The following is a 42,470-nucleotide window of genomic DNA, read 5'->3' on the forward strand; positions in this document are numbered from 1 at the left end:
ATTTTGTTTATCGGGCAGAAAAAAGGCACTTCGATCATGTGAAGTATACTCTCTGACAGAAATAAGGATGGATTATCAGCAGCTTAATTTTACATCCTAAAATCAGGAGGATTAAGAAATTGCCTCCTCAACAGGTTATTATATTTGTCACACTATACTGCACGTATTTTCACTGAGAACCAGAGGGTGATAAGCTTTAAAGATAATCCATTCTCGGATTTCAATATTAGTGTAAGACACGTACGAATGAAGTAATGGTTTTGTCGTCAGCTTGATTCTAACTCTCTGATTTTAATTCTCGAATTTGCTGAGAGATGACTTTAAAACGCGCAATTCACCACATCAAACTGCATCATCAGGTGATTCCGGGGACCGAAGCGATGTCATTATCACAGCAACGTAAAACTGGATTAAAGTGCGAAATACGCAGAGATAAGCTATTGGCCCCTCTTGTTAGGGAGGGGCTAACAATTATAACGTGTTGGTGAAGGTTCGGGAGACCACATCCTGCTGCTGCTCGGGCGTCAGGGCGTTAAAACGTACGGCATAACCAGAAACACGGATGGTGAGATTTGGATAGTTTTCTGGATGTTCGATGGCATCCAGCAGCATGTCGCGATTCATGACATTGACATTAAGATGCTGCCCACCTTCCATCGACTCATCATGGTGGAAATAACCATCCAGCAGGCCGACCAGATTATTATTACGCACCGCCGAGTCCTTGCCCAAGGCCGCAGGGACAATCGAGAACGTGTAAGAAATCCCATCTTTGGCATATTTGAACGGCAGCTTACTGACAGAGGTGAGTGATGCCACGGCCCCTTTGCGATCACGGCCATGCATAGGGTTAGCACCTGGTGCGAATGGCATACCGTCGCGTCGGCCGTCGGGGGTATTACCCGTTTTCTGTCCATACACCACATTAGAGGTAATAGTCAGAATTGACTGCGTCGGCACTGCATGGCGATAGGTTGGCAGCTTGCTGATTTTCTTCATAAAACGTTCAACTAAATCACAAGCAATACTATCGACACGCTCGTCGTTGTTACCGTACTGAGGATATTCGCCCTCAATGGCAAAATCGACAGCCAGCCCATCGGCATCACGGATTGGTTTAACCTTGGCGTATTTAATGGCTGAAAGCGAATCCGCCGCTACCGAAAGCCCGGCGATACCGCAGGCCATGGTGCGATAAACATCGCGATCATGTAGTGCCATCAGTGACGCTTCGTAGCTGTATTTGTCATGCATATAATGGATGAGATTCAGGGCGCTGATATATTGCACCGCTAACCAATCCATAAACACGTTGAGGCTAGCCATCACCCGCTCATAGTCCAGCACGTCATCGGTCATCGGGGCACATTTCGGGCCGACCTGAATTTTGAGCTTTTCATCCATGCCACCATTGATGCAATACAGCAGCGTTTTAGCCAGATTGGCGCGCGCACCAAAGAATTGCATCTGCTTACCGATCACCATCGGGCTAACACAGCAGGCAATCGCATAATCGTCGCTATTAAAATCTGGCCGCATCAGATCATCATTTTCATATTGCAACGAAGAGGTCTGAATCGAGACATTGGCCGCATAACGCTTAAATGCCTGTGGCAACGCCTCCGACCATAAAATGGTTAAATTAGGCTCCGGCGCTGGCCCCATGGTTTCCAACGTATTGAGATAACGAAAGGTATTCTTGGTCACTAAGGTTCGGCCATCCAAGCCCATTCCGCCCAGCACTTCCGTGGCCCAAATCGGATCACCGGAGAACAGTGAATCAAACTCAGGTGTCCGCAGGAAACGCACCATGCGAATCTTCATGATGAAGTGATCAATAAGCTCCTGCGCCTGCTGCTCGCTCAACACCCCGTTGGCTAAATCGCGCTCGATATAAATATCGAGGAATGTCGCGGTGCGGCCCAGTGACATCGCACCACCATTTTGCGATTTCACCGCGGCCAGATAACCAAAATAGAGCCACTGAATAGCTTCTTGAGCATTTTTGGCCGGTCCTGAAATATCGCAACCGTAGCGAGCGGCCATGGTTTGAATCTGCAACAGCGCGTGGCGATGCTCAGCCAGCTCTTCGCGCAGGCGAATCACACTTTCCAACTCAATACCTTGCTCAAGTTGTGGCTGTAAATCGGCAAACTGTAGCTCACGTTCCCGCACCAGATAGGCAATGCCATACAGTGCAATACGCCGATAGTCGCCAATAATACGCCCTCGCCCATAGCCATCCGGCAGGCCGGTCAAAATGCCGGATTTACGACATTTCAGCATCTCAGGCGAATAAACATCGAACACGCCTTGATTATGGGTTTTACGTAAATCAGTGAAGATATATTTGAAGTTGGCATCCATCTCACGGCCATAGGCGTCAAATGCGCTTTGCACCATGTTGATACCGCCAAAAGGATGTAACGCGCGCTTCAGGGGTTTATCGGTCTGTAGCCCGACGATTTTTTCCAGCTGTTGTTCAATGTAACCCGCTTTATGGGCAGTGATGGTGGTGGCAATATCATCATCAAAGTCTACCGGCGCATGAGTCGCATTCTCCAAACGAATCCCTTCCATAACCTGCTCCCACAATTTTTGGGTCGCAGGGGTGGCGCCGGAGAGAAACGACTCATCACCTTCATAAGGTTGATAGTTCTGCTGGATAAAATCTCTGACATTAATTTCGCTATGCCAATTGTTCCCGCTAAATCCGAGCCATGCATCGGCATATTTTTTATTATTTACATCAACATCAATCTTCATGAACAAACTCCAATAAACAGAATATAGCTGGTGATTTCATGGGCTTTAGGGTCAAAAAACAGCCTCGGGAACCGCTGCGCTCTGTTGTGCGTAGCCAAGGCGGACCGCATCAAGCGCAATCATTTTTTCTTCATTGGTGGGGATAACTGCGGCAACGACCCGTGAGCGGGCGGTAGTGATGACATGAGAGGTTCCATGCTGTAGCCGGTTGTTTTTACCGTGATCGATGTCGATACCAAAAACGGCCAGATGCTCCAGCGTTAACTGACGGATAAGCGATGAGTTTTCGCCAATTCCCCCGGTCAGAATCAGGCCGTCGAACCGGCGCAGCGAACTGATATGTCCGCCAATATGGCGTGCAAGGCGGTGCACAAAAGTATGTATCGCCAGACGCGCCGCTTCATGCCCCTCGTGATAGGCTTTCTCCAGCGTCCGCATATCAGCAGACAGACCGGAGATCCCCAATAAACCGGACTCCTTATTAAGCATATGATCCAGATCTTCCAGACTTTTCCCGGTTTGGCGCGCCAGATATGCCAGTGCGCCAAAGTCCACATCACCACTGCGTGTTCCCATGACCAAACCGTCCAATGGGGTCATGCCCATCGATGTATCAACGCTTTTGCCGTCCTGAACCGCGCAGACAGATGCACCATTCCCCAAGTGAGCGATAATCAGGCCGCAATCGCTCCCATCAAATCCGAAGAAACTCGCGGCAAGCCCTGCCACATAGCGATACGACGTGCCATGAAAACCATAACGTCGTACCCCCTGTTCGCGGAAATAGCGGTAAGGTAGCGCATAGAGATAAGCCTCCGGTTTTAATGTTTGATGAAAACCGGTATCAAATACGGCGACTTGTTTAATGCCGGGAAATAGCTGGCGTGCCGCCTCAACGCCGTGCAAATTGGCGTAGTTATGCAGCGGAGCCAGTGGCGAAACCTTTTTGATTTCCTCCACCACCCAATCATCAATCAGCACTGATTCACTGAATATTTCACCACCATGGGCAATACGGTGGCCAATCAGCGAAATTGATTTATTAAGGCCACGCTTTTCCAGCTCATCGGCAATCGCTGCCAATGCATCAACATAATTCCATTGAGCCAATTGAAATTGAGTGACTCTATCAATCCGCAAAAAAGGTTTTTCAGTGCCAATACCGTCGGCAATCCCGCAGATTACCGCGTCACAATTGTCGGCGGTCAGCACTGAAAATTTAATGGATGATGAACCACAGTTAATAACCAAAACTGTAGGATTTAATGTCATGTGATTACTCCGCCCGTGTTTTTTGGGCAAAACACGGACTTTTAAGCGCCGTACTTATATTAATTTGTAGACGATGTTGAAGATGGTCAACAGACCGACGAGGGTAACAAAATAGTTTTCTGGCCGGCCTCTGAAACGGGCCAGAGAAGGCAGTTTATGAACGGCGTACATAGGCAGCAGACACAGTAGTGAGGCGATAATTGGTGCCCCCATGGCTTCAATCAAATCAAGGATATTCGGGTTGAGATAAGCCACCACCCAGGTTGATCCCATGATGAAAAACATACTGACCAGATTAAGCTTGCCACCGGATATTTTAGTTTTATCGCCTTGGTAGCCGAACTTAATAATCAGACCATTGAGACCTTCCAACGTACCGAGATAATGTCCGAAGAAAGATTTAAAAATAGCGACCAGCGCAATCAGTGAAGCGGCATATTCCAGCGTAATGGAGAAGGTCGATTTGCTACCGGACATGGCAGAAAAATGGTTTGCCAGATAAGACAGCACTGGAATATTTTGTGCCTTAGCTTCTGCCATATTTTGCGGCGACAGCGTAAACAGGCAGCTAAAGGCAAAGAACATCACCACAGCCACCATCAACATGCTGGCCTTACTAATAATCTGAGAGCATTTTTTCTCAGTAAAATCCCGGCCAAACTCCGGTTCATATTCTTCACGCTTTGAGACCACGAAAGAAGAGACAATCGGCGAGAAATTGAAAGAGAACACCATGATGGAAATACCCAACCACACCGTCACCAGTATGCCATCGTGTCCTAGCAGAGAAATCTGGCTCAAATCCACCTGCTCAATAACCGAGGCATTCCAGTAAGGGATCAGTGAGAGTGAGATTAATACCAGACAAGTAATAAACGGAAATACCAGAAAACTCATCACCTTAACCATCAGGTCTTTACCGAAGTAAATCACCCCAGCCATCAGCAATAGCAACGCCAGCGCCACCACACCACGGTTTAGCGGAGCCAGTTGGAGTTGATGTTCCCAGAAGGTCATAAAGGTATTGGTGATGGTTACGCCGTAAATCCACAACAACGGACAAATTGCGAAAAAATAGAGGAAGGTAATCACCACACCACCGGTTTTACCGAAGTGTTCTTCCACGGTCTCCGTAATATTGCCTGAACAGTTACTGCCAGATAAACATAAACGCGCCAATGCCCGATGACAGAGAAAGGCAATCGGATAAGCCAACACCAACATAATTAAAATAGGAATTAAACCGCCGAAACCTGCGCGGATTGGAAAGAATAAAACGCCTGCCCCTATTGCTGTGCCAAATAATCCCAAAGTCCAGGTTGTATCTGATTTACGCCACGTTTTTGTTTCGATTGCGGTAGTGGTTGTAATAGCATTATCGATATCCATTAATAAATTCCTTATTAATATATTTTACGAAATACTGCCTAATCCCGTTATTTGTGATAAGCGCGATAAATCAATATTGCCGCCTGATATAATGCTGACGGTCTTTTTGCCGGTGATATAATCTTTTAGTTTGCCGCTTAATAATGCTGCGGATGCTAATGCACCTGCACCTTCGGTAATAATCTTGTTACGCTGAATAAGGTCAATCATACTTTTTCTTATTTCATCTTCACTGACCAGTACAATGTCGGTAACCAATGTTTTGACGATTTCAAAAGGTAACGTACCTGGGCGAGTCACATCACAACCATCGGCAAGCGTACCGGTTTTACGATGATTAGTAATACTGCCGCTATAATAAGATGCCGCCATGCCGTGAACATTCTCTGACTGGACGCCAATAATATTAATGGTTGGATTAATAGATTTAATTGCCAGCGCGATACCGGCAATTAATCCACCGCCACCAATAGGGACAATCACATTATCGACATCATAGAGATCTTCGAGTATTTCCAGCCCGATAGTGCCCTGACCAGCAATCACTTTTTCATCATCGAAAGGGTGAATAAAAATACGGTGTTCCATTTCAATAATTTCACTGGCTTTTGCTATGGTATCGTTGAAATTCTCACCATGTAGCACCACCTGTGCAGAATATTCACTGGTCGCCGCAATTTTTGATTTAGGGGCGCAATTTGGCATCACCACCTTGCTGTTAATCCCCAACATGGCACAGGATAAAGAAACCCCTTGCGCATGATTACCCGCCGAACAAGCCACAACCCCTTGCCTTCTCTCCTCTTCGCTGAGTGAGCTGAGCTTATTGAATGCACCGCGAATTTTGAATGACCCGGTACGTTGCATGTTCTCAAACTTCAGATAAATCTCGCCATGACAGCGCTCACTCAGATAATTCGACCTCGCTAATCCTGTTTTGTAGATATGCCCTCTCAATCGTTTTTGTGCATCAATTACATCATTGATAGTTATTGGTAAGTCACTGTAAATTTTCATCTTTCATAGCCTTGCAGATTAAAATTCCTAAGAATTATGTATTTTGCTTGGCAGGATGCTACGACACAAAAAACTGCATTAATGTGATGATTGCAGCAAAAAGACGCGGAGTTGATCTTCCAACCAGTTGTTTGTTTCGAAAAATGCAACGCGGTCGACACTCTACAATTTGGATTAGTTTTTATAATCTAAAACGGGCTTGCTCAGTTCGATTCGCCCTGCCACAAAAACAAGCCGCATCCTTGCGGCTTGAGCATTACGTCAAATCAAGTAAGGTGTTTAATTGCGCTATCTGTTGTCGCCACTGGCATTGCAGCTCTGGCTTCTGATGCTTGAACTTACGTGCCAGATCCTGTTTCAGCTTACTTTCCAATTCCAACAACTCAGCCAACAACTGCTCTTCTTCACTTTCCACTAACATTATCGACTCAGGTTCGAATGTGGAGGCGGGCACAGAAACTGATGCAGGTTTATCGGCCAAAATGGCATAGACCGGTTCTAGATGATGCCACTCTTCCAACCGCTGCTTATCGATTAACCAAAAACGATTGCAGCTTTGTTCAATCAATGTACGGTCATGGGAAACCAGCAACACCGCACCACTGAAGGTTTTCAGCGTATTTGCCAGCTCTTCTTTACCTTCCATATCAAGATGGTTAGTCGGTTCATCAAGCAGTAGCAATGAATAGTTAGCCAGTGTCAGGCCGATAAATAACAAGCGTGAACGCTCTCCACCACTCAAGGTGCTAACCAGCTGCTGATGCCGAAGATAGGGGAATCCGGCACCGATCAACGCCATTTTTCGCTGATCTTCGGTCAAGGGTGCAAAGGGGGCTAAAGCCTCGGATAGAGTGTCTTTATCACGCAGTTGTTGCAGACTTTGGTCGTAATAGCCCACACGTACTTTAGGGTGGAACGTCACTCCCACGTCGGCGGTCTCTGGTTGGCTAAAGGCCCGCCATAGGCAGTGCAACAGAGAAGATTTACCGCAGCCATTGCGACCTACCAATGCAACGCGATCACCGCTTTTGACCCGAAATTGTGCCAATTCAAATAGCACCGGTGCCTGAGCCGCTGGTCGAACCCGTAAATCTGAGAGTGCCAGCACTCGGTCTGCCGCCAGAGCTTCGCCATTTAGGCGCAATTGCCACTGATTACCGGCGGTGACCTGAGTTTGCTCATCCTTGAGGCGATCGACCTGTTTCTCCATTTGTTTAGCCTTACGCGCCAGTTTTTCGTTGTCATACACGCTGCCCCAGATGGCCAGTCGCTTGGCGCTTTTCGCTACCCGATCAATTTCCTTCTGTTCGGCTAAACGGCGATGACTGTCCGAGATATCTTTCTCCGCCAATGCCTGCCGTGCCTGAGTGCATGGCAGGCGGATAAATTGCAGATTTTTGTCACGCAAAATCCAGGTACAGTTGGTCACACGATCCAGCAAACTGCGATCATGTGAAACCAGTACAAAACTGCCACCCCAATTCAGGAGAAACTGCTCCAGCCACAGCAGGGTAGGTAAATCCAAATGGTTATTGGGTTCATCCAATAGCAGCAAATCTGGCTGGCGGATCAGTGCTCGTGCCAGCAACAGACGCGTATGCTGACCACCACTTAACGTACCGGCAGTCAGCGTCCAAGTGGGTTCATCAAACCCCAAGCTGACGAGCAAAACCTCTGCTTGCCAACGTTCTGGTTGATGCAGGCTATTGGGGAGATGATTGAGCACCGCATCCAGTAAGGTGCAATCATCTAAAGCGGCGGGGAGATGTTGTTCAACCCGTGCCATCAGGCACTGGTTGGCGGTAGTGATAGTACCGGCCGTGGCGGGAAGATCACCGCTGAGGATTTTCAGCAGAGTGCTTTTTCCACAACCGTTATGGCCTATCAAACCAATGCGGTCACCTTTTTTCAGGCCGAAGGAAATCTCAGCCAGCAGTGGGCCGAAAGTGTTGTCGTAACCGACAGATTTTGCAGAAAGTAATGTGGTCATTGCTTACTCAAGTTTTACAGGCATAGAGATGCCTATCGTCAATAAAGCCGACGATAACCGGTAAGCCGGAGGGAAGTTGTCAGAGTGTTAGTTAGCTTCGCTCAAGCAAGTTATCGCAGCACGATACCGGTAACGCTTGAGCAATCACGATCACTAAAGACGAGTGAATAAAGAAACAATTCACGGGTCAACATAGTAATCCTCCTTAATATAATTCTGGTTAATGTATGACCTCATTATATTTAGTTTCTTCACTTTCTGCCAGTGCCGTCAGAAGGCCATAGACCGTGGTGGCTGCGGGTGTTTTTTGGCTAAGTACAGCTACGCGATTATCTCGTCCATCCAGCCAAACCAACTACTGACCCGCGTGCGATTGCCTGATTCAACCATTATCGGCCTTGAGCCCCGGATGGCGCTGGCATCAAACTTATGCGCTTGTCGAGCCAAGCTTAGTTCGCTAACTAAAACATCAATTAACAATAAATATGTCTTGATGTAACATTCGATCATACATGATAATGCTTATTATATTGATACTCGTTATCATTTCCGTGCTAAATATATGGACACACAGTTGAATAAAACACCGAGGTTGAACGACGAACCTGCTGTCGAGTATCCGACAGCAAGTAAGCCCTTGTCTGTCACCAGCGAACAACTGCTGGGAGAGCACGGTGTCGCCTTTATCGTCCATCAAGGCGAACACTATCAACTGCGCCAGACCAAGGCCGGCAAACTAATACTGACCAAATAACATACACAGAACCCACGTCATGGGTATTACAGCAAAACAGCAGCCGTACAGAGGCGAGGGCCGAGTAACGGGCCGCTAATACTGCTGTAGCATCAAAAGACGAAGGGGATAGCAAGCCACCCAGATTCTCGAATCAAGGCAGCCAGCAACCTATATATCTGTTTTATTCGCATAGAAAATATGGAGAATTGCCGACATGCCTCGTTTCATTTCTGACCGTTTCCGCTGGTCCCCACTCAGTTTGGCGATCGCTTGCACACTGCCTTTGGCCGTTCAAGCGGCTGATACCACTACCACGCCGACAAGCAGTAAAAAACACACTACCGATACCATGGTGGTTACGGCAACAGGTAATGAGCGCAGTAGCTTTGAAGCACCGATGATGGTAACCGTGATTGAAGGTACCTCGCCGACCAGCGAGACCGCCACCTCTGCGGCAGATATGCTGCGCAAAATACCGGGGCTGACCGTCACCGGCAGCGGGCGGGTCAACGGCCAGGATGTGACACTACGTGGCTACGGTAAGCAAGGTGTATTGACTCTGGTTGATGGTATTCGCCAAGGTACCGATACCGGCCATCTGAACGCCACTTTCCTTGATCCGGCACTGGTGAAACGTGTTGAAGTGGTGCGTGGCCCATCTGCCCTACTGTACGGCAGTGGCGCATTAGGTGGTGTTATCTCTTTTGAAACTGTCGATGCCGCTGACTTGCTGTTAGCGGGCCAAAATACCGGTTACCGCGTTTACAGCTCTGCGGCTACCGGTGATCACAGTTTCGGCCTGGGTGCCAGTGCCTATGGCCGCACCGATGATGTTGATGGCATTCTCTCCTTCGGTACCCGTGATATCGGCAATATCCGTCAGAGTAATGGTTTTGATGCACCAAATGACGAAACCATCAGTAATGTGCTGGCAAAAGGAACCTGGCATATTGACCCGATTCAGTCACTGAGTGCTAATCTGCGCTATTACAACAACAACGCAATAGAACCCAAAAATCCACAAACCAGTGCGGCTTCCAGTGGCAATGTCATAACCAATCGTTCAACGATCCAACGTGATGCCCAACTCAGTTACCACCTTAAGCCACTGGATCAGGAGTGGTTGAATGCCACCGCACGGGTTTACTACTCTGAAGTGGAAATCAATGCACGGCCACAAGGTTCAGCCGAAGAGGGACGTAAACAAACCACGGAAGGCGGAAAGCTGGAAAACCGGACGCGTTTGTTTACCGACAGCGTTGCATCACACCTGCTGACTTACGGCACAGAAGCCTATAAACAAGAGCAGACGCCGGGAGGCGCGACGACCAGCTTCCCACAAGCAGATATCCGGTTTGGCTCCGGCTGGCTACAAGATGAAATCACCCTGCGCGACCTGCCAGTGTCCATTTTAGCCGGTACCCGTTATGACAACTATCGCGGCAGCAGCGAAGGCTATGCTGACGTCGATGCCGACAAATGGTCATCACGCGGCGCAGTGAGTGTTACCCCCACTGACTGGTTGATGCTGTTTGGCTCCTATGCCCAAGCTTTCCGCGCACCAACCATGGGCGAGATGTACAACGATTCACGGCATTTCCCCGGCAATTACTGGGTACCCAATCCGAATCTAAAACCGGAAACTAATGAAACCCAAGAGTACGGGTTCGGCCTGCGTTTCAGTGACTTGCTAATGGCTGAAGATGACCTGCAATTCAAGGCCAGCTACTTCGATACCAATGCGAAAGACTACATCAACATGACTGTCTCGCGCACAACCACCACATCAGTGAATATCGAGCGGGCAAAAATTTGGGGTTGGGATGCCACCATGAGCTACAAAACAGCCCTGTTTAACTGGGATCTGGCCTATAACCGTACCCGGGGTAAAAATCAGAGTACCAATGAATGGCTCGAATCCATTAGCCCGGATACCGTCACCAGCGTAGTGGATATCCCGGTTGCCAGCAGTGGTTTCGCGCTGGGTTGGATTGCCACATTTGCTGACCGCTCCAAACCGTTAAGCACCGGTAAACGTCAGGCCGGTTATGGTCTCAATGATTTCTATGTCAGCTATAAAGGCCAGGAACAACTGAAAGGTGTCACCACGACCGTGGTTCTGGGCAACGCATTCGACAAAGAGTACTACGCGCCGCAAGGCGTGCCACAAGATGGCCGCAACGCGAAGCTATTTGTGAGTTACCAGTGGTAATTCATTAAAAAAAGATAGTCTGAAACTACTCATCCGGTAATCCAATTTATGGATTACCGGATTATCATTTAACGCTGTCACCTGCATATAAAAAATCAATAGAACGAGGATGTCATCAATGAGCAAATCTATATATGAGCAGTACATACAAGCCAAAGCGGATAACCCAGGCAAATACGCGCGTGATTTAGCGACACTAATGGGTATTTCAGAAGCGGAACTGACTCATAGCCGTGTGGGTCATGATGCAAAACGCTTACAAGGTGATGCCCGCACCCTACTGGCCGCATTGGAGGCGGTGGGAGAAGCCAAAGCTATCACCCGCAACACCTATGCCGTGCATGAGCAGATGGGCCGTTACCAGAATCAACATCTGAACGGTCATGCGGGTTTAATCCTTAACCCGCGTGAATTGGATTTGCGGTTGTTCCTCAATCAGTGGACCAGTGCATTCACACTGTCAGAAGAGACACGCCACGGCGTGCGCCATAGTATCCAGTTCTTTGACCAGCAGGGTGATGCGTTACATAAAGTCTATGCTACTGAACAGACGGATAGGGCGGCTTGGCAAGCCGTGCTGGAGAAGTTTATCAGTACAGAAAACCCAGCGTTGCCATTAGAAGTACTGAGTACACCTGAAGTGGCCGAGCCAACAGTTGATGATGCCACCGTGGATACCGAATGGCGTGCCATGACCGATGTACACCAATTCTTCCAGTTGCTTAAGCGCAATAATTTGACCCGCCAGCAAGCATTCCGCGCCGTCGGGGATGATCTCGCCTATCGTGTTGATAACCGTTCACTGACACAACTACTGAATATCGCCCAGCAGGATCAGAACGAAATCATGATTTTTGTGGGTAACCGCGGCTGCGTGCAAATTTTCACCGGTTTAATTGAGAAAGTGGCCCCGCATCAAGACTGGATTAACGTTTTCAATAAACGCTTTACGCTGCATCTGATTGAAACTGCTATTGCTGAAAGCTGGATCACCCGTAAACCAACCAAAGATGGGTTTGTCACCAGTTTGGAACTGTTTGCCGCCGATGGTACCCAACTTGCTCAACTTTATGGCCAACGCACCGAAGGGCAATCAGAACAAAATCAATGGCGTGAGCAGATTGCCCGCCTGATCAATAAGGATATCGCTGCATGAGACTAAGGCTGCTGTCACTCCCTTTCATTCTGTCACTGAGCGCCGGTATTCTGCCGCTAAATACATTCGCCGCAGAACGTATTGTCACCATTGGTGGTGATGTAACAGAAATCGCCTATGCACTCGGTGCTGGTGGCGAGATTGTGGCGCGTGACAGCACCAGTCTACAACCGCAGGCAGTGCAGAAGCTGCCTGACGTGGGGTACATGCGAATGCTCAATGCCGAAGGGATTTTGGCGATGAAACCGACCATGCTGTTGGTCAGCGCACTGGCTCAACCCTCATTGGTACTCAAACAGGTTGCCGACAGCGGGGTTAACGTGGTTACCGTACCGGGACAAACCACGCCGGAAAGTGTAACGGCGAAGATTAGTGCGGTCGCCACAGCGCTTCATCAGCCAGAACAAGGCCAAAAACTGATTAAGGACTACCAACAACGTTTAGCTGCGGTGAGCAGTACGCCACTGCCGGTAAAAGTGCTGTTTGTTATGAGTCACGGTGGCCTGACACCGATGGCTGCCGGTCAAAATACTGCCGCAGATGCCATGATCCGTGCCGCTGGTGGTAGCAATGCCATGCAAGGCTTTAGCCGCTACCGCCCACTGTCACAAGAGGGGGTTATCGCCAGTGCGCCAGACTTATTGCTGATTACCAGTGCCGGTGTGAAAGCACTGGGTGGCAATGAGGGGGTCTGGAAATTACCCGGTATAGCCCTGACACCCGCGGGTCAACATAAGCGCCTATTAGTGGTGGACGACATGGCATTACTTGGCTTTGGCTTGGAAACGCCGCAAGTGCTGACGCTGCTGCGCAAAGGCATGGAACAAGCGCAATGAATTGCCGTATCCATCCACGCCTGATGCTGAGCATCTTACTGATGGTTCTAATCTTATTAGCACTCGGCTCGGCCAATATGGGGGCTTTGACACTCTCGTTCCGTACCTTGTGGCATGCATCATTAGATGATGCCATGTGGCATATCTGGCTGAATATCCGCCTGCCGCGCGTGTTGTTGGCGGTGGTTGTCGGCTGCGCGCTGGCGGTTTCCGGTGCCATCATGCAAGGGTTATTCCGTAACCCGCTGGCTGACCCCGGCCTATTGGGTATCAGTAGTGGTGCCGCTTTGTGCGTCGGGCTAATTATTGTCATGCCATTCAGCCTGCCGCCACTATTAGCACTTTACAGTCATATGGTCGGCGCGTTTATTGGCAGCCTGGCCATCTCAGCCATTATTTTTACCCTCAGCCGCTGGGGCCATGGCAACTTATCCCGCCTGCTACTGGCTGGTATCGCCATTAATGCGCTGTGTGGTGCGGCGGTCGGGGTGCTGACTTATATCAGTGATGACCAGCAATTACGCCAGTTCTCACTCTGGAGTATGGGGAGCTTAGGCCAGGCTCAATGGTCAACACTGATGGTGGCGGCTTCTTTGATCCTACCCGCCTGTGTTCTTGGATTATTACAGGCGCGTCAGTTGAATCTGTTGCAGCTAGGAGATGAAGAGGCACACTACCTCGGTGTTAATGTACGCCAAGCCAAGCTGCGTTTGCTATTACTGAGCGCCATCTTGATCGGTGCCGCGGTGGCTGTCAGTGGAGTTATCGGTTTTATCGGGCTGGTCGTGCCACATCTTATCCGCATGCGTATCGGTGCTGACCACCGCTGGTTGCTGCCCGGTGCCGCACTGGGTGGGGCTTGTCTATTACTGACCGCCGATACTCTGGCCCGTACCTTAGTCGCCCCGGCTGAAATGCCGGTCGGGTTGATAACCAGCCTACTGGGTGGCCCTTATTTTCTATGGCTGATTTTACGTCAGCGGGAGCAACTCAGTGGTTGATATAGCAGGGCTTAATATAGCTGGAGTTAATCAGGCAGTAACACCGACGGCGTTATTGGAGGCTAATCAGCTCGCCTATCATGTGCAGGGCCAGAGGCTAATCAAGAATGTTTCGCTACAAATTGCCAGCGGCGAAATGGTAGCTATTATCGGGCCGAATGGCGCGGGGAAATCAACCCTGCTGCGCTTGTTAACCGGTTACCTCACCCCTTCTGATGGTGAGTGCCAATTGCTCGGCAAAGATCTGAAGAGCTGGCAGCCACAGGAATTGGCCCGTACCCGTGCAGTCATGCGGCAATACAGCAGTCTGGCTTTTCCATTTAGTGTTAGCGAAGTGATTCAGATGGGCCGTGCCCCTTATGGCGCGGCACAAGATAGGCAAGCTGTAGAAGAGGTGATGGCTCAAACGGACTGTTTGTCACTGGCACAGCGTGACTATCGCGCACTGTCTGGTGGTGAGCAACAACGGGTACAATTAGCCCGCGTATTAGCACAATTGTGGCAACCACAACCGACACCACGCTGGTTGTTCCTTGACGAACCGACCTCCGCATTAGATTTGTATCATCAACAGCATACCCTGCGCCTATTGCGCCAGCTCACCCACCAAGAACCCTTGGCGGTGTGCTGCGTGTTACATGATTTGAATCTGGCCGCACTCTATGCCGATCGTATTTTGCTGCTAGCACAGGGCGAACTGGTGGCCTGTGGCACACCAGCGGAAGTGCTCAATGCCGAGACGCTGACTCGCTGGTATCAGGCAGATTTGGGGATTTCACGCCACCCTGAAACCGCACTACCACAGATCTATCTGCGCCAGTAAATGATACACATTGCGAGGCTCAAAGCGAGCGGCCAGTCAGACTGCCGACAAATCACGATGATGCGATCTGAAGCCGTGAGAATAGGCAAAAGAGTAAAACGTCGCGCCTGGGATGGCGCAGCTCGAACCACCAAGGGCGATTTTACCATCTGCCTATTCTCTGCACCGCCGACACTTTGTCATTAGCCTCACCCGTCTAAGGCTAGCTTTGCTTTTCTAACACCACCTGCGGTTCTGCATCAGCCAACAATTCATAAATTGCCTTACCAACGATTTGCACTGCCCGTTCGATTTCTGCGGTCATTGGTTTGCTGTAGCTGAGCCGCAGGCAATTGCGGTATTTCCCTGAAGCTGAACTAATAAACCCAGCGGCAACCTGTACCCCCTGTGGTAATAAGCAGCGATTAAGCCGCAAGCTATCAAATCCATGAGGCAATTCGACCCAGAGCATAAAGCTGCCCTGCGGCCTGCTCAGACAGGTACTCGGTGGAAAGTATTTCATTACCCAACCGGTCATAATATCGCGGTTACGTTGATATTGGCGGCGCATCCGGCGCAAGTGCTGCATGTAATGCCCTTGCTTGATAAACTCAGCCATCGCCAGTTGTGGCAACGACGCCACCCGCCCGGCAGAAATATATTTCATGTGCAGCGCTTTCTCTAAATAGCGCCCCGGTGCAATCCAACCAATGCGTAAACCAGGTGCCACCGTTTTAGAAAAAGAACTGCACAGCAGTACCCGACCATCATCATCAAATGAGGCAATGGTCGGTGGGCGCGGATATTGATAAGCCAACCCGCCATATACATCATCTTCAATAATCGCCACATCATAGCGCTGAGCTAAGGTCAGTAAAGCCTTCTTGCGTTCGTCCGGCATATTGTAACCCAGAGGGTTATTGCAGGTTGGAGTAAGCTGAATCACTTTGATCGGCCATTGATCCAGTGCCATTTCCAATGCCTCCAGACTGATCCCCACCACCGGATCGGTCGGGATCTCAATCACCTTCATTCCCATCCCTTTCAGGGTTTGCATCGCACCGTGAAAACTGGGGGAATCGATAGCAACAATATCACCGGCCTGACAAACCGCCCCCAATGCGATAGCCAATGCGCCATGGCAGCCAGAAGTAATAATGATATTTTCAGCCGACTGATGATTACCGCTATCCAGCATCAGCCGGGCAATTTGCTCACGCAAAACCGGGGTACCATAAATATTGTCGTACTCCAGCACTTCCTCGCTTTGGTGTAGGCTAATTCGGCTAAGCAATCGACTGAGTATTTTTAGTCCTGGCCCAGACAGGTCGGGCGAACCGACGCCCAAATGGATAACATTCGCTTGATCGCCCCTGGTCAAAAATGCCAGCGTATTTTCCCACTGTGATACCTCTACCGGCCGCTGGGCATGGGTGCATGTCGCCGGTAAGGAAGGCAGGTTTGAACTGCAACGCACGAAATAGCCCGATTTCGCGCGCGCTTCAATTAGCAGGCACTCTTCCAGCTGCCGATAAGCCTGCTGGACGGTACTGATACTGACACCATGCTCGTCACTCAATACTCTGACAGAAGGCAGCCGCTCCCCTGCAATATACAGCCCCTCTTTAATCCGTTGACTAAGAATATCAGCCAGTTGTTGGTAACGAGTCATTGATATCACCTGATAAATTGAGTGGGACCAGTACAGATGGCGCTTATTTGTACCATTCAGTTTATATATCGCATATCTGTATGGAAATAATAGTCCCCATTTGCATCTGTAATGTTTTTCGCCAAAGTTTCATGCTAGTGGCTCACCTAATGACGGGGAGTCGATGATGAATAATATAATTGAAGATCAAATAGATGAATGTTGTTTATCGGCTGCTCGAGCAACGAAAAGCCGCCACAATATTTTTATTCAAGTGTGGCTGAAAGCATACAGATACCTATACCAGTGTAATGAACGACGTAAAACCGCGAATACACTGTCAAGATTGAATTCAGATCAATTAAAGGATATTGGCCTAAGCCGGGATGATATCAAACGGGATTACAGCCGCCCGTTCTGGCGCTGAGTTAGGGTTCTCATGGCAGTAAATAAGCTTAAAGCTGAATAGACTGGCTTCGGTGTAATACCGTACCGAAGCCAGTATTATTAGTTAGAAATCATAACCGACGGTTGCCAGCACTGAGCGCTCAGCACCCCAGTAGCAATAAGAGGTGTTGTAACAGGCTGCGACGTATTTTTTGTCGGCGATATTATTCACATTCAATTGAACAAATGCCCCTTTCAACGACGCAGCCCAAGTGCCTAAATCAGCACGGACAGAGGCATCGCCCAGTGTATAAGAGGGGACGCGCAAAGTATTAGCATCATCAGCCCACTGCTTGCCAATATAGCGGATACCCGCACCAATATTGATGCCGTAACCTGCTTCATATTGCGCCCACAGTGATGCCATATTTGACGGCGCTAATACTGGTGTATTGCCATCATTACCATCAATAGCATCTTTGAATTTCACCCGATTATAGGTATAGCCCGCAATCACACTTAACCGGTCATTAACCTGGCTTCTGGCCTCCAGTTCCAACCCCTGTGAATTAACTTTACCGGCTGGCACAAAATAGGTCGCCGGCACGGCACGGTTTGCCACATCATTTTGTGTCAGGTCATATAAAGCGGCGGAATAGAGTGAAGTGCTGCCCGGCGGCTGATATTTGATACCGACTTCATACTGCTCGCTGGTCATCGGTTTCAATAAGTTTTGTTGGGCATCCGGGAACAGACTTGGCGTGATGGCCTGACTGTAGCTGACATAGGGTGAAATGCCGCTGTCGAAGCTATACAGTAATGCCGCGCGCCCACTGGCATGTTTATCGGTACGTTCATCGGTGCTATTGGCAGTCTTATTAATGTTTTCAGTTTTCATCCGGTCATAACGGCCTGATAGATTCAGGTGCCAATTATCCAGCGTCATTTCATCTTGCAAATAGATGCCACTCTGTTCATAGCGGCGGTTTAAATAGGAGGTGTTGATGCCCGGAGTGGTCAGCAGATAATCGCTATAAAGCGTGCTCCCCGCCGAAATACCGGTGTAAGGGTTCAGTGTGGTCGCAAAAGCGCTGTCGCTGCGCAGATTATTGCTGAACTTCTGGAAATCAAAGCCCAGCATCACCTTATGTTCAACTGCGGCGGTAGCAAAATCAGCACCCAGTTGGTTATCAATAGCAAACGCGTTGAGCGAGGAATCCTCACCGGAATAATAGCGATTCATCAGAGTGCGATCGCTATTCCATCCTCCCTGATAAACCTGTTCTAACTGAGTATTGGAATGGGTGTAACTGGCATTCTGGCGGAATGACCAAACATCATCAAATTTATGTGAAAATTCATAGCTATAGATTTGCTGCCAACGTTTAAATACATTGTGGTTACTTTCGCCATCAAAGAAGCCACGGCTTAATTTCTGCCCATAGATGCTGCCATCAGCCGGCACCGAACTGTGGTAACCACCAGAAGGGTCTTTTTGCAAATTAGCCCGCAATAACAAAGAGGTATTCTCATCCGGCTGCCACAATAATGAGGGTGCGATGGCATAGCGTTCTTCACGCTGATGGTCGTACATGGTGTCACTGTTACGGGTAATCCCGGTGAGGCGAAACGCCCAATGCTCGGATATAGCATCGGTATAATCAAAGGCAACCGCTTGTGTATTGTTATTACCGGCCGTCAGGCGGAAATGGCCTTCAGAAGTAAACTGTGGGCGTTTAGATGTCATCATCACCACACCACCGGGGATACTCTGACCATACAGTGCCGAAGAGGGGCCTTTGATGACATCAATGCGCTCCAGGAACCACGGGTCTACTTGCAACACGTTAAAGCTGCCGCCGTCACTGAGTAAGCGCAGACCATCAAGGAAGGTATTGTTCACATCACCGCCATGGAAACCCCGCAGTGCGATGGTGTCATAGCGGTTGGCTCCGCCGGAAAAACCGGTGAACACGCCAGGAGTGTAATTCAGCGCCTGATTAATCGTAGCGACATTTTGGTCATCCATCTGCTGACGCGTCACCACCGATACCGCCTGGGCGGTAAGAATTAAGGGTTGATCCGTTTTAGTCGCCCCTTTGGTGGTTGTCGCGGTGTAGCCCGAGGTCGGGAGATCAGCAGCATTACCTGCTTTGGCCGTGACTTCTATCGTATCTTCAGCCAGCGAAGCGAAAGGAATACACATCGCCAATGAACATAAAACAGCAGAACGCTTTATTACAAAAATCGAAAACATAGTTATCTTCCCCAGATAATTAGGCATATAAAATAGATGGTTATAACCAGCATCCATTGCTATTTCACAGCGCAATAATATTGCCTGCGTGCCACATATCGTGGGTCCATAAGTTCAGCGCACAATCTATTAAATGAGAGTGTTAATTTCAATGATAATTATTATCTTTATCATTTGAGCGGAAGGAGTAATTATCGGAGTAAGATTATTCCGTAACGTGCAGAATGTGCCACAATGGCGGTCAGGCTGGCTTTAACAGCACACCTATCGGATTTTTGGGTTAATTGTGGCACTCACTTTCAGGCTGATCGGTTTTATGAAAAAGATTGGGTACGTTGTTGCACGTAGAAATTATCCGCTGCTGTGGCTGCTGCTAACGCTTATTTTTGCGTCAATATCAGGTACCAGCGTTGCCGCCATAGCATCAGATGCTGCGGCTGAAAACAGTGAGGCGCCAGTAAAACCGGCAGTATCAGTACAACTGATTAGCCTACAAAAACAGTTGGATAAGCTGAAGCAGAGTGTCTCTGCCAGTACCTCTGATAACCAGTTGAGTGTGCTAAACGAGACCGCACTGGCACTGGCGCGTGATGCTGATATCTTGATAGCCGACCTGAAGCCCAAGCGGGAACAACTGCAAACACAGTTGGAGGTTTTAGGCCCGTTACCTGCCGCCGGAGCATTGGCAGAGACCCCGGTAGTCGCCCAGCAGCGGCGGATATTGAATACCCGTAAAATCCAGTTAGATGGCCAGAATGATCAGGCCCAAGCTATCAAAACCAACGCGGAAAACCTGGCAACACAGATCATCGCGTTACGGCGCACCGCGTTGAAATCACAAATTGCCTTAAATTCTGGCAGCATTTTGGGGGCGAACTTCTGGGCACCGATCGTCAATCCCAATGTTGACGATGACCGCCGACTGAAAGATTTTACCCAAGAACTGGCCGATGCCTGGAGCGCCGCCTGGGAACCCGAATGGCGTTTCGGCACCACGATGTATCTGCTGCTAGCACTCTTAATCAGCATATTTGGTTTTAAATTTCTCGATGTGCTGACCGCCTGGTTTTGTACCAAATGCTTACCACCAGGCCCGCTACGCCGCAGCTTTATGGCCTCAGCCACCACGCTTTGTACGGTGTTGATCACCGTCACAGTGGCGCAATGTATCACTCAAACCTTTACCCGCACGCCGGATGTCTCACAGGTAGTGATGGATTTTGCGCTGGCATTTGTTCAGCTCATGTTCTTCTCAGCTTTAATCGCGGGCCTTGGGCGGGCATTTTTATCCAACCAACGCCCCTCATGGCGGTTGCCTGCCATCGCTGATGAAGTGGCCACATCACTGAGACTATTCCCCCCTCTGCTAGCCAGTTGCATCATGATTTTTGGTGCCCTTGATCAGATGAACAATATGATCAATATCAGTGTGTCTGGGGCCATTTTTAGTAATGGTATTTCGGCGCTGCTGGTGGCGCTTACTGCGGCGATTATTCCGTTACGTGCTAATCGGGTACGGCGTAATCTGGTGGTAAATGGCGAAAAACCTGAAGCCTATTCCACGCTGGCGGGATTGATTCATTTCGCCATCGGCATTACGGCAATAGCCATATTACTGTCATTGTTGGTCGGTTATATCGCACTGGCGAAATTCTTAAGTTACAAGTTGGTGTGGAGCTGTCTGGTCATCGCCTGTTTATATTTATTAGTTCATCTGTGTGTTGATTTGGCGGAAAGCATTTTCTCGCCCACCAGCAGCGCCGGTAAAGCCATTAAACAATCACTGAATATTGATGACCGCCATTTGGCCCAGGCCGCAACGTTACTCTCCGCCTCCAGCAAAGTACTGCTGATATTGTTGGCCATTATCGCATTACTTAATGGCACCTTTGGTTCCACTACCCCGATTTCACTACTGCAAAAAGCGGTAGAGTTATTAAGTGGCGAAGGGCTGGAAAAATTAAATATTGTTCCCACTAACTTATTTAATGCGCTGGTTTGCTTACTGGTCGGCTTATACGTGCTCAAAGCCGCACGGCGTTGGCTGAATAATGAGTTCTTGCCACAAACCCAGATGGATTCCGGTATAAAGACCTCGGCGGTAACGCTTTTCAGTAACATCGGTTACGTGCTGGTGATTCTACTGACCTTATCGGTACTGGGCATCCAATGGAATAAATTAGCCTGGATTGTCAGTGCACTGTCGGTGGGTATCGGCTTTGGCTTGCAGGAGATTGTGAAGAACTTTATTTCCGGCATTATTTTGCTGACCGAACGGCCAGTCAAAGTGGGGGATTTGATCAGTATCAGTGGGGTTGAAGGGGACATTCGCCGCATCAATGTTCGCGCTACCGAGATCCAACTCAGTGACCGCTCAACAGTTATTGTCCCGAACTCCCAATTGATTTCGCAGAATGTGCGTAACGCCACCATGGCTAATGCTCAAGGGGTGGTGACCATTGCCCTGACCTTCCCGCTGGATTTGGATGTTGAACTGGCACAGGCACTGTTGATAGAAGCTTATGAAGAACACGAGTCGATACTTGATACCCCGGCTCCATCAGTGAAATTCAGTCAGTTAAGCCCGGACGGTATTGTCCTCAGTGTGACCGGTCTGGTCCCCAGTCCACGAATGGTCAGTAATACCAAAAGCTCTTTGTTATTCAGCATATTAAAACGGCTTAGGGCCGCAGGCGTGTCTCTTGCGGTGGCAACACCCAGCAAAACCGCAACTGAGTTGAACTAATCGGGTAGACCATGAGTATTATTAATAACAATAATGCTCATGGCCACCTAATCACTTATTTCGCCTCACTCAAACTAAACACTTTCAGATTACGCCCCAGCCACTGAGCAGATAAGGCATTAATCCCAAAGGAAAAATCAGATCCATAGACTTACTTATCTCAGCGCTGAATCAAATAACGAATCGTAGGACCGTCCTGCTGAATATCCAGCACGGTATAGCCGTAGTTTCGCGCATCCAATGGGATATTATTAATCGATTGCGGACAGTCGCTGATCACTTCCAGAATTTCGCCCGGCTTCAGTTGCGGCATGGCTTCTAGCGTCGCTACCGCGGGATATGGGCACGGTTCACCCACCATATCCAAGCGGTAATCAGGTACGATGACGGTCGTTGTCGATGAGGAATGACTCATAGTAGCTCCTTAGCCAGAACGGATGTGGCCGCTTTCTGTTTACGGAAGAAACGTTTTTCCCACCACAGCATGGCAGCAAAGGCAATGGCTAACATCAGGTAAGTCACCAACAATCCGCCTATTGGCCCGAAGGTCTGCAACAAGTTCACCTTGTCATAATTGGTCGCCAAAGCAGGGGCGAAATCATCCCAATAATAGGCCAAAATGGTCGCGCCGATAATGTTACCCAGCCCCACCCACCAATAGTGAATCTGCCCTTCGACCGCGCGATACATCCAGCCGGTTTCACAGCCTCCGGCCAGCACGATACCAAAACCAAACAGCAAACCGCCAATCACCGCGTTCGGCCCGGCCCACAAAATCTTAGGTGCTACCCCCAGTTGGACATAACTGAAAATACCAATCGCACTGACCGCCATCCCAAGAATAATGGCCTTTGCCATGTGAGTACGCCCGGTTATCCACAAGTCACGGAACGCAGAGGTAAAACAAATTTGCGCACGTTCAATCAGCAAGCCAAAACCAATACCGCACAACATGGCGATGCCCAGTTTTGGCTGACGGAACAGCTCAATCAACGACCAGCTTAGTGCCAGAACAAACACCACCATACCAAGGCGAAAACGGCGTGCGGCGCGGGCCGGATGCTGCGTCAAGGGCGATGCAGCCGTCACTTTTTGTAACTTTACCGGGATGCGAAACAGAGGTAACAGCGTAAATTTGGCACCAAAGTAGGAGCCGGCCGCCGTCGCAAGGGCAAAGAACCAGGCATGTAGTGAAAACTGTGGAATCCCGGTAAAGAAAGCCGCCAAATTGCAGCCCATCGCCAGACGAGCACCAAAACCCGCAATAATGCCGCCAACCAGCGCTTGTGCGATGCGAATACCGTGTTGAGGCTTGCGCAACTTAACGTTGTTAGCCCACAGAGCCGCCGCGATACATCCGGCAAACATGCCGATAATCATCATGCCATCAATACGATCTAACGGCGTCCCCTCCAATCCGATAACTTTAAAGTAACCCCACTCTTGCGGATGCGCGCCAAACAACTGCATGAGGTGGCCTCCCCAGCGGGTAAACTCGCCAGTCACCGCCCAAAAGGTGCCAGTTAAGCCGAAGTAATAAGTCGATAAGATACCAGCAGCAATGACCGCCGGTAGTGGCGCCCAAAAGCGCACCAGATATTGAGATTTAAATGCTTGCCAGCTCACACTGACACCTCCAAATAGATACTGTCACTTGCGATATCAAGACTATTCGCGGCGACGATAAAATAGACCTAGATATAATAAGCCAATTATCCATTCAATGAAGTATGTTGTGACGTAAGTTAGATGTTAATCAAAGGTTACGTCAGTAACAGTGCCGGAGAGGCAGGAAACATCCACGATCAGCCATCTTCACCCGCTGGCAACTGGTAATCCAATGCCAATGCCAAGCGCAGGATAGCCGCCACCGGCTCGAAGAATTGCTCTGGTATGGTATCGCCACAGGCCACATCGCGGTGTAATGCCCGTGCCAGCGCAATATTTTCCACCACCGGGATACCCTGCTCCTCTGCTAATGCAATGATCAGCGCGGCCTGTTCGCCATGACCCTTTTCAATCACCACGGGCAAGGGTGCATCATCAGCGTGATAAAACAGGCAAACTGCAAAATGGGTGGGATTACGGACCACTGCGGTAGAGCGTCTGACGTTTTTTGCGAAACTGCCACTTTGCACTTCATGCTGTAACTGCCGGCGTTTCTGTTTGATATGTGGGTCTCCGTTGCTGTCTTTATGTTCCCGCTTGATTTCTTCCAGAGACATTTTGAGTTGTTTCATGATGTTATAGCGTTGAAAGGCATAATCCATCAAAGAGAAAACCACATAACAGGCAACCAGAGCACCCAGTAGCCAGCTCATTAATGTGGCAAAGACGGGGATCGCACAGCGACTTCCGCAGTAAGCCAGATAACCAAAAGAAACCGCATAGTGCAGCAATAAATAGCCGAAAATCAGCGTGAGCACCCCTACTTTCAATAAAGATTTGATTAACTCGAACACACTGCGCAGTGAGAATAATTGTTTGGCATTATTGATTGGATTGATGTGTTCGCCTTTAAACTCTACCGCTTTGGTTGCCAATAACGGCCCGACCTGCGCGATACCGGCAAGAATGGTGACTAAAATCAGCGCACCGCCTAATATCCCCATAATATGAATAAGTACTGCCATGCACTCCGCACCAATGCGGGCCAGTGCCATGGTCAACGGTTGTTGTAATTGGCTGATTGAACTACGGATAAGCGCGACGGCCTGATCGACCAACGTGTAGCCGGTCAGGAGAAAGTAAACCACCAGCACCACTAACTGGGCGCCGGAGGTTATCTCAACACTTTTAATCACCTGCCCTTTCTCCCGAGCTTCCTTCAGGCGTTTCGCGGTAGGTTTTTCGTTCTTTTCACTGCTCTCACCCCCCATCGGCAGCCCCATTGATCAACGGGATCAGTGTGTTTATCTTCTGTTCGGTCTGGTTAATCCCCACCAGATAGTGATGTAGGGCATAAGGCAGGCTAATCAGTAACAAAAGCAGAGCCAATGCGCTTTTAATCGGCATCGCCAGAAAGAAAACATTCAGTTGTTGTGCCGAGCGATTGATTAATCCTAAAGATAAATCAGCTAATACCATCACCAGCATCGCGGGTAACGCAAAGCTCAGACAGAGTTCCTGCATCAGTAGCCACTCACTTTGTAGAAAGTGCAGCATCGCTGATGAGGGGCGAATACCACTGCCAGCAGGCAGAATCTCATAGGAGCCATAGAGTGCTGCCAATACCAGATTGAAACCGCCAGATAATAAAAACAGTACGGTTAATATTTGCGTAAACAACACACCAAAAATAGAGGATTCCATGCCCATACTGGGGTTAAACAAAGTGGACATGGTGGCACCACGCAGAGTATCAATCAGGAACCCCGCCATATCGATGGCCCAGAAAGGCAGCGCCGCGACAAAGCCAATCATCACCCCAATCAATAGCTCAACACACAGCCCCCCAAACCAACCGATGAGGCTATCGTGGGTTATCAGTGGCAGGGAGAAAAACAGTGGCGTGACCGGCAAAGCTATGGCAAAAACCAGGCCGTTACGCAATAAGCTACTGCCCAGACTGCGCGCAGTAAACAGGGGTAATATCAGCAACATGCCGTAAGGGCGCATCATCGCCAACCCCAGCGCCTCAAGCCAGTACAGAGAGTCTGGCATCTCAGGACCGCATACTGGTGATTTGCAGAAAAGTCTGCTGGGTATAATTCAGCAGTGTCGACCCCATCCAATGGTAGGTAATCAATAACGTGGCTGACACCGCCAGTAATTTAATCAAAAATTGTAATGTCTGATCCTGGATTTGGGTGAGTGCCTGCAACAAACTGACAATTAACCCGACCACGGAGGCCACCACCACCACCGGCATCGAGAGCAGTAACACTATCCATAACAGTTGGGTCGCCAGATGAACAACAATGGCATTACTCATTGATACATCCCTCGGTCGAGAGTCATAAATACGACCCCACCAACTGACCCAGTAGTAATCCCCAACCATCAATAAGAATAAAAATCAATAACTTGAATGGGAGTGAAATGGTAATGGGTGACACCATCATCATGCCCATGGCCAACAGAATATTGGACACAATTAAGTCGATCGCCACAAACGGCAAATAGAGCAACAACCCGATTTTGAATGCTTCAGTCAGTTGGGTTAGCGTAAATGCGGGCATTAATATCAGCAGTGAATTGGGTTTTACACTATTGCGATAGCGTTCGGGCCATTTGGTTTGGACGATATCGTTAAAAAAAGTGACTTGTTCTGTATCGGTATTACGTTGTAAAAAATCGCGGTATGGCGCCAGAGCATGCTCATCAATTTGCTGTAGCAAAGCGCCAATGTCGTTGGGGAGCGGCTCATCTTGCAGTCGGGCATGCACATCTAAGCCAACCGGTGCCATGATGAAAATGGTTAACACCAAGGCCAGTCCATAAATAGCGATATTAGGAGGCACCTGCTGAACACCCAGCGCATTGCGTAACAAAGAAAAAACTATCGATAGTTTGAGGAATGAAGTGCCCATCACCATCAGCAGTGGCAGCACCGACAGCAAAAAAAGCAGGACAATCAATTGAGAGGACGAATTCAGTAACTCCATAATCGGTTCCGCAAAAGGCTGGCCTGTTGAGTAAAAACAATACCCACAGTATTTGCCCAGCCCGCCTTAGCCGGAATCAGGTCATGACCTGAATAACCTCAGTGCCTCAGCCCAACAGCAGCGCATTCTCAAGGACGAGCGGTGAGAAACCATTGCTCAATGCGCACAATTAACTGCTCATCACAACACAACAGGCTGCCACTGCCGACCGATTGCCCGTGCAAACGAATATTCACTTCGCCGTAGAAGGCAGTTTTACAGTCCAGTGTTTGCCCGACGGCTAACTGTTTGATATCACGCAGCGGCAGTGTCAACCGCCCTATTTCCATGACGAGTGTCTGCGGTAATTGCTCTAGCGCCACCGCCGGTGGCTCTTGGGTCACAGTGGCAATATCCAGCGCCAGCAACCGGTCAATATCGTCATTAACCTGTTGAATTGTCATTTTGTTTCCATCCTCTAATTTGATATAAATCTGCGCGGATGCCATCGGCCATAACCAACAATTCCGCTGTTCCAGTTCAGCGGCCGCCAGTATCCGCACCCCATCTCCAGGCCTGATTTGTTGCAACTGGTGTAAGGATAAATGACTCCAACCAACCACTAAGCCAGCTTGCCAGACAGCATCTTGCTGCGCGGGTAGCGCCTCACTCTGCCAGTGAGATAACCTTTCTATCAATGCCACCGGCGGCCAGTTACACAGCACGACACTGAGTTGCTGCCCTTCCAGTTCGAAAGTCAGCCCCACCGCCCACTGCGTTAGCAGTGTCATCGCCTGAGGAGTAATGTCATGAAGGACCAACTCGGGTAGTGACGCAAGCAGTGGACTGACGGCCCAATGCGCCATTGCATTCACCAATTCTGCCGCCAGAAGAGGAGCATCATCCGTTGCCAGCGCATAGGCCAGCCAGTGCTGCCAACATGACTGCGATAACCACAAACCACATTCCTGCCCATTAAATTGCAGTGGCAGATAAACCCCCTCTCCCCCAGCTTTGATGAAGGTTGCAGACACCCCAGCCGAATGCCGTCCATGGCCAATCACGGCGCTGAGTTGGCGTAATTCAGCCGTCAGACTCTCGAACATGGATGACCTCCAACCAGCAGGGGAAGCCTAACAAATGCAGTTGCCGTTGCCAGCGCGACTGTATACGTTGCAAACGTTCAACCAATTCACCATTGGTGTGACTGAGCACAATATTTAACCCCTGAACAGCCAGGCTGACACTGACCCTTGTCCCACGCAACGGCCCACTGGCAATGCAGTAATCAGTGGATATCAAGCCACGGTCTCTCACCGTGGTAATTGCATCGGCCATCTCCGCCATGGGAAGAACACGCGGAGAGAGATAACGGGCAAATTGCTGTTTTTGTCTCTCATTAGCGACCCGCGGCTGCGAATCCCCGCCCAAATAATGCTCACTGAGCAGAGGTAATGCACCTTCAATATCGATTCGACTCATCTTTTATTAACATCCGTAATTTTTCCTGTTCACGCTGATTACTCCGTATCAGCGCCTGTTGTGCTGCAATTGCGTCCTGTTGTTGCAGCCCCAGAGCGTGCAACGCGCTAATTTGCTTTTGCTGCTGCCGCTCCGCCTGATACATCTGATGTTGTAAAACTCTCTGCTGCTCCGCTTGTGCGGGGAGCAGCCTACCGCGCCATTGCGCAAGCTGTTGTAACTGCTGACATAACTGATGGCGTTCGCGACGGCACTGTATCAATTGCAGTTCCTGCTGCTGCTGTTCTTGCTGCCAACGGAACAGTTGTTGGCGTAACCGGCGCTCTTTGCGTTGCCGTAAACAGAGCAAGCGCTGCAAGATATCCAGCGCGGAGTGGTTCAATTGATTATTTGGCCGAGTTGTTCCAAGGTGTGGTTGAGGCTGACGGCGTCGGGATGGCACGATAAGACGTTCTCCTGTTGCAAAAAGGCGCAGACCTTCGGGTAACGTTGCAGTGCGTCATCAGCCTGCGGGTCTTGCCCCGCCTGATATTCACCCACGCGAACCAACAGTTCGATCTCTTGATAGCAGGCTTGTATTTGGCGCAGTTTCTGTGCCAGCGCCAGATGTTCTACCGTGACGATTTGCGGCATGATACGGCTAACACTGGCAGCGATATCGATAGCCGGATAGTGCCCGGCACCGGCCAGTCGGCGGGATAGCACAATGTGCCCATCCAACAGCGAACGTACCTCATCTGCCACCGGCTCATTCATATCGTCCCCTTCCACCAGTACGGTGTAAAAAGCGGTGATACTGCCGCATTCACTGTTACCGGCCCGCTCCAATAAGCGGGGTAATGCCGCAAAGACGCTGGGAGGGAAGCTGCCCGCCGCAGGCAGTTCCCCGGCCGCCAGCCCTATTTCTCGGGCCGCTCTGGCATAGCGGGTTAGCGAATCCACCATTAACAACACTTTCAACCCGCGCTCACGGAAGTATTCGGCCACGGTAGTAGCAGTATAAATACCCTTCAGCCGCTCCAGAGCCGGACGATCAGAGGTTGCGACTACCACTACGGTGCGAGCACGGGTTTCAGGGGTGAGCACCTGGTCAAGAAACTCCCGCACTTCACGGCCACGTTCACCAATTAACGCCAACACCATGACATCCGCATTGCTGCCCGCACAGAGCATACTCAGCAAGCTACTTTTCCCGACACCTGCCGCCGCAAAAATACCGACTCGCTGCCCCTCACCGCAGCTCAATACGCCATCAATGGCCCGGATCCCGGTGGTCAGTATTTGCCGAATCGGCTGGCGGGTTAGTGGCTCCGGGGGTTGGCAATCCAACTCACGCCAATGCCCGATAACCGGAGGGCCGCCATCCATGGCGACACCCAAACCATCCAAAACTCGCCCAACCAGTGATGGCCCCACCTTGACACGGTGGGTATGCCCAAGTGGTGACACCCACTGACCGCTGCGCAAACCGGCTGAAGAGGCGAATGGCGATAGCAACGCGGTCTGTTGTTCAATAGCGACCACTTCGGCCAGCATGCCCGGTGACGCAATACGGCATAACTCCCCCAGCGCCACACCGGGCAGATTGGCGCGTAATAGGGTTGGGCCAACATCCAATATTGGCCCGCGATAGGCCATACCATCCGGCGGCAGAGACGATAAGCGCAATTGCTGATGCAACTGAGCACTTAGTGTTGGACTATCAGGCAGCTTCATCAAGTTCATCACCAATCAACTCAATAGTGCCGGCCACCTTGATATTCATCTCATCACCCAATTCCTGCCAGGAAAGTACCGGCAGCGTGAAAATATCCCGCTCAACTATTTTGCGCAGAAAACGCCGTACATCGATGGCGGTCAGCAGGACAACATCACTGTTTTGTGCAACAGCGGCTTTTATCTTGTCGAGGATCAAACGTGAGTGTTTATCGGCTAACGCCGAGTAAGCACCCGCAGAGGTTTGGCGAATGGATTCACGAATCAAGTTCTCAGCCCCCTCTCCCAGCCGCAATACCGGTAACCAGACGCTGTTTTTACTGAACCGGCGACACACATGGCGGCGTAAGGCGATGCGCACGTACTCGGTTAACATGACACTGTCTTTCTCTTTCGGTGCCCAGACCACCAGCGCGCCGAAAATGGTGCGCAAATCCCGGATCGATACATCCTCCTCCACTAGCCGTTGCAGTATCTCTGCAACTTTGCCCAGCGGCATCTGGCGCTGTAGTTCTTTCACTAATTCCCCGTAGCGCCCTTCCATCGCATCCATCAGATAACGGGTTTCCTGCACACCAATAAATTCGGCTGTATGTCGCTCGAATACCCGTGTCAGACAAGAGATAATACGTTTATGCCCTTGTACATATGGGATGCCCAGGATGCTGGCATGGCTGCCCTGATCTGCGGCTAACCACTCAAAAGTGCCCATTCTGCTGCCTAACCTTTGGCTGCGCGTCTCTAGCTGGGCACTGGGCTGAGTCAGTAGCAACTCATCTGATGGTAATGTCAGTTCCAGCACTTGCTCCTGATAGACCCGGATCGATAAGCTGTTCTCAATTAAGGTAGGATCACTGCGGATCTCCACCTCCGGCAATGGCACGCCAAGATGCTCAAACCAGCGCCAGCGCAAGCTATCAATATCTCGGGCCAACTCGGGATAATCCAGGTTAGGCGCGCAATGCAACATCAAGGGTACCGCTCCTGGTGTCATTGCATGGTCCGCAGATAAGCCACTGTCACCAGCCCCCGTTACCGTACCTCTGTGCCGTATTGACTGATTCTTGCGATAGAGTAAAAAGGCCGGCGCGGCCACCAGCGCCGCCAGTATGATAAAGATCAGGAATGGAAAACCGGGTAACAAAGCAAAAACAGTCAGGATGGCGGCGGCTAACCATAAAGCATCTGGCTGACGCCCCACTTGTACCGCCAGATCTTTAGCCAAACTCTGCTTATCGCCGCCAGGAACGCGGGTCACAATAATCCCAGCGGTAATGGAGATAAGTAACGATGGGATTTGGGCACATAGCCCATCGCCAACCGAGAGCACCGCATAGGTGATCATCGCCTGTTCCGCCGACATATTATGTTGCAACACACCGATGGTGATGCCGCCAATAATATTCACCAGAATGACAATAATCCCGGCAATAGCATCGCCTTTAACGAACTTCATCGCGCCGTCCATCGCCCCAAACAACCGGCTCTCTTTTTGTACTCTATCCCTTAGCCGCCCGGCCTCGGCCGCATCAATCACGCCCGCCCGCATATCACCATCAATACTCATTTGCTTACCGGGCATGCCATCAAGCGAGAAACGGGCGCTGACCTCTGCCACTCGCTCTGAGCCTTTGGTAATCACGATAAACTGGACCACGGTGATAATAGTAAAAATGATCAACCCCACAGCCAGATTACCGCCAACCACAAACTGACCGAATGCCTCGACAATTTCACCGGCATCATGCTGGAGCAGCACTAAGCGCGTAGTACTGATAGTCAGCGCCAAGCGATAGAGCGTGGTAATCAGCAATAACGACGGGAAAACCGAGAATTCGAGTGGATCGCGCAGGTAAATCGAGATCATTAGCAGGATGACTGAGAAAGCCAGATTGATCGCAATCAGCAGATCTACCAACACGGTTGGCAGAGGCAGGATCATCATAAAGATCGCTACCAACAGCATGATCGCCAGAAAAATATCCTGCCGCGCAGTTATCATCAGCAAGCCACGTATCAACGCCGATTGCCTCATGGACATGCTCCCGGCAGGCGGCACAGCAAGGCGCACTGCTGCCGGTAGAGCTGATACCAAAACTCAGCATCGGACAATGCCGGCGGGGAGCAACTGACCATAATACCCATTTTCAGTAAGTAGATACGCTGTGGCACGCCATTAAATCGCTCAAGCCGCCAGCATTGCTGGAGCCGCAGCAGATCATCATGGTTGTAGTGCCGTTGTTGTAAACCGCAAGTGAGCAGTAACCTTGATGCTCGCCACTCAAGGAAAATAATCCGTTTTTCTATCTGCCACTGCATGCGAGAGGTGATTGCCGAGCAGGGCAATTCCGCCATGCGGATAAACATTTGAAGGTTACGGGTAACAACTAAATCCATCTCCATAACCAGTGTCCTTTTGATGCAACTTTTCGCTATACATAATAGATTTCAAAATTCAGACCGGCGGCAAGCAAGAGACAAATCGGTTGTGGCCGGGTCGTGAGCGCAGCCAGCACACCTGCAAGTTGAAAAATGACGAGAATAAACAATGAAAAGAATAAGCAGCCAATGCCTTATCAACCATCAGGGGTTCGCCTGAAACGAAAAGTCATATCTCCAGCAAGGTGGCTAAAATTTGTGCTTGTTGTTCCTGATCATTGAAACAATCCACTGGCATCAATTTAAACAACTCATAAAACCGACGAATGAATCCGCGCTGTGCTTTGGCATCCGAACCAATAATCGCTTCAATTCGTGGCTGCAACCAGCTACTGAATAACCAGGGTTGTCCCACCACTGCCAGTACCTCGTTCAGAATCATATCTCCTGCCACTCCACAGACATTCCCCACCTGGCTGCAATGGTCTTCCAACCCGAGAAACATCAGCAAACGGCGCAACTGGTGGAGTGTCGCGGACAAACGCTCACCGTATTGAGCGAACGGCCGACAGGACAAATCAAACGCGACGGCACGCATGAGTACCCGAACACGTTGTTGGCGCTGTGGCCAACGACTCACCCGGGTAAACCACTCCGCCAGCGACAATTCACTTTGATGAATACTTTGCTGAAACAACTGTTTGACCGCTCCCAGCGAGCGGCTGCCCTCTGCGCCCAACTCCAACAGACCAAATAGCTCAACCTCCCAGCCCTCACGCTCAAGTAGCGGGCCAAGTAATTGCGATAAGCTGCGGCGGCGTAATGGATTATTTTTGCTGTGTGCCAGCATGGCGGCCAACAGTAACACTTGCTGCCCTGCCGATAGCTCACCCTGTCGAAGCTTATTGGCAAGTGAAACAAGATCCACATCAAGCGGAATGTTCTGTGAAAACAGCATATCGTTGCTACCGGAGAGCTGAGTTATCAACTTCACCAATAGCTGTTGGCGGCGCAGATTACGCTCCTCAGCCTCAATGGATTTTTGATCTTTCAAACGGGAACCGAGACTCAGCCCGATCTCTTCCATCGTCTCTTCCAGCGCGGTTTGTCTCACTTCAGATAATTCAATGCTGGCCAGTTCCATGACTGAGTGTGCGGGGGTTACTTCGCCATGAGCCTTCCCCACATGTTGGTCAGAGCCGTGAACTGCCAAGGTCTCTGACACATTATTGGCACTAATCATGAGCTGGCTCCTGTAGCCAAAGGATAAGTTGCGCCAAATGGCTACGCAGAGAAAGGCTAACTTGCAGCATTGGCGAACCTAAGCGGGCGGTATCTTCAGGCATGCTCTCATCCCCCACACACTGCACCCGTTCACCCAGAGCAGAGACCACGGCAGGCAGATGCTGCGGGTGAACCTGTAAAACTAACATTTCATCGTGCGCCATTTTCTCCACTTGCGCCCCTAGCCGATGAATCAAAATCTGTTCCACAGATTGCTGACCGGCCCAGGCAGTTACCACCGACGCAATCGCTGCCAGAATCTGCTGACGGGCTTGTGTAATCAAGGATGCCTCCAATTGCTCCGCCGCCACTAGCCAGCCAACATGTTGCGCCAACACCTCAGCTTCTATTTGACTCCGCGCTTGAACCATCAGCATGTCTGCTTGTTGCTGTGCTTGCGCCAACAACACGCGGCTCTCATCCTGCGCTGCTTGCACAATCTCGGCTGCCTGCACCCGGGCAGCAGACAAAATATCGCGGCTCTGCGCCATTTCCTGTAACTGAACCGCCGCAATGACTCGCCCCGCTGGCAGCGAATAATCAAATTTCTCTATCCTGAGATGAAAAGGGTTCACAGCAAACGCTCCAGTCGGGTTAACCAACCGTCAACCGAAAAAGAGAATGCCTGGGACAGAGATAATGCACGGGGCTGAGGGGGTAATGAGATAGAGGTGGCACGCCAAACCACATCATCGTGGCGTACCTGATGTGCCAGGCTATGCCCCAGACGTAAGGCAACCGTGGGCAGATGCTGTGGGCTTAAGCTGGCAGGCAGGTGACCCTGATATCCCATACCAATGAGTTGTTGGATATCAGCTTCATCCAACAGCGGCGAAAGCCTCTCGCGATAACGCCGTAGGCGCAAATAATCACCACATTGTAAATAAACCAACCCCAGCGCCAGACAGTGGGCAGATAAGCGTGGATAGCTTGCCATTCGCTCTCGCTGCGGTTTGCTCAGCACCGCAGGCAGGGTTTGCTGTGGGAATTTTCGTTGCCGAATTAGCGCATTATTCAACACTCTGTCCAGTGCGTTACTGTGGCCATAACAGTAGTTCTCTATGTTAATCCCCATCGCCGCCAACCATAGAGGATGGGCAAACTGTGCGGGTCGCCAGGCTAACTGATGCAAATGCCGGATATCAGCGGTTAACGGTAATATCATCCCTTTTCCCCTTCCATTAGCGATTTATCGGCGCAAATAGCGTAATAAGCACACCGTTGACAACCCAGCCAGCAGTACCAACAGTAGCCCTAACGCTATCTGTATCGCACCGGCGTGGCGTAATAGCCATTGCAAGCTCAGTTGTGCCTCAGCGTGCTGGTGTGGCTCAGCGGCGATAAACCGATAATTGGCAGGCTGCATCACCACACTAATCTGTGAGTAATCGATACCGGGGATACCATCGCGGATCAGATTTTTAATTTGTGGCTGATAGCTTTGTAAATTGACCTCGGGGGAATACTTGATAAACACTGAGGCGGCGTGGGGAACACTGCTTTTCCCGTCGGTCGGCGCGGGCATGGCAATGGTCACATCAGCATGAATCACCCCATCCATATGGCTCAACATGCTTTCCAACTGCTGTTCTTTCAAATAGACCATCTTGGCCTGCTCTTGGCCAGGTGATGTCACGAGCTGGTTCGACGGAAACAACGTATCCACTGTCGTAAATTTCTGACGCGGAAAACCATGTTGTCGTAGCAGTTCCACTGCATTAATAAACTGACTTTTATCGACACTCAGCCTTACCGTCCCGCCTTTCTCGGACTGCTTTTCGGCTTTAATCTGGTGCAACATCAGCAACGCCAGCATCTGGTTGGCCTCCCCCTCAGAAAGCCCGCTATATAGCTCCATACCACAGCCTGAAAGGGAGACCACCACCAGCAAGAGCGCTATCGCACGCCGCAGGCGTTTCATTGCATATTGACCAGTTTATTGATGTTCTGCCCGAGAACACCGGCCACTTTAGCCGTTAAATCTACTGCTAATGTGGCGTGCATCCATTGCGACTGAACGTCCAATAATTGGGTCGGCGACATCATTGCCGTGTCAGGTTCCACCTGTTGCATTAACTGCGTAAATTTGGCGATTTGTTGCGGCTCACCGGCCGCTGGCTGAAGGGGGGTATTCAACATTGAAGCAGCCTGAATGGCATCAATTTCCATCTGATGATCTCCTTGTTGATAAGCAATTGTATACCGTTGCGGTGTTATGCCTTTAGTACCAGAGGCTGCCGCGTTGTTATTGGCAACGCCAATGACGTTGGGTCAGCAGCAGAGATCCCTTGTTGTAGCAACGCCAACATGGCCTGCGCATCTTCGGATTTGGATGTTGCCAGTAACGCCAGTGCTGCCACTCTGTCATTAAGTCCGAATAACAGCATTGCCTCACAGACCAAGCGAACTTGTGGATCCGGTATCAGTTGGGGTAACACATTAAGAATATTTTGGGCTTCTGCCTGTAGGCTGTGATTCACCCCGGCCAAGGCGGCTTCAACCACCAACTGGCGGCATTGTGCTGAAAGTAAGATCATATTTTGGCAATAATCCCACTGGTCATATCTTTAATATTCTTCATCAGCGCACTGCTAAAGTTGATGTAAGACGAATACTGCTGCATGGCAAATTGCATCTTGAGCATATGTTCAGGATCAGAGGGATTACCGGCAGCCATCTGGTTTTGAAAGTCCTGACTTATCTTATGAATACTATTCGTCATTTCGTTCATTAATGCGTTTATATCCATCAAACCTCCTATTCCATAAGTGACCGCATATGCGATGGGCACTGCTGAAAACGGCGACGGAAGCTATCAGAGAAATGCGCGTGATTGCTAAAACCACATTCCATGGCAATATCTGCCACACGCAGCCGTGTAGATAACAACAATTCACAGCCCTTTTTCAAACGTTGATCCAGTAACCACTGCTTCGCAGACATGCCGAATTTTTCATAAAACAGAAAATTCAATTTACGGGTGGAAATACCTAATTCATCGGCATAGCGCGATACCGTCCAGGGATTAAGGCGATTTTGTTCAAAAAACTCCAGTAACTCATTATTGGTACCCACAATTGATTCCAACAATCTGGAGAAATAAACTGAATCCAGACCTAAACAATACAGGTAAAGAAAGCGTAATGATGCTGAGCGCTCAATATCAATTAACTGTTCAGTTGCGTGAATAACATCTTTATTTGCTGGCAATATTTTGTAGCAATCAGATATTTTATGAGGCAAGCGAAATTTATTCGACTGCACCATTTTACTGGCTAAGTTTTGATATATAGGTAAAAGATCTATCGAATGACACAATATTGAAATAAAAGTACTTTGCGAGAAAGAAGATACCGTAGCCAACTCGTGGGTAACAACTAAACTGCCCGCAGGTACCGTATAACACTCTCCGTTGCTACGTAATGTTCCCTCTTGCCGAAATAAAATAAACTGTATTGATTTCATCATATCCCTTAGAGAGTAATTAACCTTATACAAGGTTAACAAATAACACTAAAGAGACTATCCGGCATTCACCCTAAGCGAAATTTGTTTGTATATTATCCTTGATGATACCGATTTTTCGATATGCAGCCCCCTCAGCATGAGTTGCTATTAGTATTTCATTTGCTTCCTGCTCATTACTCCTTAAAACACCCGCTATTTCTTTTCGCTGATCATTATCATTACTTATCCACACCCCTAGCGCACCGGCAGTAATAATACTGGTTATAGAGGCCACTATTGGATTATAGTTTTTAGCAAGTAAACATAAACTGTTGGTAACGACCGGGTTCGTTAGTAGCCCTATACCTGCTAAAGAGGCCACGATACCAACACGAATAAAGTACGATGTGTAGCGCGCGATTTTTTTGCAATTATCGGATGAAGCACCACAGGATTTAGCGAGCATAAAGGCAGCTTGCTGAATGGCATCACTGCCCATGGCGAACCCCTCTTTATTTTTACTGGCACAATTCCAGTTATGGTAGCCGCATGCCAGGTTAGACAGTGATAACATTAAGTTCAACCCAGTAACGATGGCAACCGGGGTCGCCGCCCCGCCACTGCAAATACTCATTCCAACACTGACAGCAAATGAAGCCAGAGAAACCGCCAACTCAACCACATTGATGAAAAACTGTTTTTTGGCTAACTTAACTTTGATATCGTTATTTTTACTAACAATATCTTCTTGAGTATCGAGAACTTTATTTATCGCACAATTAGCATTTGGAACATCTTTGCTCAGAAAGTCATTTGCTATTTCTGCAGGGGTGGAAATAGAGGGTCTCCCCTCGATATTCGAATTAACTACCGCATTCGGCTCAGATGAATTATTAACACACTTAATATTGTCTATTCTATCCATCGCTATCCCCTTTTAAATTTTAGTCATAATATTCGTGTTATTTCATCTATATTTCACTCAATAATCGATTGGCTTTCGTTGCTGTAGACGCATACTCAGGATTCAGGTAGCTCATTTCAATGGCGGTTTGTAATGCCTCTCTGGCATCAGCGCCTTTATCCAGCGCACGTAAACAAACAGCCATTTGGTATACCGGTTCAGGATCATTTGCATCCAGTAATAGCGCAGCGGCATAAGCACTCAGCGCCAGAGCATATTCTTGCTGCATTTGCAGAGCGGCGGCCAAAGCCAAATGAAACCGTGGCACTAAGGGGCAACAGACTGTAAGCCAAGAAAAATCACTGATCGCGGCAGTATAGTCATCTGCCAGCCAGGCCTGATAACCCCGTGTATAGCGCGTTTCTACTTCCTGCGGATCAGGTTGCCGCTTAAAATCACTCATTGGGTGCTGAATAATATTCTGTTCTTTCAATACACTATTTATCTTTACACACAGGGACTGGAAATCATCGGCAGAAAAATCGTCCATTGGACCTCCTTTGTTTTATTTATCCGTACTGACATCAAATAGTAGCCAATCATTACCATCGATATTCTTACTGAATGCACCCTTGGCTATTAATATTCGAATAAGTCTACTGCGGATCAACCACAAAGGCTGATTAGCGATATTATTAATAATCAGCATTCTGACTATCGATATATCAGTAATTTCCTCACCTAAATGGAGCAGGAAATTAAATAATGCTAAAAAATTCCCCGGTGTGTTTTTTTCAGTGGAAACCTCCAAAGAACAAATAATTAATTCACGCTGTTCAATACGGTAGATCACCCGGTACTTATCAAATAAAAACTCACTCCCTAATTTGATAGTGCTATTTTCGAAAAAGGCTGTTTGAGTCACACAGCCTTTGCTGAGTAAGTATTGCTCAATGTGCTGAGAGTTAAATTTCATATATCATAATTTCACAGCCATGGAAATATTGTTTATTAGGTTAGTCAAGGTATTGCTAAAGTCCTTGAATTCTTGTCTTACCTCTCCTAGTTTATTCTGTATTTCATTGCTATTTTTTGAGTAACTATCAGAGCTAAAACTTTGCAGATTGCTCTGCATGCGCAAGGTTTCCGCCTGACGGGATATATCACCCTCGGCCAGTTTCCCACTACCGGTAATGAATTGCCCAGCAACACCACCAATAGGCGCGCCGATACCGCCCCACCGGTCGCCTGCTCCGGCACTGGCGGCGCTAATTACACCGGACAGAATGGAGCAAACTCCGTTAGAGATGGCTGCGGAGGCTGTTTTATCGATCGCTTCACGCTGACTTTTCATGGCAGCAGCTTTGATATTAAACAGAAGCTCGAATTGTTTCCCACCATAAGTACTCAGTGAATTACGCATTTTTTTAGCTAACTCATACATTTTGGAAATAATGTCGGAGATTTCACTAATGATATTGCCAGTACTATTATCTAATTCCCCTCCATCATCGACAGTCTGTAGGGCTTTGTCGTTTACTTTTATTTCCTGGCTGATAGGTGTATTCATGATAACCTCATTATATTAATGAACCTGCCACTCTCGTTTGTAGCATGCCGTTTTGATGGATGTTATCGCTTAATTTCTCCAATGTATCTTGTGCGCTCTGAGAGATATCTTTGAGTTGTTTACTTTGCTGCTGTTTATTCCGTTCAACCCATTGATCCATAAACTGTGAGAAGTCCTGATCAAGCATCAATTTTTCAATTTCTTTTTGCAGCTCTCCGTTTTTAATCGCCAACTGGCCACTATTAATCTGCACTAACCCTTGAGTAACTTTTTGCATTATCTGTAAAGGTGAGAGGCAGATATCTTTTATTATTTGCTTAACCATCTTCTTCATAATTTCCTTGGTACATTGGCGAGTAAATTGTTCTGCAGTGAGTGTAGTGCCTTTCTTAATCGCGGTTTGAACCAGATTTTTCGTCACATCGCCTACCAGTTTTTCAACACCAGCGTGGGTAAAAGAGTTAGTGATATTGCGCATCAAGGTCATTTCCGTTTCAGTTATCTGCTTACAGGTATTCTTGGCGAACTGTTCAGTTAACTGTTGCACTTCTTGGTGACTTAGATTCTTCATCGCTTCGGTCAACGCATCAGCCCCGCCCGCTTTTAACACATCACCCGCCCCTTTGGTCACCGCTCGAGCGGCATTAATCGCGCGAGCGGCTTGAAACAGGTCGATTGCCATAGCAAAGCATTCACAACCGAGTTGAACTTTACCTGCGACATCAATAATTTCCTGACATTTCTCTTTTGAGGCTCCTGCCAGCATCGCCGTTTCAGCGGCGGCCTTAACCAAACCGGCAGTCCCTGCCGCCAAATATGCGACCCCGGAAGCCATTGCCACCGGATCCCCGGTTAGCACCCCGGCAGAGATCTTAATCGCACCATAAACTATCTCGGCTAAGCCGATGGCCCAATCAAACACCGTGTTGAAAATACCGGCTTTGTGAGCTTTATCCGCTTGCTGAACCGATTTATCTATCTGTTGCTGATACTCATTAACCCGTTTATCGCGTAAAAAAGTCTGCACATCCGTTGCCCGCTCCATCTGCTGGCGGATTGACTTACAGGAATCAGAAAAAAAAACCAGGCTCAGGTTGCCAGCCATCGAGAGGATGAGCTGCATATCTATGCTGCCCAGTTGATCAAGGGAAATCCGGCCACTGTCCCCTGCTTTGGCGCCGGAACGGGGTAAGGCGACCAACAGGCGATCCAAGGCGGCCTGGGCTTTTTGCTGCGTCACCTTGGGTGACGTCATATTCATATCCGCCGAGGGTGACAACCCGGAAATTGCCCACCAGTCTGGTATTTTCGCCACGGCCAAAGGTGTGCTTTTACCTGCGGCTGCCAGTGCCCAATCAGTCGGAGTGCCGGCTTTTAATGCGATACTATTAGACATGTCTCACCTCCAGTAATAATGCAGCCAGTCCCCGTTCGGCTTGCTGGCGGACTTGAGCCTGCTCAGGGTGAGCATGGCACCAGTTCAATGCGGCACGGAATGCTTTTTCAGCATAAATAGCATTGCCGCAAGCGGAATAACATTCCCCAGCGAAACAAGATGGACGAGGATCATCGACCTGAATTTGCCCCGCGCGGCTGAAGCAATAAATCGCCTGATGGCAATCCCCGGTTTGCTGATAACACGAACCTAATGTTAACCAATAAGCAAAATTCCAATGGTCGAAACGGATCAATATATTTAACAGTTTTTTTGCGCCGTCATATTCTCCGCCGTGACAAAGTTGTACGCTATATTCATATATTAACGTCAAGTCTTGCTCCGACATATTTGCCAACATACGCAGAGAACCACCGCGCCGCATAAAATTAATAAGTTGATCAGTAGGTTCAATATTCATATCGAATCATCCTTGCGGCCATAACTTGGTTAACAAAGATTGCGGGCAATCGTCGTCAATAAATCTTTTAAACTTGTCTGCAATGTACTGATGTTATTAACATTAACGTTATAACTTTGCATAAACTTCTGTAACTGTAATTGCTCTTGAGTCATAGTATCTGACGCGCGGGTCTTTTCATTATCTAATGCCGCTTTTACTGCCTGTAATTGTCCTTTATCCAGTTCTGGCCCATTCTTCTTTAAATACTCGTCAATACTCATCTTATCAACTTTGATGCCATGCTCCCGCATAAACTCGATAACCGAATCGGGTAGCGGCTCAGTTTTTTTATCATCCCCTACAGCCGCTTTGGCAATTACGGAATCAACCTGATTAGCGTTATCCTGTATATTATTGGCATATTCTGATCGGGCGTGCATAGCCTCATAGGCACTTCTGGCAAGTGATTCAAGTACGTCCAGGTATTCATAAAAGGCACTCAACCCCATACTATAGATATCAGCATGCTCGCCTAGATTATTGCGAACATTATTAATGTCGTTGTGAAGATTCTTAAATTTATTTTCCAAAACGGAAAAATCAAATTCATTATTGAAATATTTGTCAGCATCCAAATAAGAGTTATCTAATTTATTTACGTCAGTGTTCGCGACCATAGAAATACTCCTTACCTCAAGATAACAATGATATTTCAGGACGAGATTAACTATATTCCCTCACCTGAACTTATATTTCTGAGCTGCGTCTCCATTTGTTTAAACTGTACTTTCATGTTTGCAATAGATACCATCAATTGTGCTTTTTCTTGATTTAAACCATTCGGAAAAGCTTCATTCAAGCGAATTAACGTCTCTCTTGCTTTACTGTCATTTTTGGCTTTTTCTTTCAGTAATTCGATTTGTTGCTGGAAGCCCTTCAACTTTCCTACATCAGACAGTAATTTACTATACCGACTGTGTAGGTCCCCTAACACGCTCTGAATAGAATCATTATCATTCATATTGTATTTCCTTATGCATTAATAT

43 protein-coding genes are annotated in these 42,470 nt (G+C 48.9%); 8 read left to right on the forward strand and 35 right to left on the reverse strand.

Going from position 1 to position 42,470, the window contains the following annotated elements; translation table 11 throughout:
• Nucleotides 1-471: 471 nt before the first annotated feature.
• The 5 genes from pflB to V2A85_RS05120 all read right to left on the reverse strand — a co-directional run bounded on the left by pflB (nucleotide 472) and on the right by V2A85_RS05120 (nucleotide 8,434).
• Entirely contained in the window at nucleotides 472-2,766 is a 2,295-nt protein-coding gene (pflB, locus tag V2A85_RS05100; RefSeq protein ID WP_420070989.1) for a formate C-acetyltransferase, read from the reverse strand.
• Nucleotides 2,767-2,817: 51 nt separating this feature from the next.
• Entirely contained in the window at nucleotides 2,818-4,038 is a 1,221-nt protein-coding gene (gene tdcD / locus V2A85_RS05105; RefSeq protein ID WP_420070990.1) for a propionate kinase, read from the reverse strand.
• Nucleotides 4,039-4,092: 54 nt separating this feature from the next.
• Complete coding sequence (tdcC, locus tag V2A85_RS05110) at nucleotides 4,093-5,427, reverse strand: threonine/serine transporter TdcC (RefSeq protein ID WP_372559960.1); 1,335 nt, start codon at nucleotides 5,425-5,427, stop codon at nucleotides 4,093-4,095.
• 24 nt (nucleotides 5,428-5,451) lie between these two features.
• A complete protein-coding gene (gene tdcB, locus V2A85_RS05115; RefSeq protein ID WP_420070991.1) occupies nucleotides 5,452-6,444 on the reverse strand; it encodes a bifunctional threonine ammonia-lyase/L-serine ammonia-lyase TdcB in 993 nt (330 codons plus the stop codon).
• A 256-nt stretch (nucleotides 6,445-6,700) separates the two neighbouring features.
• Nucleotides 6,701-8,434, reverse strand: coding sequence for an ABC-F family ATP-binding cassette domain-containing protein (locus tag V2A85_RS05120; protein ID WP_420070992.1), 1,734 nt, complete (start codon nucleotides 8,432-8,434; stop codon nucleotides 6,701-6,703).
• A 562-nt stretch (nucleotides 8,435-8,996) separates the two neighbouring features.
• Between V2A85_RS05120 and hemP the strand changes: the two genes are divergently transcribed.
• From hemP to V2A85_RS05150, 6 genes are all read left to right on the forward strand, one after another.
• Nucleotides 8,997-9,188 carry a hemin uptake protein HemP gene (gene hemP, locus V2A85_RS05125; RefSeq protein ID WP_083161063.1) on the forward strand — a complete coding sequence of 64 codons (192 nt, stop codon included), beginning with the start codon at nucleotides 8,997-8,999 and terminating at the stop codon, nucleotides 9,186-9,188.
• Between the two features lie 196 nt (nucleotides 9,189-9,384).
• Nucleotides 9,385-11,382 (forward strand): TonB-dependent hemoglobin/transferrin/lactoferrin family receptor, encoded by a 1,998-nt coding sequence (locus V2A85_RS05130; protein WP_420070993.1) that lies wholly within the window; start codon nucleotides 9,385-9,387, stop codon nucleotides 11,380-11,382.
• 118 nt (nucleotides 11,383-11,500) lie between these two features.
• Entirely contained in the window at nucleotides 11,501-12,538 is a 1,038-nt protein-coding gene (locus V2A85_RS05135) for a hemin-degrading factor (RefSeq protein WP_420070994.1), read from the forward strand.
• Nucleotides 12,535-13,374, forward strand: a complete 840-nt coding sequence (locus V2A85_RS05140) for a heme/hemin ABC transporter substrate-binding protein (RefSeq protein WP_420070995.1) — start codon at nucleotides 12,535-12,537, stop codon at nucleotides 13,372-13,374. Before V2A85_RS05135 ends, V2A85_RS05140 begins: the two co-directional genes overlap by 4 nt.
• Complete coding sequence (locus tag V2A85_RS05145) at nucleotides 13,371-14,375, forward strand: FecCD family ABC transporter permease (protein WP_083161071.1); 1,005 nt, start codon at nucleotides 13,371-13,373, stop codon at nucleotides 14,373-14,375. The genes V2A85_RS05140 and V2A85_RS05145 overlap by 4 nt, the downstream gene beginning before the upstream one ends.
• A 16-nt stretch (nucleotides 14,376-14,391) precedes the next feature.
• Nucleotides 14,392-15,198 carry a heme ABC transporter ATP-binding protein gene (locus V2A85_RS05150; RefSeq protein ID WP_420071011.1) on the forward strand — a complete coding sequence of 269 codons (807 nt, stop codon included), beginning with the start codon at nucleotides 14,392-14,394 and terminating at the stop codon, nucleotides 15,196-15,198.
• 202 nt (nucleotides 15,199-15,400) lie between these two features.
• On the opposite strand, the gene V2A85_RS05155 is transcribed toward V2A85_RS05150, so the two are convergent.
• Entirely contained in the window at nucleotides 15,401-16,849 is a 1,449-nt protein-coding gene (locus V2A85_RS05155) for a PLP-dependent aminotransferase family protein (RefSeq protein ID WP_372559966.1), read from the reverse strand.
• A 166-nt stretch (nucleotides 16,850-17,015) separates the two neighbouring features.
• On the opposite strand from V2A85_RS05155, the gene V2A85_RS05160 reads away from it, so the two are divergent.
• Complete coding sequence (locus tag V2A85_RS05160; protein WP_372559967.1) at nucleotides 17,016-17,255, forward strand: DUF1127 domain-containing protein; 240 nt, start codon at nucleotides 17,016-17,018, stop codon at nucleotides 17,253-17,255.
• Between the two features lie 84 nt (nucleotides 17,256-17,339).
• Here V2A85_RS05160 and V2A85_RS05165 read toward each other — a convergent pair whose 3' ends face one another.
• Nucleotides 17,340-19,472 carry a TonB-dependent siderophore receptor gene (locus V2A85_RS05165; protein ID WP_420070996.1) on the reverse strand — a complete coding sequence of 711 codons (2,133 nt, stop codon included), beginning with the start codon at nucleotides 19,470-19,472 and terminating at the stop codon, nucleotides 17,340-17,342.
• A 286-nt stretch (nucleotides 19,473-19,758) separates the two neighbouring features.
• On the opposite strand from V2A85_RS05165, the gene V2A85_RS05170 reads away from it, so the two are divergent.
• Nucleotides 19,759-22,218 carry a DUF3772 domain-containing protein gene (locus tag V2A85_RS05170; protein ID WP_372559969.1) on the forward strand — a complete coding sequence of 820 codons (2,460 nt, stop codon included), beginning with the start codon at nucleotides 19,759-19,761 and terminating at the stop codon, nucleotides 22,216-22,218.
• Between the two features lie 160 nt (nucleotides 22,219-22,378).
• Here V2A85_RS05170 and yedF read toward each other — a convergent pair whose 3' ends face one another.
• The 28 genes from yedF to V2A85_RS05310 all read right to left on the reverse strand — a co-directional run bounded on the left by yedF (nucleotide 22,379) and on the right by V2A85_RS05310 (nucleotide 42,445).
• Nucleotides 22,379-22,633: a sulfurtransferase-like selenium metabolism protein YedF gene (yedF, locus tag V2A85_RS05175; RefSeq protein WP_083161077.1), complete on the reverse strand. Its 255-nt coding sequence runs from the start codon at nucleotides 22,631-22,633 to the stop codon at nucleotides 22,379-22,381.
• Nucleotides 22,630-23,844, reverse strand: coding sequence for a selenium metabolism membrane protein YedE/FdhT (yedE, locus tag V2A85_RS05180; protein ID WP_372559970.1), 1,215 nt, complete (start codon nucleotides 23,842-23,844; stop codon nucleotides 22,630-22,632). The genes yedF and yedE overlap by 4 nt, the downstream gene beginning before the upstream one ends.
• Nucleotides 23,845-24,023: 179 nt before the next feature.
• Entirely contained in the window at nucleotides 24,024-25,097 is a 1,074-nt protein-coding gene (locus V2A85_RS05185; RefSeq protein ID WP_420070997.1) for an EscU/YscU/HrcU family type III secretion system export apparatus switch protein, read from the reverse strand.
• Nucleotides 25,087-25,881, reverse strand: coding sequence for a type III secretion system export apparatus subunit SctT (gene sctT / locus V2A85_RS05190; protein ID WP_372559972.1), 795 nt, complete (start codon nucleotides 25,879-25,881; stop codon nucleotides 25,087-25,089). The genes V2A85_RS05185 and sctT overlap by 11 nt, the downstream gene beginning before the upstream one ends.
• A 1-nt stretch (nucleotide 25,882) precedes the next feature.
• Entirely contained in the window at nucleotides 25,883-26,152 is a 270-nt protein-coding gene (locus V2A85_RS05195) for an EscS/YscS/HrcS family type III secretion system export apparatus protein (protein WP_050085721.1), read from the reverse strand.
• Between the two features lie 22 nt (nucleotides 26,153-26,174).
• Entirely contained in the window at nucleotides 26,175-26,825 is a 651-nt protein-coding gene (gene sctR / locus V2A85_RS05200) for a type III secretion system export apparatus subunit SctR (protein ID WP_372559973.1), read from the reverse strand.
• Nucleotides 26,826-26,953: 128 nt separating this feature from the next.
• Nucleotides 26,954-27,910, reverse strand: coding sequence for a YscQ/HrcQ family type III secretion apparatus protein (locus tag V2A85_RS05205; RefSeq protein ID WP_372559974.1), 957 nt, complete (start codon nucleotides 27,908-27,910; stop codon nucleotides 26,954-26,956).
• Complete coding sequence (locus V2A85_RS05210; protein WP_420070998.1) at nucleotides 27,888-28,286, reverse strand: hypothetical protein; 399 nt, start codon at nucleotides 28,284-28,286, stop codon at nucleotides 27,888-27,890. Before V2A85_RS05210 ends, V2A85_RS05205 begins: the two co-directional genes overlap by 23 nt.
• On the reverse strand, nucleotides 28,267-28,668 hold the full coding sequence (locus V2A85_RS05215) for a type III secretion protein (RefSeq protein WP_420070999.1): 402 nt from the start codon (nucleotides 28,666-28,668) through the stop codon (nucleotides 28,267-28,269). Before V2A85_RS05215 ends, V2A85_RS05210 begins: the two co-directional genes overlap by 20 nt.
• Nucleotides 28,665-30,002: an EscN/YscN/HrcN family type III secretion system ATPase gene (locus V2A85_RS05220; protein WP_420071000.1), complete on the reverse strand. Its 1,338-nt coding sequence runs from the start codon at nucleotides 30,000-30,002 to the stop codon at nucleotides 28,665-28,667. The genes V2A85_RS05215 and V2A85_RS05220 overlap by 4 nt, the downstream gene beginning before the upstream one ends.
• Nucleotides 29,989-32,037, reverse strand: a complete 2,049-nt coding sequence (locus tag V2A85_RS05225) for an EscV/YscV/HrcV family type III secretion system export apparatus protein (RefSeq protein WP_420071001.1) — start codon at nucleotides 32,035-32,037, stop codon at nucleotides 29,989-29,991. The genes V2A85_RS05220 and V2A85_RS05225 overlap by 14 nt, the downstream gene beginning before the upstream one ends.
• Nucleotides 32,034-32,405, reverse strand: coding sequence for a type III secretion system protein (locus tag V2A85_RS05230; RefSeq protein WP_372559978.1), 372 nt, complete (start codon nucleotides 32,403-32,405; stop codon nucleotides 32,034-32,036). The genes V2A85_RS05225 and V2A85_RS05230 overlap by 4 nt, the downstream gene beginning before the upstream one ends.
• 205 nt (nucleotides 32,406-32,610) lie before the next feature.
• Nucleotides 32,611-33,624 carry a TyeA family type III secretion system gatekeeper subunit gene (locus V2A85_RS05235; protein WP_420071002.1) on the reverse strand — a complete coding sequence of 338 codons (1,014 nt, stop codon included), beginning with the start codon at nucleotides 33,622-33,624 and terminating at the stop codon, nucleotides 32,611-32,613.
• Entirely contained in the window at nucleotides 33,617-34,240 is a 624-nt protein-coding gene (gene sctL / locus V2A85_RS05240) for a type III secretion system stator protein SctL (RefSeq protein ID WP_372559980.1), read from the reverse strand. Before sctL ends, V2A85_RS05235 begins: the two co-directional genes overlap by 8 nt.
• The gene (locus tag V2A85_RS05245) at nucleotides 34,237-34,830 is read right to left on the reverse strand and encodes a type III secretion system domain-containing protein (RefSeq protein WP_420071003.1); all 594 of its coding nucleotides are present in this window, start codon (nucleotides 34,828-34,830) and stop codon (nucleotides 34,237-34,239) included. The genes sctL and V2A85_RS05245 overlap by 4 nt, the downstream gene beginning before the upstream one ends.
• Nucleotides 34,831-34,854: 24 nt before the next feature.
• Nucleotides 34,855-35,586 (reverse strand): EscJ/YscJ/HrcJ family type III secretion inner membrane ring protein SsaJ, encoded by a 732-nt coding sequence (gene ssaJ, locus V2A85_RS05250; protein ID WP_372559982.1) that lies wholly within the window; start codon nucleotides 35,584-35,586, stop codon nucleotides 34,855-34,857.
• Nucleotides 35,583-35,834, reverse strand: coding sequence for a type III secretion system inner rod subunit SctI (gene sctI, locus V2A85_RS05255; protein ID WP_372559983.1), 252 nt, complete (start codon nucleotides 35,832-35,834; stop codon nucleotides 35,583-35,585). Before sctI ends, ssaJ begins: the two co-directional genes overlap by 4 nt.
• 44 nt (nucleotides 35,835-35,878) lie before the next feature.
• Nucleotides 35,879-36,202, reverse strand: a complete 324-nt coding sequence (locus V2A85_RS05260; RefSeq protein ID WP_372559984.1) for an EscG/YscG/SsaH family type III secretion system needle protein co-chaperone — start codon at nucleotides 36,200-36,202, stop codon at nucleotides 35,879-35,881.
• Nucleotides 36,199-36,414 carry a type III secretion system needle filament subunit SctF gene (gene sctF / locus V2A85_RS05265; RefSeq protein WP_372559985.1) on the reverse strand — a complete coding sequence of 72 codons (216 nt, stop codon included), beginning with the start codon at nucleotides 36,412-36,414 and terminating at the stop codon, nucleotides 36,199-36,201. Before sctF ends, V2A85_RS05260 begins: the two co-directional genes overlap by 4 nt.
• A gap of 8 nt (nucleotides 36,415-36,422) precedes the next feature.
• On the reverse strand, nucleotides 36,423-37,130 hold the full coding sequence (locus V2A85_RS05270; RefSeq protein WP_372559986.1) for a helix-turn-helix transcriptional regulator: 708 nt from the start codon (nucleotides 37,128-37,130) through the stop codon (nucleotides 36,423-36,425).
• 73 nt (nucleotides 37,131-37,203) lie between these two features.
• Complete coding sequence (locus tag V2A85_RS05275; RefSeq protein ID WP_420071004.1) at nucleotides 37,204-38,037, reverse strand: hypothetical protein; 834 nt, start codon at nucleotides 38,035-38,037, stop codon at nucleotides 37,204-37,206.
• 46 nt (nucleotides 38,038-38,083) lie between these two features.
• Nucleotides 38,084-38,566: a SycD/LcrH family type III secretion system chaperone gene (locus tag V2A85_RS05280; protein ID WP_420071005.1), complete on the reverse strand. Its 483-nt coding sequence runs from the start codon at nucleotides 38,564-38,566 to the stop codon at nucleotides 38,084-38,086.
• Between the two features lie 15 nt (nucleotides 38,567-38,581).
• Entirely contained in the window at nucleotides 38,582-38,992 is a 411-nt protein-coding gene (locus tag V2A85_RS05285; RefSeq protein WP_372559989.1) for a pathogenicity island 2 effector protein SseE, read from the reverse strand.
• Nucleotides 38,993-38,995: 3 nt separating this feature from the next.
• Nucleotides 38,996-39,586: a chemotaxis protein gene (locus V2A85_RS05290; RefSeq protein ID WP_420071006.1), complete on the reverse strand. Its 591-nt coding sequence runs from the start codon at nucleotides 39,584-39,586 to the stop codon at nucleotides 38,996-38,998.
• 10 nt (nucleotides 39,587-39,596) lie between these two features.
• A complete protein-coding gene (gene sctE / locus V2A85_RS05295; protein ID WP_420071007.1) occupies nucleotides 39,597-40,982 on the reverse strand; it encodes a type III secretion system translocon subunit SctE in 1,386 nt (461 codons plus the stop codon).
• Nucleotides 40,975-41,442: a SycD/LcrH family type III secretion system chaperone gene (locus V2A85_RS05300; RefSeq protein ID WP_420071008.1), complete on the reverse strand. Its 468-nt coding sequence runs from the start codon at nucleotides 41,440-41,442 to the stop codon at nucleotides 40,975-40,977. The genes sctE and V2A85_RS05300 overlap by 8 nt, the downstream gene beginning before the upstream one ends.
• A 29-nt stretch (nucleotides 41,443-41,471) precedes the next feature.
• Nucleotides 41,472-42,101 (reverse strand): chemotaxis protein, encoded by a 630-nt coding sequence (locus tag V2A85_RS05305; RefSeq protein ID WP_420071009.1) that lies wholly within the window; start codon nucleotides 42,099-42,101, stop codon nucleotides 41,472-41,474.
• A 50-nt stretch (nucleotides 42,102-42,151) separates the two neighbouring features.
• Nucleotides 42,152-42,445 (reverse strand): chromosome partitioning protein ParA, encoded by a 294-nt coding sequence (locus V2A85_RS05310; protein ID WP_420071010.1) that lies wholly within the window; start codon nucleotides 42,443-42,445, stop codon nucleotides 42,152-42,154.
• Nucleotides 42,446-42,470 lie beyond the last annotated feature (25 nt).

Source organism: Yersinia sp. 1252 StPb PI (assembly GCF_048593885.1).
GTDB lineage: Bacteria > Pseudomonadota > Gammaproteobacteria > Enterobacterales > Enterobacteriaceae > Yersinia > Yersinia enterocolitica_E.

Excerpts from the sequence above, each read along its gene's own strand:
- pflB (WP_420070989.1), bottom strand. The coding sequence starts at position 2,766 with ATGAAGATTGATGTTGATGTAAATAATAAAAAATATGCCGATGCATGG.
- tdcD (WP_420070990.1), bottom strand. The coding sequence starts at position 4,038 with ATGACATTAAATCCTACAGTTTTGGTTATTAACTGTGGTTCATCATCC.
- tdcC (WP_372559960.1), bottom strand. The coding sequence starts at position 5,427 with ATGGATATCGATAATGCTATTACAACCACTACCGCAATCGAAACAAAA.
- tdcB (WP_420070991.1), bottom strand. The coding sequence starts at position 6,444 with ATGAAAATTTACAGTGACTTACCAATAACTATCAATGATGTAATTGAT.
- V2A85_RS05120 (WP_420070992.1), bottom strand. The coding sequence starts at position 8,434 with ATGACCACATTACTTTCTGCAAAATCTGTCGGTTACGACAACACTTTC.
- hemP (WP_083161063.1), top strand. The coding sequence starts at position 8,997 with ATGGACACACAGTTGAATAAAACACCGAGGTTGAACGACGAACCTGCT.
- V2A85_RS05130 (WP_420070993.1), top strand. The coding sequence starts at position 9,385 with ATGCCTCGTTTCATTTCTGACCGTTTCCGCTGGTCCCCACTCAGTTTG.
- V2A85_RS05135 (WP_420070994.1), top strand. The coding sequence starts at position 11,501 with ATGAGCAAATCTATATATGAGCAGTACATACAAGCCAAAGCGGATAAC.
- V2A85_RS05140 (WP_420070995.1), top strand. The coding sequence starts at position 12,535 with ATGAGACTAAGGCTGCTGTCACTCCCTTTCATTCTGTCACTGAGCGCC.
- V2A85_RS05145 (WP_083161071.1), top strand. The coding sequence starts at position 13,371 with ATGAATTGCCGTATCCATCCACGCCTGATGCTGAGCATCTTACTGATG.
- V2A85_RS05155 (WP_372559966.1), bottom strand. The coding sequence starts at position 16,849 with ATGACTCGTTACCAACAACTGGCTGATATTCTTAGTCAACGGATTAAA.
- V2A85_RS05160 (WP_372559967.1), top strand. The coding sequence starts at position 17,016 with ATGAATAATATAATTGAAGATCAAATAGATGAATGTTGTTTATCGGCT.
- V2A85_RS05165 (WP_420070996.1), bottom strand. The coding sequence starts at position 19,472 with ATGTTTTCGATTTTTGTAATAAAGCGTTCTGCTGTTTTATGTTCATTG.
- yedF (WP_083161077.1), bottom strand. The coding sequence starts at position 22,633 with ATGAGTCATTCCTCATCGACAACGACCGTCATCGTACCTGATTACCGC.
- V2A85_RS05185 (WP_420070997.1), bottom strand. The coding sequence starts at position 25,097 with ATGGGGGGTGAGAGCAGTGAAAAGAACGAAAAACCTACCGCGAAACGC.
- sctT (WP_372559972.1), bottom strand. The coding sequence starts at position 25,881 with ATGCCAGACTCTCTGTACTGGCTTGAGGCGCTGGGGTTGGCGATGATG.
- V2A85_RS05195 (WP_050085721.1), bottom strand. The coding sequence starts at position 26,152 with ATGAGTAATGCCATTGTTGTTCATCTGGCGACCCAACTGTTATGGATA.
- sctR (WP_372559973.1), bottom strand. The coding sequence starts at position 26,825 with ATGGAGTTACTGAATTCGTCCTCTCAATTGATTGTCCTGCTTTTTTTG.
- V2A85_RS05205 (WP_372559974.1), bottom strand. The coding sequence starts at position 27,910 with ATGTTCGAGAGTCTGACGGCTGAATTACGCCAACTCAGCGCCGTGATT.
- V2A85_RS05210 (WP_420070998.1), bottom strand. The coding sequence starts at position 28,286 with ATGAGTCGAATCGATATTGAAGGTGCATTACCTCTGCTCAGTGAGCAT.
- V2A85_RS05220 (WP_420071000.1), bottom strand. The coding sequence starts at position 30,002 with ATGAAGCTGCCTGATAGTCCAACACTAAGTGCTCAGTTGCATCAGCAA.
- V2A85_RS05225 (WP_420071001.1), bottom strand. The coding sequence starts at position 32,037 with ATGAGGCAATCGGCGTTGATACGTGGCTTGCTGATGATAACTGCGCGG.
- V2A85_RS05230 (WP_372559978.1), bottom strand. The coding sequence starts at position 32,405 with ATGGAGATGGATTTAGTTGTTACCCGTAACCTTCAAATGTTTATCCGC.
- V2A85_RS05235 (WP_420071002.1), bottom strand. The coding sequence starts at position 33,624 with ATGATTAGTGCCAATAATGTGTCAGAGACCTTGGCAGTTCACGGCTCT.
- V2A85_RS05245 (WP_420071003.1), bottom strand. The coding sequence starts at position 34,830 with ATGATATTACCGTTAACCGCTGATATCCGGCATTTGCATCAGTTAGCC.
- ssaJ (WP_372559982.1), bottom strand. The coding sequence starts at position 35,586 with ATGAAACGCCTGCGGCGTGCGATAGCGCTCTTGCTGGTGGTGGTCTCC.
- sctI (WP_372559983.1), bottom strand. The coding sequence starts at position 35,834 with ATGGAAATTGATGCCATTCAGGCTGCTTCAATGTTGAATACCCCCCTT.
- V2A85_RS05260 (WP_372559984.1), bottom strand. The coding sequence starts at position 36,202 with ATGATCTTACTTTCAGCACAATGCCGCCAGTTGGTGGTTGAAGCCGCC.
- sctF (WP_372559985.1), bottom strand. The coding sequence starts at position 36,414 with ATGGATATAAACGCATTAATGAACGAAATGACGAATAGTATTCATAAG.
- V2A85_RS05270 (WP_372559986.1), bottom strand. The coding sequence starts at position 37,130 with ATGAAATCAATACAGTTTATTTTATTTCGGCAAGAGGGAACATTACGT.
- V2A85_RS05275 (WP_420071004.1), bottom strand. The coding sequence starts at position 38,037 with ATGGATAGAATAGACAATATTAAGTGTGTTAATAATTCATCTGAGCCG.
- V2A85_RS05280 (WP_420071005.1), bottom strand. The coding sequence starts at position 38,566 with ATGGACGATTTTTCTGCCGATGATTTCCAGTCCCTGTGTGTAAAGATA.
- V2A85_RS05285 (WP_372559989.1), bottom strand. The coding sequence starts at position 38,992 with ATGAAATTTAACTCTCAGCACATTGAGCAATACTTACTCAGCAAAGGC.
- V2A85_RS05290 (WP_420071006.1), bottom strand. The coding sequence starts at position 39,586 with ATGAATACACCTATCAGCCAGGAAATAAAAGTAAACGACAAAGCCCTA.
- sctE (WP_420071007.1), bottom strand. The coding sequence starts at position 40,982 with ATGTCTAATAGTATCGCATTAAAAGCCGGCACTCCGACTGATTGGGCA.
- V2A85_RS05300 (WP_420071008.1), bottom strand. The coding sequence starts at position 41,442 with ATGAATATTGAACCTACTGATCAACTTATTAATTTTATGCGGCGCGGT.
- V2A85_RS05305 (WP_420071009.1), bottom strand. The coding sequence starts at position 42,101 with ATGGTCGCGAACACTGACGTAAATAAATTAGATAACTCTTATTTGGAT.
- V2A85_RS05310 (WP_420071010.1), bottom strand. The coding sequence starts at position 42,445 with ATGAATGATAATGATTCTATTCAGAGCGTGTTAGGGGACCTACACAGT.